Raw genomic sequence first — 53,801 nt, 5'->3', positions numbered from 1 at the left:
TCGATGCTGAGCTGAACCCACTCCCGACCCGGGAGGAAATGTGCATGCGTCACGGAGTTGGTCACCAATTCGGAGACCACCAACACGACATCCTCCAGCAGATCACTTTTCAGCCCCAAGCCGAGGGCCGACCATATGCGCACGATTTGGCGGGCTTGACGTGGAGTGTCGGGGCTGGCGCGAAGCAACGTCCGGTGTACTTGGGGGCTATGTGCATACATGGATCCACCCTGGGTGAGGACATACCTGGGGCATCGGGACTTACAGCCCCACGATTTCGGTAGGCCCTTTCACAATGGCGTTCTATCCCTGTCCAGTCATCAAAAGTAGGCGTACAGTTCCTTCCGGATTCATCGCTTAGCCGTAAGTGGGGGAGTACGGGCAGAGGGTCGAAAGGGTTGTTATGGCCGAAAATGGGCAGGATTCTGGTAGGAAGGCATGGAAGGAATTCGCCTCCCGCCTACGTTCGTTCCGGACGGAACAAGGGTTGAGCCAAGAGCGTCTAGCGGAGCGACTCCCCTACAGCGAGAGCGCTGTGGGGCACGTTGAGCGCTTGATGCGCAAGCCGAGCGAAGCGCTGACACGAGAGATCGAGAAGGCTCTTGGCCTCCACGGGCAGCTCCTGGAGCTCCTCCCGCAGATCCACAACTCTCTCGGACCGAAGTGGTTCCAGGAGTGGCCACGTGTAGAGGCCGCCGCGCACACCATACGTACCTCGGAGCCGATGATCATTCCTGGCCTGCTCCAGACAGAAAGATACGCTAAGCGAGTCTTCCTCGGTAAGCCAGGCGCGACAGAGGATGAAGCCGAGAAAGCGGTACAGCTTCGAATTCGACGGCAGTCTGTATTTCTCCGTAAGCCACCTCCGATGTATTCGACGCTGGTCGACGAAAATGTTCTTCACCGACCGGTGGGCGGAAACGAGGTGATGCGCGAGCAGCTGGCGAAAATCCTGGAGATCCTCAATCCTCCTTACATCACAGTCAGGGTGCTACCCCTTGCGGCAGGGCTGACCACGGGCCTGATGGGCGCGTTCGAGGTGGCTACTCTGAGAGACGGCGGACCTGATCACGCCTACATTGAGAGCGTCGAGGAAGGTCGAGTAACCAATCGCACTCAGACCGTGCAAGCGCTTATTGTGCGATGGGATGCCCTGTCCAACATGGCGCATCCCGTTGACGCCAGCAGGGAGATCATACGCGAGGTGATGAGCCGCTATGAGTAACGCAACAGGTCTGCCGGTAGGAGTCTGGACCAAGGCGAAAGCGTCGGGCGACAACGGCGGTAGCTGTGTCGAGGTGATGCGGCGCGCTGATGACTCGGTTCTGGTGAGGGACACCAAGGATCACGGATCGGGGCCCGTTCTGGCGTTCACTCACGCAGAGTGGTCAGCCTTCCTGGACGGGGTCGGCAAGGGAGAGTTCGACCTCCCCTAGCTCACTTTTCGTAGAAGGGGTCCGGCTTGAGTCGGACCCCTTTCGCCTGCCCGAGATCCTTACGCCGAAAGTATGGGAGGCATCCGTACAAAAGGGGAGCGCGGCGCTTGCCACTGGGGATGGAGTCGGGCAACCAGACCAGAGCGCAACAGCCGTAAGCCTGGAGCGCTGTAGCGTTCTGGCGTGACCAGGCGCTGACGCGCAGCGCGTACCTGCTCACGGGAGACGCACACCTGGCCGAGGACCTGATGCAGAGCGTCCTGCTCAAGGTCGCCGGGCACTGGCCTCGGCTGGTCCGGCAGGGCACCCCCGTGGCTTACACCCGCAAGGCCATGATCAACCAGTACATCTCGTGGCGGCGGCGCAAACAGCCGGAGGTGTCCGACATCGACCCGCCGGAGCGCGGGCACGCGCACGGCGACGCCACGGTCGATCGCATCGTCCTGCGTCAGGCGCTCGCCAGGTTGACGCCCCGGCAGCGCGCTGTGATCGTGCTGCGCTTCTACGAGGATCTCAGCGAGCGGGAGACCGCTGAGATCCTCGGCTGTTCGCTCGGCACGGTCAAGAGTCAGACCCACCACGCGCTCGGCCGCCTGCGTGCGCTCACGCCCGAGCTGTCGCAATTGTTTGCAGAGATGAAGGAGGTGCGCCGATGAACGGGCTACGCGAGGCGTTGCATGAGGTGCACGAGCACGGCCACCATCCGTGGCTTGCCGAAAGAAGCGGGCATGCACACCCTCGGCGCCTGGCTGAACGCGGCCGAGGTCACGCTCGCCATCTTCCCCTCGGACGATTGGCGGGATCAACGTCAGATCACCTACGCGGTGAACGTGCGGACCGGCCAGGTGAGGAAGCTGGCCGTCTACCGTCCCCAGGCCGCGATGCACCTGGTCCTCCCCGGGGCTCCCCCCGCGGCGTGAGGAGTCGCTCAAGGCTGCCCCTGGGCCACGCGGCCCGGGGGACCCTCGGTCTCCCAGCGCAGTAAGTCGCCCGGCTGGCATTCGAGCACCTCGCAGAGTGCGGCGAGCGTCGTGAAGCGCACCGCCTTGGCGCGGCCGTTCTTGAGTACGGCCAGGTTGGCGGGCGTGATCCCGATGCGGTCCGCGAGCTCGCCCACGGACATCTTCCGCTTGGCCAGCATCACGTCGATGTCGACGACGATCGGCATCAGATCATCTCGTCCAGCTCGGCCTGCATCTGCGTCGCTTCACCGTCGCGCGCGACGGCCTGGGCGAGCAGCACCCGCAGCACGCGCACGATGAGCGCGACCCCCAGGATGGCCAAGCCGATCCCGCCCATGATGAGCGTGACGCCCGGGTCGTCCCGCTGGCCCGGCGCGTTGATGATCGTGACCGCGAACCACACGAGGGCGGCCGCCACGATCGCGCCGATCACGATGTCCACGTACCGGAAGGCGGCGTGGGAGAACACGGTTCCGCGTCGCACCATCGTCACCAGCCGCCATACGCAGACCAGGGCGACCTGGACCGACACCATGCCCAGAATCGTGATCAGGCGCAGCGGGGTCAGCGGGAGCGACCCGTCCTCCGGGTCGTTCCCGCTGATCAACGTCCACACCATCAATACCTGTATGAACACGGTGCCGGTGAGCACCACCGCGAGCACGGCGCGCAGCGCATGCACGGTCAGCTTTCCCATGACCCTTCCTTCCATCGAGTTGCGATGGGAATCTATCGAGTTTCGATAGGTTAAGCAAGGGTCGGGCCCGAGGATGGCCTCGTACCCCCGGTTACAGGTACGACGGGCCCGTCACCCGGTGACGGAAGGTCCACCAGACCCACGCCTGTGAGGCCACCAGGAGCGGGATCATCGTGAGGATGACCGGCACCAGGAGCGCGCCCGAGGTGCCCGGGGCCAGGGGGAGCCGGAAGCCCGCCAAGACGCCGATCGCCACGAGGGCCGTCGCCGTCAGGGCGTACGTGCGGCCCTCGCCGGTGCCGCCGGACAGCACCGCCGCGCGCTCGCGCAGTACGCCCCGCAGCCGCAGCGCAGCGAACGACAGCCCGTGCGTGGCGAACAGCGCGGCCACCAGCAGGGCGGGCAGCAGCGCGAGAGGCCCGTGGATGCCGAGCAGTACGTCGCTGAGCAGCGAGCCCCAGCTCAGCGCCAGCCCCCAGCTGCCCGCCACGACGGCGCCGTCCCAGAACCCCTGCCACCGGACGCCGGCCAGCCGCCCGCGCAGCCACAGGCCCATGTCCCGGATGACCCAGGTGAGCAGCAGCGCCACGACGAGCGAGTAATTGCCGCTCAGCAGCGAGCCCTCCAGCTCAGGGAAGAGTCCGGCGAGCACCCCGGCGGTGGCCACCAGCCACACCTCGTTGCCGAGGAAGAACGGCGCGATCGCGGCGATCGCCTCACGCCGCCCGGCCAGGGTGCGGCCCAGGTACGGCAGCACCATGCCGACGCCGATGTCGGCTCCGGCCAGTACGAGGTAGCCGATGGCGAAGAAGGCCAGGATAAGGATCTCCATGACGGCTCCTCAGAAGGTCAGTACGGGGGCGACGGTCTCGAGCGGGCGGTCGCCCAGCGCGACGGCATCCGGCCCCTTGCGGGCAGTCCTGGCCAGCAGCCAGTAGTTGATCAGGATGAGTACGGCGAACACGGTGACGAACGCGGTCAGCGAGAACCTGATCTGGCCGTACGACACCGGTGACATGGCGTCGGCGGTCTTCAGCAGGCCGTACACGGCCCAGGGCTGACGGCCCATCTCGCGGAACAGCCAGCCGGCGATCATGGTCACGAACGGGACGGGGATCAGCGCGGTCAGCAGCCAGTGCCACGGCCGGAAGCTCCGTACGGCCGGCCGGATCAGCATCAGCAGGAAGCTCGCCCCGGAGATGAAGAAGAGCAGCGCGAAGAGCGACATCATGATGATTCCGGAGGTGCGCACCCACTCCAGCGACGGCAGGTAGTCACCCGGACCGTACATGGCCACCATGTCCGCCTGCGCCTCGGCCAGCCGCCGCGCGCTACCCGACCAGGCGGCCAGCTTCGTCGGCTGCAGCGTGTCGAAGCCGATTCCGCCGAACGTCGCGGTGAACAGCGTCGCGGGCAGCGCCACGCCGATCCCGATGCGCAGCGACTTGCGGAAGAAGTCCTGCTCGGCGGTGCGCTTGGCCAGGTGGTACGCGCTCACTCCGGCCATGAGGAAGCCGCCGACGACCAGCGCGCCGCCGCCGATGTGGAAGAAGGCGACCAGCGCCGCCGGATTGGCCACCAGCGCGCCGAAGTCGGTGAGGTGCAGGACGCCGTCCTTGAGCTGGTAGCCCACCGGGTTCTGCAGGAAGCCGTTGGAGATCAGGATCCAGAACGCCGAGGCGTAGGCCGTCAGCGTGACGACCCAGATCAGTGCCAGGTGCGCCCAGCGGTTCAGCTTGTTCCAGCCGAAGATCCACAGGCCCAGGAAGGTGGACTCGATGAAGAACGCCACGATCGTCTCGATCGCCAGGGACGAGCCGAACACGTTCCCGGCGAACTCGGTGAGGCCGCTCCACGACAGCCCCAGCTGGAACTCCATGACGAGCCCGGTGACGATGCCCATCGCGTAGTTGATGATGTAGAGCTGCCCCCAGAACCGCGTCATCCGCATGTGCACCGGGCTGCGGGTCAAGGTGGCCCAGGTCTGGATGACGGCCACCAGCGTCGCCAGGCCGAGGGTCAGCGCGACGAACAGGAAGTGCGCCCCCGCGGTGAGGGCGAACTGCAGGCGGGCGAGGTCTACGGTCTCCATGGTCAGAGGTTCCGGCCAAGGTCATCCGCGCCGCGTCATGCTGGGGCGGGCACCTGCCGTACACCTGTGGTGTCAACAGGCCGCTCCCCGTACAACTCAGGGAGTAAGCCAGCCTGGGGTGATCATGCCGGCCTCGTAGGCGAGCACCACGAGCTGCGCCCGGTCGCGCGAGCCGAGCTTGGTCATGATGCGGCTGACGTGCGTCTTGGCCGTGGCCGGGCTGAGCACCAACCGGGCCGCGATCTCGTCGTTGGACAGCCCGGCCGCGACCAGCGCCATGACCTCGCGCTCGCGCTCGGTGAGCGCGTTGAGCCGGGGACCCGGCTCCGGGCGCTTGACCCGGCCCGCGAACTCGGCGATCAGCCGCCGGGTCACCGAGGGCGCGATCAGCGCGTCGCCCCTGGCCACCACGCGCACCGCGTGGATCAGCTCGGCCGGCTCGGTGTCCTTGACCAGGAACCCGCTGGCGCCCGCCCGGAGCGCGCCGTAGACGTAGTCGTCGAGGTCGAACGTGGTCAGGATGATCACCTTGACGCCGTCGAGCCGCGGATCGGTGACGATCACGCGGGTCGCCTCCAGGCCGTCCAGCTCGGGCATCCGGATGTCCATCAGCACCACGTCGGGCCGCAGCTCCCGGGTCTTGGCCACGGCCTCGGCGCCGTTGGCCGCCTCGCCGACCACCTCGATGCCGTCCTCGTCGCTCAGGATGGACCGGAACCCCGCCCGTACGAGGTTCTGGTCGTCGGCGAGCACCGTGCGGATCATCGCACTCCGTTCAAGAAGCAGAGGTCAAGCGTTCAGCGGTAGGTGGGCGACGACCTGGAAGCCGCCGTCAGGCCGGGGGCCCGCCTCCAGTGTGCCGCCCAGCGCGGTGGCGCGCTCGCGCATGCCCTGCAGCCCGAACCCGGTCCCGCCGGTGAACGTCGCGCCCGGCCCGTCATCCTCCACGCGGATCACGATATGTCCGGACTCGTGGGTGACGGTCAGCCGAGCCGTATCGGCTCCCGAGTGCCGGGAGACGTTCGTCAAGGCTTCCCTGATGATGCGCGCCGCGGCCAGGTCCACCTCGGCCGGCACCTCGTCCAGCCGCCCGGACAGCTCGGTCCGTACGTCCAGCCCCGACCCCGCGACCAGCGCCTCCATCCGGGCCAGGCTGTCGGCGGGCGCGGTCGGCGCGTCCTCGTCCACCTGCCGCAACACCCCGAGCGTGGTACGCAACTCGCGCAGCGTCTCCTTGCTGGCCTCCTTGATAGCCCGGAGCGCGGCCTCCGCGTCGTCCGGCCGCTTCTTCAGCCCGTGCAGCGCCGCCGCGGCCTGCACGTTGATCATCGAGATGTTGTGCCCCAGCAAGTCGTGCAGCTCCCTGGCGATGCGCAGCCGTTCCTCGCTCGCCCGCCGCCTGGCCTCCTCCTCCTTGCCGTGCAGGGCGTCGAGCACGCGCTGCTCGGCCTCCCAGAGGTAGGCGCGCCGGTTGCGGGTGACGCCCCCACCGGCGACGGCGGCCACCACCCAGCCGAGGATCATCATGAACATACTGTCGTCCACATGCCTGGTCCCGCCGGTCTCGCCCAGGCCCATGGCCAGCATCGTGGTCGCGCCCGCGGCGATGGCGGCGATCAGGTGGCCCAGGTCGGCGGCGGTGTAGAGGACGACGAACGCCATGATCAGGATCGGCCCGTCGAGCCGGGCGAAGGGGTAGTAGAACGCGACGGTCGCCAGCACGACGATCATCGCCACCACCGGGTAGCGGCGCCGGGCCAGCACCCCGGCACTGGCCACGAGCGGCAGCACGATGTCCAGCGCGTTCGGTGTCAGGGCGGGCTGGAAGAAGGAGGTGGCGACCGTACCCGCCAGCGTGACGATGATCACCGCCACCGACACGATGGTGCTGGCCGACAACCTGCGCATGGGGCCCATTCTGTACGGCGCCCCCCACGGGTGGCCAACCGCCCCGCAATGGGTAGAGCCGGAGCATGAGCGAAGAAGACGACTTGCGACACGTCGAAGAGGACCTGGCCAGGCTGCGAGCCGAGACCAAGGACCTGCGCGACCAGATCCGCGACATGGGCGCCACCGACCAGGTGGAGATCAGCGCGATGATCGGCATGGCGGACGAGCAGGAAGAGCTGATCGCGGAGCTGGAAGGCCGCCGAGACGAGCTCCTCCGGCGTCTCAAGGGCGCCAGTGGTTAGCGCAGGGACGCGCCCACTTCGTGCAGGTGCCCCAGGGCCTGCCCGTACGAGGTGATCAGACCCGTCTCCAGGTAGCTGACCCCCAGGTCGGCGCAGTACTGCCGGACGATCGGCTGGGCCTTGCGCAGGTTCGGCGACGGCATGTTCGGGAACAGGTGGTGCTCGATCTGGTAGTTGAGCTGCCCGAGCGCCACGTCCACGAACACGCCGCCCTTGACGTTGCGCGAGGTCAGCACCTGCTTGCGGAGGTAGTCGAGCTTGTCCTCCTTGGTGAGGATCGGCATGCCCTTGTGGTTCGGCGCGAACGTGCTGCCCAGATAGACACCGAACAGCCCCTGGTGCACCACCAGGAAGAGCAGCGCCATGCCGAACGGCAGCACGGCGAAGATCAGGCCGAAGTAGCAGGCGAAGTGCGCCAGCAGCAGCGCCCCCTCCGCCCTGCGGTGCTTCGTCGTCGGCTGGAACACCGCCTTGACGCTGGCGATGTGCAGGTGCCACGCCTCCAGCGTGAGCAGCGGGAAGAACCAGTACGCCTGCCACTTGGCGATGAACCTCGGCAGCCCCCGGCTCCGCTCCACCTGGCCGGTCGACCAGACGATCACGGCGGGCGAGACGTCGGGGTCCTCGTCCTCGTGGTTGGGGTTGGCGTGGTGGCGGTTGTGCTTGGTGTTCCACCAGCCCCAGCCCAGGCCGATGCCGAAGTCGCCGATGATCAATCCCAGGATGTCGCTCGCCTTGCGGGTCCTGAAGACCTGCCGGTGGCCCAGGTCGTGGGCGACGAACCCGATCTGCGCGGAGGCCACGGCGAGCGCGACAGCCACCAGCAGCTGCCACCATGAGTCGCCGACCCACACGAACAGCGCCCATAGACCGACATAAGCGGCCAATACCAGGGTCAACCGCACGGCGTAGTAGACGGGACGCCGGTCCAGCAGTCCGGCGTCCTGGATTTGTCGGGCCAGTTTGGCGAAGTCACTACCACGGGTTTCGAGCGTGCCTGTATCGGCCACCGGTCTCCTCACTTAGAGGTGGAAGTTACCCCCACCCGGCGCATTCTCCGCGATAAGGAGAGATCACGGCTAGTGCTCCGCCATCGCGCCTGCTCAGTAGACTGCCCAGTATGGTTCATGCCAAGCCATGCTCGGCGCGGTGACGGCGGCTGACGGAGACTTTCACGGGGACGACAGCGCGTACCTCTCCGGGTTGGGGATCGCCGCACCCCTGACCAGGGCCTCAGCGTAGCGCTCCGCACCCAGCGCCGCCCGGCACCGCCCGGCCAGCGCGACCACGAACGGATCGGCCGACTCGGTGCTCCCGCGCAACTCCCGGGCCGCCCCCAGCAGCTCGGCAGCCATCAGTGGGTCGCGGTGCTCGGCCACGCCTTCGAGCACGGTCGCGCGAGCCGTCCGGTCCTCGCAGGTGGCCATGAGCTCCAGCGCCCTGCGCGACGGCTCGGCCGACTCGGCCACGCGGGCCAGCTCGACGTTCATGAACGCCCTGAACTGGGGAGGCGCGTCGATGTCCATGGCCAGGGCGCCACGCAGCAGCCGGGCGGCCTCACCCGCGTCACCGGAGCGCCGGGCCAGCTCGGCTCTGGCGTGCGTCACCCGGGCGATGGCCAGCCCGTCCTCGGAGCGCAGCGCCGCCTGCCAGGCCCGCTCCAGGGTGGTGGCGGCGCCCGCGTGGTCGCCGGTGCGCATCATGAGCTGGCTGAGCCGCAGCAGGAACATCATCGGCCCGAGCGGCGCCCCCAGCCCGCCCAGCTCCGTCGCGATCGACTCCGGCTCCTTGGCCAGGGCCAGCGCGCGGGCGAAGTCGCCGCGGTTCTCGGCGGCCAGCGACAGCCAGAAGTAGGCGGTCCACTGCCCCCAGCGGTCGCCGGTCCCGCGCAGCCCGTCGAGCGCCGGCTCCAGCAGGGCCTCGGCGCCGTCGACCGCCCCGTACTCGAACCGGACGATGCCCGCCACCAGCAGCGCCGTCGACCTGGTCCACGTGTCGGGATGATCACGAAGCCGCTGGGCGGCCGCCTCCGTGAGGGCCACCACGTCGCGCGGCGGCCCCATGGCGCTGCCCAGCGCCCACGAGTGCAGCGCCGCCGGATGGTCGGACTCCCGGACCGCCCGGCTCGGCTCGGCGCCCGTGGCGGCCATCATGCACAGTCCGTGGGCCAGCTCCCGCCCGGCGGGCGGAACGTCACCGACCCTGCGCAGTACGGCGGACGCGGTCGCGATGACCTCGTGGCGCCGCCCGCGCATGATCCACGGCCACAGCCTGGGCAGGATGACCCGGAGCGGGTCGTCGGAGTGCCGGAGCGCCGCGTCCAGGTTGCCCTGCTCGGCGTCGAGCACGGCCAGCCACTTGACCTGCTCACCCGTCCGCAGGTGCGGATCGGCGGCCTCGGCCAGCTCGGCGTAGTAGCGGGCGTGCGCCTGCCTGAGCTCCGACAGATCAGCCGTGGCGCTCTCCGAGAGGTCGCCCGAGATGGTCTGCGGGCGGTCGTCGGTGACGTACTGCCTGATCGTCTCCAGCATGGTGTAGCGATCACCGGAGAGCGCGATCAGCGACTTGTCGACCAGCGAGGACAGCAGATCGAGGTCACCGCCGCAGACCCGGCCGATCGCCTCGGCCGTCGCCCCGCCGGAGAACACCGACAGCCCCCGCAGCAGCTCCCGCTCCTCTCCCGACAGCAGGTTCCAGCTCCAGTCGATGACCGCGCGCAGCGTGCGGTGCCTGGGTTCGGAGGTACGGCTGCCGCGAAAGGCCAGCCGGTCGCCGAGCTGCTCGACCAGCATGGACACCGACATCGTCCGCAGCCGGGCGGCGGCCAGTTCGATGGCCAGCGGGATGCCGTCGAGCTCGCGGCAGATCCGCGCGGCCTCGGCCGGGCCCAGGCTCAGGTCGGGACGGGCGGCGGCGGCGCGGTCGCGCAGCAGCTCCACGGCGGGCTCCTCCGCCAGCGGGAGTACGGGGTGCAGGCTCTCACCGGGGATGTTCAGCGGCTCCCTGCTGGTGGCGATGACCCGCAGCCCGGCCACCTCGCCCAGCAGCCACTGAGCCACCCGCGCGGCCTCGTCGATCAGGTGCTCACAGTTGTCCAGCACGATCACCGGCGACGTGCCGAGCAGCGCTCTGACCAGGTCGGACGTCTTGAACACGGCCTCCAGCGCGGCCCGCACCCCGGCCGCCGGGGCCAGCTCGACCAGCCACACCCCGTCGGGCACGCGCAGCGTCGCGGCGGCCTCGACGGCCAGCCGGGTCTTCCCCGCCCCGCCGGGCCCCACGAGGGTGATCAACCGGGCGCCCGTCAGCGCCCGTCCGCCGCGGCCGACGAAGAGCGCCCGGAGGCGGGCGAGGTCGTCGCCGCGGCCGACGAAGCTGGTCAGCCGGGCGGGCAGGTTGCTCCTGGGCTCCGGCTCCTCCTCACGCAGCGCCGCGAGGTGCGCCTCCCGCAGCTCGGCCCCCGGATCGACGCCCAGCTCGTCGGCCAGCCGCGCCCTGATCCGCTCGAAGACCTCCAGCGCCTGTCCACGCCGCCCGTCCGCCACCATGGCCCGCATCAGCAGCGCGTGGAACGGCTCGCGCAGCCGGTGCTCGGCGACCAGCTCCTCCAGCTCCGCCACGACATCGCCGCCCGCCGCCAGGTCCGCCGCGATCCGGCCGGCCAGCGCCGCCAGCCGCAGCTCCTCCAGCCGGGCGGCCGGGGCCAGCGCGAAGGGCAGGTCGGTGCCGCCCAGCGCCGGGCCGCGCCAGAGCGCCAGAGCCGCGTGCGCGTCGCCCGCGCGGGCCAGCCGCTCGAACGCCTGCGCGTCCACCTCATCGGCCGGTACGTCGAGCAGGTAGCCGCTCGGATGGGAGGAGATCAGCCCCGGAGCCTCCCTGCGCGCCCTGGACACCAGCGACTGCAGCGCGGCCATCGGATGCTCGGGCGGCTCACCCGGCCACAGGTCGTCGATCAGCCGGTCATTCGTCACCACCCGGCCGGGATCGAGCGCCAGCCGGATCAACAGCGCCCGCACCCGCGCGCCGCCGACCGCGGCCCCCGCGATCTGGAGCGGCCCCAGGATCCCGATCCGCATCCACCCTCCAACAAAGGGCCGCTCAGCTCTTGGGGCTGGCGCTCTGGACGACCTCGAACGACCAGAGCTGCGATCCGGACGCGGCGGGCCCCTGGCCGTGGCCATGCCCCTGGGCGGCCCCGGCTTGCGCGTGCCCGCGCTGGAAGGCCTGACCCTGCTGCCACGTCTGGAAGTCGTCCTCGCTGCGCCAGCGGGTGTAGACCAGGTACTGGTCGGTGCCCTCGACCGGCCTGAGCAGCTCGAACCACTCGAACCCGTCGGCCGACTCCACCATGCCCGCCCGGTTGGAGAAGCGTCGCTCCAGCTCCTCGCGCATCTCCGCCGGCACGGTCAGGACGTTGATCTTCACGACTGACAACGGAACCCCTCTCCTCCCCTCCAACGCTAGCGTCAGCGCGCCACGCCTCGCGATCTGGGTGCGGCTCCTCTTAGGCACGGCGTTGGACTACGCGAACACCTTCGCCTTGAGCGACGGGAAGCGCTGGACCGTACGCAGGAACGTCTTGAAGCCCATCCTGGCGACCCGGCTCTCGCCGATGAACTGCTCGGCCGCGCGGAGCGAGTCCCGCACGGCCGCGAAGCCGTACTCGCGCATCCGCTCCTCGTAGTCCGCGATGGCCTCGACCGTATCGCGCCCGCTGGTCAGTGCCAGGCAGAGCAGGCGGGCGTCGCGCAGCGCGGTGTTGGCGCCGATGCCGCGCATCGGCGTCATGCTGTGGATGGCGTCGCCGAGCAGCGTAATGGTGGTGGCCGGCCACGGCTCGATCGGGATCGAGGTACGGATCGGCAGCAGCGAGACCGTGTCGGGGTCGGACAGGTCGATCAGCTTGTGGAGATCGGGATGCCAGGACTCGATCATCTCCGCCACCGTCTGCTTGAGCCGCGCGCCCGGCAGGTCGGCGATGTCGGCGGGGAAGCGGTCCTTGGTGGCGCCCACGGCCCAGAGGATGTAGCTGCCGGCGTTGTCCATCAGCGCCCCCTGCTGCTCGGTCGCCCCGATGGCGCCGACCGGCGCGGTGTCGCTCAGGTCGTGCGGGGCGCAGAACAGGCCGAGGCCTTTGGGCGGGACGATGGTGTTCGGGCCCTCGACGAGCCGCCGCGAGATGAGCGCCCTGGTCTCGTCGGTGAGCGGAAACTTGCCCGCCACCGTGGTGATGCCGGTCTCGACGCGCTCGGCGTGCGGCAGATACTGCTTGCGCACCCGCGAGTTACCGCCGTCGGCGGCGACCACGACGTCGGCCGTGTCGCTGGAGCCATCGGCGAAGAACAGCTCGACCCGCCCGTCGGGCAGCCGTTCGTAGCGCTCGTACGTCTTGCCGAACCGCACCACCTCCTCCAGCCCGGTCAGCAGCACCTGCCTGAGCGTGATGCGGCTCACGGAGTGGTGGTCGTCGGCCGGGTCGGCCGCGGGCGGGGTCTCGATCAGCGCGAGCGTGCCGAGCCGCTCGGTGAGGAAGCCGAAGTCCTGGCCGCCCTGCCCGGTCGTGGCGAGGAACGCCTGCCAGAGCCCCTCCGGGAGGCAGTCGTGGAGGGCGCGGGCGCCGTTGGGGTCGATGTGCACCCGGTAGCCCTGCAGCCGGTCGGCCGGGGTGCGGTCCCGCTCGTAGACGGTGACGTGCTTGCCGGCCTTGAGGAGTCCCTGAGCGAGGCAGAGGCCGCCGACCCCGCCGCCGATGATCGCGATGTGCTCTGTCATGCCCCTGACTATCAACCGTACAGATGATTCTGTCAACCATCCGGATGGATGATAGTGTTCCGGGTATGAGACGAGCGCCGGAGGAGAAGCAGCGCGACCCGGAGCGCACCAAGGCCCGCATCCTTCAGGCGGCGCTGGAGGAGTTCGCCGCCAAGGGGTTCGCCGGGGCGCGGGTCGGTGAGATCGCGGCCAGGGCCGGGGTCAACAAACAGCTGATCTCTTACTACTTCGGCGGCAAGGAGGGGCTCTTCCGCGCGCTGAACACCCGCTGGCAGAGCGAGGAGAGCGTGTTCGCCGATCGCGGGTCGTCGCTGGGCCGGCTCATCGCGGGCTACGCGCGCGCCAATTCCAGCCGCCGCGACTTCGGCAAGTTGCTGGTCTGGCAGGGGCTCACCGACGACGCGCCGCCCGATCCCGCCTTCGCCGACGAGGTGCGCCGCGACCTGGAGCACCTGCGCGCCCGCCAGGAGGCGGGAGAGTTCCCCGCCGACCTGGACCCGGCCGCGGTGCTGGTGGCGCTGTTCGGGATGGCCGCGGCGGGCATCGTCTTCCCGCACCTCGTCCGGGCCGCCTGCGGGCTCGACCCGGGCTCACCCGAGTTCGGCGACTACTACGCCGAGCAGCTGGAGCGGCTCGCCGACCACCTGCGCGACGGTTAGGGGCAGCGGACGATCATCCCCGCGTACGAGAGATTCCCGCCGAACCCGAACAGCAGCATCGGCGCCCCCTGCCGCACCTCACCCCGCTCCAGCAGCTTCGACAGCGCCAGCGGGACGCTCGCGGCCGAGGTGTTGCCCGATTCGACCACGTCACGGGCCACGATCGCGTTGACCGCGCCGAGCTTCTGCGCGATAGGCTCGATGATCCGCAGGTTCGCCTGGTGCAGCACCACGGCCGCCAGCTCCTCCGGCTTGACGCCGCCCCGCTCGCACGCCCGCCGGGCGATCTCCGGCAGCCGCGTCGTGGCCCAGCGGTAGACGGTCTGGCCGTCCTGGGCGAAGCGGGTGGGCGTGCCGCCGATCCGCACCGCGCTGCCCAGTTCGGGGGCCGAGCCCCAGACGACGGGCCCGATCTCCGGCTCCGCCGCCGCGCTGAGCACCACCGCACCGGCGCCGTCGCCGGTCAGCACGCACGTCGTACGGTCGGTCCAGTCGGTCACGGCCGTCATCGTGTCCACCCCCACGACCAGCGCGTGCGTGGCGGCCCCCGCCTTGATCGTGTGGTCGGCCATGGCCAGCGCGTGGGTGAAGCCGGAGCATGAGACGCCCAGGTCCATGACGGCCGCGTCCGGTACGCCGAGTTTGGCCGCGACGCGGGAGGCGATGTTCGGCGCCCGCTCGGTCTGGGTGCAGGTGGCCACGAGGACGAGGTCGATGTCGGCGGCGTCCAGCCCGCTGCTCGCCAGCGCCTTGGCCGCCGCGTGCCCGGCCAGCTCCGTCACACCCTCCTCCGGCCCGGCCATGTGCCTGGTACGGATCCCGACCCGCTTGGTGATCCACTCGTCGGAGGTGTCGACCATGGTCGCGAGGTCGTCGTTGGTCAGCACCTTGGCGGGCTGATAGTGGCCGGTGGCGACGAGTCTTGATCCAGTCATGGGCGGGACTATAGCAACCGACCGTTCGGACGCTAAACCGCTCCGGACGCTAAACTGCCTGGATGAGTCCACGGAGATCCGTGGCGGAGGCCCTCGGCACGCGCTCCGCCATCCTCGACCGCTCGGTCGCCATCGCCTCCCTCGAAGGGCTGGAAGGGCTGACCATCGGCCGCCTCGCGACCGAGCTCGGCATGAGCAAGTCCGGCGTGCTCGGTCATTTCGGCTCGAAAGAGGCGCTGCAGCTGGCGGTGCTGGAACGGGCCGGCGAGGTCTTCCGCGCGGAGGTCTGGGAGCCGGTCATCCGGATCGAGCCGGGACTGCGCCGGCTGCGGGCGCTCTGCGAGGAGTGGATCTCCTACCTGGAGCGCGGCGTCTTCCCCGGGGGCTGCTTCTTCGTCGCCGCGGCCCACGAGTTCGACGGGCGCGTGGGGGCGGTACGTGACGCGGTGGCGGCCCGGTTCGAGGCCTGGCGGGGGCGGCTGCTCAAGGAGACGCGGCGGGCGGTGGCCGCCGGGGACCTGCCGGGCGGGACCGAGGTCGATCAGCTGGTGTTCGAGCTGCACGGCCTGGTCATGGCCCTGAACCACACCTTGCAGCTGCACGGCGACCGGCAGGCCGTCGTATGGGCGCGCCGGGCCGTACGGGCTCGTCTGGGCATGCCTTAGGACGCCGTATGGGCTCGTCTGGGTACGCCTCAGGACGCCGCGTCGAAGTCGAAGTCGGCGTCCGGTCAGGCCAGGTCAGCTCGCGGAGAGCTCCTCGAAGAGCGTGAGCGCCGCCTGGCGTACGTCCTGTGGCGCGAGTCCGTCGAGTGTCTCCCTGGCCTGGACGACGTCGCGTGTGGTGGCCAGCGTGATGGCCAGTGACGCGGCCGCCGCGCGGTCCAGCGAGCCCGCCGGCGCGGCGTCGGCCAGCTGCTGGGCGCTCGCGGCGAGGTCGAGGTTGTCTCTCAACGGGCCTCCTCGGGTGATTGCGGGTTGGCCCATTGCATCACTTGGCAGGGTGATTCATCCACTTTTCTTGGGGCCGTTCCCGTTTCGACGGTCGAGAGGTCGTGCATACGTCCCCGCTTACCCCGTCTGACCACACGTTACGCACCCGGTACCGCCAGGCCTGATTCGTAGGCGGTGATCACCGCCTGCACCCTGTCGCGCAGCCCGAGCTTGGCGAGCAGATTGCTGACGTGCGTCTTCACGGTGTGCTCGCTGACCACCATGGCCTGGGCGATCTCCGCGTTCGACAGTCCGCGCGCGATGAGCTGCAGCGTCTCGCGCTCTCTCGCGGTCAGTACGCCCAGCGCGTCGGCGGGCCTGGCGGCGGGCCGGGAGGTGAACTCGGAGATCAGCCTCCTGGTCACCGTCGGCGCCAGCAACGACTCACCCTCCGCGACCACCCGTACCGCGTTGACCAGGTCGTCCCGCCGCACATCCTTCAGCAGGAACCCGCTGGCCCCCGCCCGCAGCGCGTCGTAGACATAGTCGTCGTGGTCGAACGTGGTGAGCATGAGCACCCGGCAGCCGGTCTCCGCGCACACGATCTTGGCCGCCTCGATGCCGTCCATCCTGGGCATGCGGATGTCGAGCAGGAGCACGTCCGCGCCATGCTCGCGGACCGCGGCGACGGCCTGGAGCCCGTCGCCCGCCTCGGCCACCACGTCGATGTCCGGCTGCGCGTCCAGGATCATCGCGAACCCGCCGCGAACCAGCTCCTGATCGTCGGCGACCACGACCCGGATGCTCGGGGCCGCGTCCTGGCCGGTCATGCCTGGGCCAGCGGGAGCCGTACCGACACATGGAAGCCCGGCCCGTCGGTGCGGGGACGGGCCGCGGCGCTGCCACCGCAGGCGGCGGCGCGCTCGCGGATGCCGATCAGCCCGTGCCCACCCGAGGGCAGCCCGCGTCCATTCGAGGGCAGCCCGTGCCCATCGTCGGTGATGTCGAGCATCAGGGTGTCGTCCTCCCAGGTGAGCCGGATGTCCGCGTGGTTCGCGCCGGCGTGCTTGACGATGTTGGTGAGTGCTTCCTGCGTGACCCGGTACGCGGCGACGGCGCAGTCGGGCGAGACGGGACGCGGTGTGCCGGTCGAGGCGAACGCCACCCGCAGCCCCGTGTGCGAGACCTGGTCCGCCAGAGCGGGCAGGTCGTCGATGGTGGGCTGCGGCGCGCGCGGCGCCTCCTCGTCCTTCAGCACGCCCAGCATGCGGCGCAGCTGCATCATCGCGTCCCGTCCCGCCGCGGCGATCGCGTCGAAGGCGGCCTCCGCCCGCGCCGGGTCGCTCCTGACCACCACGGGCCCCGCCTCGGCCTGGACGACCATGAGGCTGACCGCGTGGGCGAGGATGTCGTGCATGTCGCGGGCGATCCTGGCGCGCTCGTGCTCGGCCGCGCGTTCCGCTTCCATCTGTCGCTCCCTTTCCAGCCGTTCGGCCCGTTCCTCCAGCGCGGCGGCGTGGGCGCGGGAGGTGGCGGTGGCCCTGCCGATGGCGTACGCGGCGACGAAGAGCACCGTCCCGCGCAGCGCGGTCTCCGACGAGCCGACCACGAGCAGGCCACCGGTGACGGTCATGGCGAGCACGAGAATCCGCTGCCAGGTGCCGGAGTAGGCGGCGACCGTGTAGAGCGCGACCATGCCGCCGTACCAGACGGGCTGGCGCGCGACGTGGTCGGCGAGATCGTAGAGGGCACCCGTGCACAGGCACACGACCAGTACGGTGATCGGCGCCCGCCGCCGCCAGACCAGGGGCAACGACGCGACGACCACCACTGCGTACCCCCACCAGTCCCAGGGCTCGCCGGTCCGATCGTCGCTGGACAGCAGGGGCCAGAGCTGGGCGATCAGGATCACCGCGGTGAGCGCGGCGTCCACCCAGAGGTGAGGGAGCGCCGCGATCCTTCGACGCACGATGTCGATAAGCGACAAGTCGGACACAGCGCCTCATCTTTCCGTATGCCGGCTCTCACGCATGTACGGGAGCGTGCCTCGCCGTCGTCGTGCGGCGACCCATCAGCGGCAGGAACGAGACCAGCAGCAGGATCGCGCCCACCGGGATGAGGTCCAGGTTGACCGCCGACAGCACGATCTCGGCCAGTACCACGACCGGCACCCAGACCTTGACCAGCCGGTTCCCGGCGAGCAGGGCGGCGAAGGAGAGCTGGGCGACGTAGAACAGGATCGGGCCCGCGCCGTAGACGGCCAGGGACACGCCCGGCACCGCCTTCACCTGCTCGAACATCGGGCCCATCGCGTCATGGTCGGCCGCCAGGAAGCCGACGATGATGTCGATCGCGAACTGGGCGGCCGCGCAGCCGATCCCGACGACGCCCACGACCAGCGCCGTGGTGGCGAGGGCGGACCGCCCCAGCATCCGCCGCATTTCCCAAAATATCGGGATGAACAGCGTCAAAGCTCCAAGAAAGGCGAGGTGCCCGGCTGTCCAGGCCAAGCCGGGGCCTCGGACGCCGTCGAGACCGTCGATGATTCTGAGCAGACCGTAGGTCAGGACGAGCAGGGGGGCGGCGATGAGCGCGGTGCGGTTCTTCATGGCTGGTTCTCCTTCAAGCTGCGGGATATGCAGCCAATCCTCGGAGTTCGCCGCTCAAAGCGGATCGCCGCCACGGGCGATCCTCGGTCTCCCTCTCAAGAGCGAGTCCCGTCGCCCGCGAGGGTGATCCGCCGACAATCACGGAGTGCTTGACAATTCTAATTGTCGGTGGAAGTGTCGGTCGCACGCGCAAGGGACATCCACCGAGGAGACGGTCATGCCGCACGAGTTCGAGGTACGTCACGACATCGAGCTGGAAGCCTCACCCGAGGAGGTCTGGCAGGCGATCGCCGAAGGACCGGGCATCGACTCCTGGTTCATGGGCCACAGCGAGCTGGAGCCCCGCGAGGGCGGCAGGGGCACGCAGACCTTCGGCGGCGACTTCAGCATGGGCTCGACCATCACCGCGTGGGAGCCCGGCAAACGGCTGGCCTACCGAGGCGACGAGAACCCCGAAGACGGCACGTTCATGGCGTTCGAATACCTCATCGAAGGTCGCGAGAGCGGCAGCACCGTGCTCCGCTTCGTGCACAGCGGCTTCCTCGGCGACGACTGGGAGTCCGAGTACGACGCGCTGAAGATCGGCGACCTCCAATACCTGCGCAAGCTGGCCGCCTACCTCAAGCACTTCCGCGGCCGGATCTCGACGCACAACCTGATGATCTGGGGCCCGCAGGCGTCGCACGACCAGGCGTGGGCCGCCTTCCAGAGCGTGCTCGGCCTGACCGGCGGCATCGCCGCGGGCGACCGGGTCACCATCGCGCCCGACGGGGTCGCGCCGCAGGAGGGCGTCGTCGAGTGGGTCACCGATCCGGGCACGTTCGTGGGCGTGCGTACGGACGACGGGCTCTACATGCTCACCCACGGCCAGGGCACGGTCGTGGTCGAGCACCACGCGTACGCCGAGATCGACGGGCAGGCGCTGGAGCAGTCCTGGCAGGGCTGGCTCCAGAAGGCCTTCGCGTAGAAGGCCTCCGCTCCGGCGGCTGTCGGGCCGGCATCGGCGTCCCGGCATCCGGGGCATCGCTGGGCCTGGTCGGCGCTTTGCGGGACCAGGCCGCGGGGTCGATGAGGTCGCGGCGCGCTACTGGTCGGCCGGGCGGTCGCGGGAGTTGTTGATGCGTAGCGCCTCGGCGAGCTGGTCTTCCAAGATGATGATCCGGCAAGCGGCTTCCAGGGCGGTGCCCTGGTCGACCAGCTCGCGGGCCCTGGCCGCCAAGCGCAGCTGGTAGCGGGAGTAGCGGCGGTGGCCGCCGTTGGAGCGTTGCGGCTCGATCAGTTTGGCGGCGCCCAGGCTGCGCAGGAAAGCCGCGCTGACGCCCAGGATCTCCGCGGCCCGGCCCATGCTGTAGGCGGGGTAGTCGTCATCGTCGAGTTTGGCTTCAGCACTGGCATCCACCGCCGCGTCGGAGGGTGGCAGGGTGCGGGACTCGGCTTTGTCGCCGTAAGCGGCGCTTGACGCGAGCGTGGAAGTAGCGGCCGTGGTGCGGGGCTTGGGCTTGCTATCGGGCCCTGTGGCCAACTCTGTGGATGTTCGATCCATGTAACCTCCTGAACGCGGACGAGGGCCCCGGCGCCATGATGCGCCGGGGCCCGCAACTAGGTTGTTCAACACCATCTACCGGCCATGAGGCCGAATTGCCGTTTCCGCAACAGCCGCCCGCTGAGGGCGGGGGTGCGGGGATCGCGTAAGCGTGACCGTAGACCACCTTCCCGTCTGTGGAGCTGCGGTACCCGTGCGGCGAAAACACACCGGCGACGGGCGATCCTGATGGCGTTCAACACTCCCTTCGCTATCTGTGAACCTTCTACAACCCATGTCATGAGCCGACCTTCCACGGCCGCTCTGGCAGCGCGTCCACGCGTCCGGCCCTTTACGACTGCTCGGCCTTTCACGTCCGACCTTCTGCCGGTTACTGCTCACTTCCAACTGCCGTACTGCTGCGACCCGTATGGCCGCTCTGGCAGCGCGTCCACGCGTCCGGCCCCTTGCGACTGCTCGGCCTTTCACGTCCGACCTTCTGCCGGTCACTCCTGCTATCCACGCTCGTCCGGGCGGCTCGTCGTGACGCCGGGTATCTCGTGCGCCGCCCTCGTGGATCCGTTCCTTGCGATGGAAGAAACACTAGCCACAACAGCAACGAATGTCTACTGCGGCAACTACAGATTTTCGATTCCTGACGCAGCAGTCTCACCGGATGGCCTCTGGCAGGGAGTTCGAGGTTAGGAAGCCGCTTCGATGACGCCGTAGACGGCCCGGGAGACGCGCTCGGCCGCCGTGTCGGGATCGGGCCGTCCGGCGTCCAGCCACGCGATGACCCCTTCGACCGTCACCGCGAACACCAGCCGCGCCGCCCAGTCCGCCCACTGGGGATCGACGATCCTGGCGGCCAGATGATCGCGGGCGATCCGGACGGACTCGCGGGTGAAGTCGTCGATGAGGTCGCGGAACTCCGGCTCGCGGGCCGCATAATGGAACAGCAGCCGAAACCCGTCCGGATCCGCGTCGGCCGCCCGCATGAGCGCCGGGATCGTCTGGTCGCTGAAGCCCGATTCGCCCACCCGCTCGCCGAGCCGCGAGCCCGCCCGGTCGAGCACCGCCCGATAGAGGTCGGTCTTCGACTCGAAGTGCCGGTAGAGGATCACCCGGCTGACGCCGGCCTCGGCGGCCACGTCGTCGAGACCGGTGGCCGTGTAGCCGCCGACCGCGAAGGCGCGCGTCGCGGCGTCGAGGATCTGCTCCCGGCGCTCGGCGCGGGGCATCCGCCGGACGGTTTCCATGCGCGCGCTCCTCTTGTTTACTTTCGAGTCTACAAATACCGTTGTTCACATGCCAGTAAACAAGCTTCCCTTCGAGCAGCCTGAGCTCCTCCGGCCGGCGCCGCTGCTGCGCGCGCTGCAGGCCGACGGCCCGGTGCATCGCGTACAGACGGGCACGGGCGACGACGCCTGGCTGGTGACCGGCTACGAGGATGTACGCCGCCTGCTCGACGACGACCGGCTCGGTCGCTCGCACCCCCATCCCGAGAACGCCGCGCGCATCGGCGAATCCGCGCTGTTCGGTGGCCCGATGGGCGACTTCGACACCGAGCACGAGGACCACGCCAGGATGCGGACGGTGTTCCAGCCGCACTTCTCGCCGAAGCGCATGCGGGCGTTCCGTCCGCGCGTGGAAGAGCTGACCGACCAGCTGCTCGACGAGCTGGCGCGGCAGGGCTCACCAGCCGATCTCCATCAGGCGCTGGCGCTGCCGCTGCCGATCCTGGTCATCTGCGAGCTGCTCGGCGTGCCGTACGAGGATCGCGACCAGTTCCGCGCCTGGACGGAGGCGGCGGGCAACACCGTCGACCACGCTCGCTCGATGCGGGGCCTGACCGACCTGTACGAGTACGGCAAGAGCCTCGTCGAGCGCAAGCGGCACGCGCCGGGCGACGACGTGATCTCTCGCATGATCGAGGTGCCCGACACGAACGACGACGAGATCGCCCAGCGGGCCATGAACCTGCTGTTCGCCGGTCACGAGACCACGGTCGTGCAGATCGGCATGGGCGCGCTGTACCTGCTGGCGAACTCGGCGCAGTGGGACACTCTGCTGGCCGAGCCCGAGCTGCTGACCGGGGCGATCGAGGAGATCCTCCGGGTGCCGATGGTGAACGGCACCGGCGGCATCCCCCGATACGCCCGCGTCGATCTGGAGATCGGCGAGGTCACGGTCCGGGCGGGCGAGCTGGTCCTGCTGCACATCGGCATGGCCAACCACGACGAGACGATGTTCGCGGATCCGGAGCGGTTCGACATCAGCCGGGAGGCGATGGCTCACGTCTCGTTCGGTTACGGCGCCCGCTACTGCATCGGGGCGCCGCTGGCCCGGATCGAGCTGCAGGCGGTGTTCGCCCGGCTCATCCCGCGTTTTCCGGGAATGCGGCTGGCGGTGCCGGTCGAGGAACTGCGCGTGCGCGCCGACTCGCTGACGGCGGGCCTGGTGTCACTGCCGGTGAAGTGGTGACGTCACTTCATCTTTAGGAGGGAATGCGTTCGAGCAGGCTCTGCATGTCGTCGGCGTGCTCCTCCTCCTTCGCCAGGAGTTCCTCGAACACCCGGCGGGTGGTGATGTCCTTGTCGCCCAGCCACTGGATGATCTCGGTATAGCTGGCCACCGCGATCCGCTCCGCGACCAGGTCTTCCTTGATCATGTCGATCAGTCCGCGGCTCTCGTCGTACTGGGAGTGGGCGCGGGAGCTGAGCGTGTCGGGGTTGAAGTCGGGCGCGCCGCCGAGCTGCACGATCCTGGCCGCCAGTTTGTCGGCGTGTTCCTGCTCCTCGCCCGCGTGCTCCAGGAACTCCTGCGCCACCGACTCCGACTGCAGCCCGGACGCGGTGTAGTGGTGCCGCTTGTAGCGGAGCACGCACACCAGCTCGGTGGCCAGGGCCTCGTTGCAGATCTGGATCACGCGTTCCAGATCGGCGCCGTAGGCGTCGGTGATCGGGCCCTTGTCGATCTCGGCGCGGGCGCGCTCGCGAATGGTCTTGATGTCGGTCAGGAACTCAGCCATTGCGCCCATATGCCCACTTGTCTGGCAAAGACGCCCATTCGCCCGCAAAAGTGCGGTCAGCTCTCACCGTTGGCGAGCCGGGTGATGGTGTCGGCGACGCGCCGTTGCCTGGTCTCGGCCTTCTTGGCGCCCTCGACCTGGAGGACGTAGCGGAGCTTGCGGGAGTACGACAGCCCTTCGAAGAAGCGCTTGGCCTCGGGAGCCTCGTCCAGCGCCGTGGCCAGGTCGGCCGGCACCGCCACCTCCCGGGGCGCGGTGTCGAGCTCCAGCGTGACCTCCACCTCGTCGCCCGCGGCCACCCCCGCGCCCTGGCGGTTCTCGGCGCTGAGCGGCAGCATGTAGCGGCCGCCCATGGTGGCGACCGTGCTGCGGTAGCCGTAGCCATTGATCGTGACGCTGACGGCGGGCCGCCTGCTCCCGCCGAGACCCTCGACGACCTCGGTGGGGACCTCGATGCCCGTGGCGGTCTTGCCGCCCAGTTCGACGACGGCGCGGAATCTCATTTGAAGAACCCTTCCAGGACCGGTGCCAGGGCCGAGGCCTTGACGATGTGCGTCTGGCCGTCGAGCGTGTGGTGCTCGGCGTTGGGCAGCACGTCGGCCCAGGCCCGCATGCCGTTGCGCATCCACACCGGGCTCTTGCCGCCGCAGATCACCAGGGTCGGGATCTTGACCGAGGCCCAGGGGGTGGCGGGGAGCGGCTTGCCGCGCTCGTAGTCGGCCACGAACGCGACGTCGTAGAGCAGCGTGTTGACGATGGCCTTCATACCGGACCAGGCGGGCATGAAGCGCATCATGGCGACGAGCGCGCCGGGCAGGTTGACGCCCTTGCGCATGAAGTAGGCGACCGCCTGGCCCTGGCGCCCGGTGGCCACCATCTCTTCGAGCTGCCGCACGTAGTCGTCCGGGATCGGCGGCCGGCTGTCGTCGACCACGAACGGCGCCTCGTAGACGGCCACCTTCGACACCGGCAGGCCACTCTCGACGGCCGCCATGGCCAGCGCCGCGCCCGACGAGATGCCGTACAGGAAGGCAGTGCCGCCCGCCTCCTCCACCAGCGCGGCCAGATCCTCGATCTCGCGCTCGGGGGAGAACGGCGCGGTGTCGCCGCTGTCGCCACGCCCCCGGCGGTCGTAGGTGTAGACGGTGAAGCCGCGAGCCAGCTCCTTGGCCAGCGCCGGGTTCGGGCCGGCCGCGCGGTGGCACATCGCGCCGTCGACGAGGATGACCGCCGGACCCTGGCCGATGCGGTCGTAGGCGATCTGGGTGCCGTCTTTGGAAGTGACCTTGTCCATGTCCGTCTCCTTTTCAGGTGATTGCAGCCTCCCACCGACAATTATTTTTGTCAAGCAATGACCTGGGCGTACCTCCGTATGGACCCTCAGTGATCCGTACGGCCGGTTCGTTCGTAAGGTGGCAGCATGAGCATCGCCGATGACCCGGACCGCGCACCCGCCCGCTCGCACCTGTACGCCATGGGACTGTCGGAGGAGGAGATGCGCCGCCCCATGATCGGCATCGCCTCCACCTGGACCGGCACGATGCCCTGCAACCTCACCCAACGCGAACTGGCCGCCCACGTCGCCACGGGGGTGCGCAGGGCGGGTGGCACGCCGATGGAGTTCAACACGATCGCCGTCTCCGACAACCTCACCATGGGCACGCCCGGCATGCGCGCCTCGCTGGTGAGCCGCGAGATCATCGCCGACTCGATCGAACTGATGGGCCGGGCGCACGGGTTCGACGCGCTGGTGTGCATCGTGGGATGCGACAAGACCGTACCGGCGGGCATCATGGCGCTGGCCCGCCTGGACGTACCCGCCGTCGTCCTCTACAGCGGCAGCATGATGCCCGGCCGCTGGCGCGACCGGGACGTCACCATCCAGGACATGTGGGAGGCCCTCGGCGAGCGCGCGGTCGGCCGGCTCGACCAGGCCGACGTGGACGACCTGGCCAAGTACGCGTGTCCGGGCCCCGGCACCTGCGCCGCCCAGTACACCGCCAACACCATGGCCTCCGTCGCCGACTTCCTCGGCCTGGCCCCGTTCGGCATCGGCGACATCCCGGCCATCGCCGAGACGAAGAACGCGGCGGCCGAGCGCGTCGGCGAGATCGTCATGGACGCGCTGGCCCGCGACGCCAGGCCCTCGCGCATCCTCACCGAGGACGCCCTGCACAACGCCATCGTCTCGGTGGCCGCCATGGGCGGCTCGACGAACGCCGTACTGCACCTGCTCGCCATCGCCCGCGAGGCCGGGCTGCCGCTGCGCGTCGACGAGATCGGCGCCATCTGCCGCCAGGTCCCCATCATCACCAGGCTCATGCCCAGCGGCGCGCACACCGCCGCCGACCTGTGGCGCGCCGGCGGCACCGCGCTGGTGGCCCGGCGGCTGCTGGACGCGGGCCTGCTGCGCGCGGACGCCGCCCTGGTCGACGGCCGTACGTACGCCGACGTCGCCGCGGCCGCGACGGAGACCCCGGGGCAGCTGGTGGTCACCACCGTCGAGAACCCCGCCAAGGCGCGCGGCGCGCTGGCCGTCCTGCGCGGCTCGCTCGCCCCTGACGGGTGCGTGCTCAAGCTCAGCGGCAAGGCGGATTTCCGGCGCGAGGGCCCGGCCAGGGTGTTCGACTCCGAGGAAGCGTGTTTCGCGGCCATCCAGGAGGGGCGCATCCTGCCGGGCGACGTGATCGTCGTCCGCTACGAGGGCCCGGCCGGCGGGCCTGGCATGCGGGAGATGCTGTCGATCACGGGTGCGCTGGTGGGTACGGGGCTGGGGGACTCGGTGGCGCTGGTCACCGACGGGCGGTTCAGCGGGGTCTCGCATGGCATGGTCATCGGGCACGTCGCGCCCGAGGCGTACGTGGGCGGGCCGCTCGCGCTGGTGCGCGACGGTGACGTGGTCGTCATCGACAGCGCGGCGGGGACTCTGGACCTGAACGTGGCGGAGGAGGAGCTGGGGCTGCGGCGGGACGCTTGGGTACGGCCGGAGCGGCCGGTCGAGCGGGGTGTGCTGGCCAAGTACGCGGCGACCGTCAGGTCCGCCTCGGACGGCGCGGTGACCGTCTAGCTCGTTCCTGAGCGACCGTGAGTACGATCTTGCCCTCGGCGAGGCGGATCCATGACGCGCCGCGTGCGGGGGTCTGCCTCACTTAACTGAATGGCCTCTTGCCGGTAACGGAATGTAGTTTTATGGTCACGGAGACTGGTCATTTCACGGAAAGAACACAGGCGATGGAGACGGCAGCGGCGGCCAGCATGAGGGAGATGGGAAAAGGGACAAGTGACACCCGACCTCGGCGCCAGCGTCGATGGCATGATCGCCACGATCAGCAAGACTCGCCCCCCGATCAGCCGCACGATCATCAACGCACTACACGCGGTGCCGAGGCACTTGTTCGTGCCCTCGGTGGGAGTGGCTCTGACCGACACGGGCCCCGAACTGATCGACCGGGGCAGCGACCCCGAGACATGGTGGGCGACCGTCTACGGGAAACCCGCCATCGTGACCCAGCTCGACAAGGGCGCGACGGACATCCGCAACGTGGAAGGGCGCTACACCTCGTCGAACTCGGCCCCGGGCACGGTGGTCGACCTGCTCACGCAGCTCGACCCCGACTCCGGGCACCGTGTGCTCGAGGTGGGCACCGGCACCGGGTGGACGGCCGCGCTGTTGTCTCACCTGGTCGGCGACGCGTCGCGGGTGACGTCCATCGAGGTCGACCAGGCCGTCGCCGAGCAGGCGGCAAAGAACCTGGCCGCGGCCGGCGTGCACCCGCGCCTGATCGTTGGTGACGGGGCGGAAGGCTGGGCCGAGGCAGCGCCGTACGACCGCGTGCACGTGACGTGCGCGGTGCACACGGTTCCGTACGCCTGGATCGCGCAGTGCCGCCCGGGCGCGGTCGTTGTCACGCCGTTCTCGACCGGGTTCGACACCGACCACTCGCTACGGCTCGTTGTTCTCCCGGACGGCAGCGCGATTGGGCGGTTCCCGGGCTACGCCTCGTACATGATGATGCGCTCGCAGGGCGCTACCAAGGGTGATCCGGACGACTGTAGCGGCCGGCGGTTCACCACCGCGGTGGACCCCCGCACGATCACGTACGCGCCGGCCGGCGCCAACCTGGTGATGTCGGCCCTCACCGGTCTCCGCATGCGCCTCGACGACGAGAAACGTTTGTTCCTCGTCGATCCCGGCGATCCTGGCCAGTGGGGCGCCGCCATCTATGAGCCCGACGGCGAGCATTGGGTGTACGAGCTCGGCGACCGCCACCTCTGGGAGGAGGTGACAGAGGCGTACTTTCGGTGGGTGAGCTGGGGCGAGCCGGGCCTCGAGCGGTTCGGCATGACCGTCACGCCCGAAGGGCAACAGCTTTGGCTCGACACACCCGAGGCCCCCATCGGCCCGCGTCGACGGCCGACCGCCGCGTGACGCGTCAGGCCTGCGCCCCACAGGTCCCGACCTGCGGGGCGCTCATTGTCCGGCCCCGAGCCGCCCTGGAGGGGCCGAGGAAGAAGATCCATACCGCCCCCACCTGCAAATAGACAGCGCAGAGCCCGGTTTTCCGTGTTTCGCGGGCTGAGTTTTCCCTGTTTCGCGGGCCGCGCGTACGCAGGATCGCTGCTCAACGGAGATTGAGAGCCGCGGTCCGCGGATGTTCTGCGGCCTTCCTGCCCCGGCAGGCCGCGACTCCCACAGGGCCCGGGCTCAGCGGACCTTCCGGAAGAATGCCCGCACGTCGTCGACCAGCAGGTCAGGGGCCTCCATGGCGGCGAAGTGGCCGCCCCGGTCGTACTCCGACCAGTGGATCACGTTGTGCTCGCGCTCGGCGATCCGCCGGATTCCGCCGTCGCCGGGGAAGACCGCGACCCCGTGCGGGACCTCCGAGCGTTCGACCGGGGTTCCCCACTGTGCCGAGCCCTCCTTGTAGAGCCGGGCGGACGAGGCGGCGGTGCGGGTCAGCCAGTAGATCGTCACGTCGGTGAGCATCTGGTCCAGGTCGACCGCGTCCTCGGGCAGGTCGTGCGCGGGGTCGGTCCACTCCTTGAACTTCTCCACGATCCAGGCCAGCTGGGCGGCGGGGGAGTCGTGCAGGCCGAAGGCGACGGTCTGCGGCCGGGTGGCCTGGATGATCGCGTAGCCGGAACGGTCGTTGTCGGAGTACTGCTGCACGCGGGCCAGTTCGGCCTCCGTGAGGCCCTCCATCTCGGCCGGGTCGAAGGTCGGGAAGCCGAGTGCGCCGTTGACGTGTACGCCGGCCACCCGGTCGGGGGCGAAGCGGCCGAGTTCGGGGGAGATGACCGAGCCGCTGTCGCCGCCCTGGGCGCCGTAGCGCTCGTAACCGAGGCGGCTCATCAGCTCGGCCCACGCGCGGGCGACCCGGCTCAGGTCCCAGCCGGTCTCGCGGGTGGGGCCGGAGAAGGCGAAGCCGGGGATGGACGGGGCGACGATGTGGAAGGCGTCGGCGGGGTCGCCGCCGTGGCCGCGCGGGTCGGTGAGCGGGCCGATGATCTTCATGAACTCGACGATCGAGCCGGGCCAGCCGTGGGTGAGGACCAGCGGCAGCGCGTCCGGCTCAGGGGAGCGCACATGCAGGAAGTGGACATTCTGACCGTCGATCTCGGTGGTGAACTGGGGGTACTCGTTGAGCGCCGCCTCGTGCTCGCGCCAGTCGTATCCGGTGCGCCAGTACTCGGCCAGCCGCTGTACGTACGAGACCGGGATGCCGTACGACCAGCCGACGCCGGGCAGCTCGTCGGGCCAGAGGGTGCGCGCCAGCCGGTCGTGCAGGTCGTCGAGCGCGGACTGCGGGATATCGATGCGGAACGGACTGATCTCCGTGGTGAACGTCATACAGAACACGTTAGGAACGAGCTAGGTCAAGAGCGGTCCTAGGAGTGCGGCAATCTGGAGAGCATGTTGGAGACATCGGCCCGGTTGCTCAGACTGCTCTCGCTCCTGCAGACCCATAGCGAGCGTTCGGGCGTGGAGCTGGCCGAGCGGCTCGGCGTGACCGTGCGTACCGTCCGCCGTGACATCGGGCGGCTGCGCGAGCTCGGCTATCCCGTGCACGCCATCCCGGGCGCGCCCGGTTACCGGCTCGGCGCGGGTACGGACCTGCCGCCGCTGCTGTTGGACGACGAGGAGGCGGTGGCGGTCGCGGTGGGGCTGCGGACGGCGGCCGGGGGCTCGGTGTCGGGGATCGAGGAGACCTCTGTGCGCGCGCTGGCCAAGCTGGAACGGGTGCTGCCGTCCCGGCTCCGGCATCAGGTGCACGCGCTGCAGTCGATGACCGTGCCGATGGGGCGGGCGGGTTCGGTGGTGGACCCGGCGGCCCTGACCGCGATCGCCGCCGCCTGCCGTGACCACGAGACCCTGCGGTTCGACTACCGGACGCACGACGGGCAGGAGAGCGTCCGCGCCGCCGAGCCCTGTCGGCTCGTCCATTCGGGGCGGCACTGGTACCTGCTGGGCTGGGACACCGACCGGGGCGACTGGCGTACCTACCGGATCGACCGCCTGAGCCTGAGGACGCCGAACGGGCCGCGGTACGTCCCCCGCGACCCGCCCGACTCCGACGTGGCGGCCTACATGTCCCGGTCGATCTCCAGCGCGCCCTATCGGTACCAGGGCCGATTCAAGATGTACGCGCCGGCCGAGGTCGTCGCCGGGCACATGCCGGCCACGACGGGGACGATCGAGCCGATCGACGAGCGCTCTTGCATGCTGTCCAGCGGGGCGAACCACCTTGACGAACTCGCCGTCTGGGTCGCGCTGATGGACATCGACTTCGAGGTGCACGCGCCGCCCGAACTCGTCGACCGCGTCCGCGCCCTCTCCACCCGCCTCGCCACCGCCGCCGGCTCATCGACTGTCGGGCCAACCTGACAGTCTGACGGCCTGCTTGAGGAAGACGACGCCGTCGATCAGGTCGAGCTGGGCCGGGTCCAGCGGGAAATAGGCGAAATCTTGGGAGACGCGCTGGGCAGGCTTCGTGACGGTTTCGGCCAACTGGCGGGCGTCGATGAGCGAGTGGTCCCAGGGGAGCGTGGACAGGATGCCCTCGACGGTGTCCGAAGGCGGGGTGTCCTCGCCGACCGTGCCGAAGGCCGAGGCCAGGAAGGCGTACTGGTCGCCCAGCTGCGTCCCGATGATCGCCCCCGCGCTCCACCACTCCAGCGTCTGGTCGCCGAACGACATGAAGCTCTTGTGCCGCTGCAGGTGGAGGTTGGCGGAGAAGACCAGGGCCGGGCCGTGCTCGGCGATGGCCCGCAGGTTGTCGGCCATCATCGCGTCCCGCAGGGCCGACAGCCGGGTCCACCGCGCCGGGGACGCGTCGGCCATCCAGTAGTGGAAGCGGAGCAGGCCGACGGCGGTACGCCCGTACAGTGCCGCCAGTTCCCTGTCCTCCACGCTCAGCCCCGGCAGCTGCGTGTCGAGCAGCGCCACCAGGTCGTCGGCGATCAGCCGCAACCGCTGGGCGTCGGCGGACTGGCCGATCGACACGGACGGATCCATGGCCGTGGCCTCGTTCGACCACCGGTCGTCCGGCCCGAGCAGCGTGTCGAGGGCTTCCCTGGTCACTACGGCGCCGGGGAGCGGGCCGTCGAGGAGGTCGTAGAGGCCGGTGAGCGCCTGGCGCGGGCTCGCCGCCCAATACTCCAGCGGGCCGTCGAAGCCGAAGAACCTGAGCTTTTGGTGGTGGTCCTCGTTGTACGTACGCATCCAGCGGACGAGTTCGCGGTTGGCCGGGGAGGTGCCGAAGTTGTGGCTGAAGCCGCGTTCCATGACGTCGTCGAGTGTGCCCGTGCCCGTCGTGATGTAGTCGTTCACCACAAGGCCCATGAGGCAGTCGCTCTCGATGGCGAACGACCGGTAACCCTCGTGCTCGACCAGATGCCGGAAGATCTCGTTGCGCGCCTCCCCCAACTCCTGCACGAAGTGCCGGGCCTCACCCAGACCGAGCAGCAGGGGCTTGGCGGGCAGTGACTGGAGAAACGCCGAGATGCTCGCGCCGTCGAGCGGACGGGCGGTGTCCTTGATATCCATTCCTTAAACGGTATCGTTGAACTTTCGGTGTAAACTTTGCCGCGCAAATATCCTCTTCCACCGCGATGGACTCTCAATCGGTGATGCATCCATGAGGCCAGTGGATCTGGCGCGCGAGCACGGCCTGTCCACCCAGGCGATCAGAAACTACGAGGACGCCGGCATCCTGCCCGCCGCCGAACGCACCGCCCACGGCTACCGCACCTATACGCCGCTGCACGCGCAAGCCCTGCGCGCGTTCCTCGCCCTTGTGCCGGGCCACGGTCACCACACGGCCACGTCGATCATGCAGGCGGTCAACCGGGGTGCCACCGAGGACGCGCTGCGGCTCATCGACGAGAGCCACGGCCAGCTCCTCGACGACCGCCGCACCCTCCAGGCCGTCGAAGCCGCGCTCCGCGATCTGGCGCCGGTGCCGCAGGAGCGCGGCGACACCTTCATCGGCCCCCTGGCGGGCAGGCTCGGCATCCGCCCTGCCACTCTGCGCAAATGGGAGAACGCCGGGCTTGTTCAGCCGCGTCGCGATCCGCAGACGGGCTACCGGATCTACAGCGCGGCCGACGTACGGGATGTCCGGCTGGCCCACCAGCTCAGACGGGGCGGCTACCTGCTGGAGCAGATCGCCCCGCTGATCGCTCAAGTACGCTCCGCCGGAGGCGTCGCCCCGCTGGAGTCGACCCTGCGCGACTGGCAGGCCCGCCTGTCCGCCCGGGGCCGCGCCATGCTCAAGGGCGCCGCCGACCTGGACGCGTACCTCCGCGCCCGCTGAGGTCATGGATTGTCGGCAAGTACGCAGGCGACGGGCGGGTCGAGATCAAGGGTCTCGACCCGGAGCTGGGTGAAGCCGGCCTGGGTGAGCAGATCCTGGAGCTCTTGAGCGGCCCGGACCGTGGTGTCCCGGGTGGCACCGGGGCAGCGGGGCTGGCTGACGAGCGCGATGCGTCCTCCGGGGCGGAGCAGGCCGCGCAGCTCGCGGAGCCGCGCCACCGGGTCGGGCCAGAACCCCAGGGAGTTGACGGCGAGGATGGCATCGAGCGGATCGCCGAAGCTCGGCAACCGCTCCACGGAGGCGCACGAGAGGTGCACGCGGCGGGCGCGGACGGCGGCGGCGTTGTGGCGGGTGGCCCGCCGGACCATGGCCTGCGAGTGGTCGACGCCGAAGACATGGCCCTGGGTGGCGCGGGCGGCGGACTCGGCGATGGCGACGCCGGGACCGAAGCCGATCTCGAGCACCCGGTCGGTCGGCCGCACCTCCAGCAATGACACCGCCCAGAGGTTGCGCTGCCGGTTGGAGGGGCGATGGGCGAACATCCAGCCGTTCGCCCACCCGACGATGCCCCGGGGGCGATGGGCCTGGCCCACCAAGTATTTGATCACGCGTTGCTTGAGAGATGTCCCTGCTGTCTGCATGATCGCCAGTCAACGGCTTCAAGTACGCTTGAAGTCAACATGGACTCTTGAGGCCAACATGGACGAGCAGTTGACGATCGGCGAGCTGGCTCACCGCACCGGCGTGGCCACCTCCGCCCTGCGCTACTGGGAGGACCTCGGCCTGCTACCGGCACCGGCCCGGGTCTCCGGCCAACGGCGTTATCCGCCGTCGGCGGTCGAGCTGGTCGGTGTGGTGTTGTTGCTGCGAGGCGTCGGTTTCACGTTGCGGGAGGTCAAGGCGTTCGTCGCGGCTCGCTCGCCGGACGGCGACGGTTGGCGGGAGCTGTACGAACGCAAGCTCGCCGAGCTGGACCAACGGATCGCCCAGGCTCAGGTGGCCCGCACCGCCATCGCCCATGGGTTGGCCTGCCCGCACGAGAACATCTTCGAGTGCGCCAACTTCACCGCCGGGGTCACCGCGCTACTGGCGGGACGTTCTCTCGAAGAGGCTCATGCGCAGGTTCATTCACGCTGACCTTGTCGTGTGTTTCGCAGGTGCTCGGCCATCGTCTCGCTGACCGGGATGTTGGTAGGCAGCTGCGGAGTCTCGAAGTAGCGGGCCTTGTGCTTGCGCAGGAGGGCTTCTCCATGCTCCGCCCAGGAGAATCCCCGCTTCTTGAGCAACTTCTGGAAGACGACGCCGGCTTTTTCGGTGTCACGTTCGGCGAGGATTCTGATGGCCGCGGGGGAGACGGTGTCATCGCGCAAGTAGCTGGTCATGGTCTCGCGGTAGCGTCGGCGGGCGATCAGGGCCGGGTTGTCGAACAGGTCCTGAAGCAGGCCGAAGTCGAAGTAGAAGCTGAGTCCCGTGTCCGGGTCGAAGTGGATCGCCACGGTCTCGGCGTAGTCCATCTCTTCGGGGAAATCGAAGTCGACCTTGGCCCTTTCTGTGACAGCTGCCCTTTCTGCGACGGCGTTCCAGAACGCGTTCACCCGCTCGGTCAGCACGTCGCAGGGGACGACGATGAGTTCGTCGCCGTACAGCTCGATGAAGAGCTCTCGTTGGTCAGCGAGCATGCGCCGGGCGGTGGCGAGCTTCTCCGGGTTGCGGAAAACCAGCTCGGGGCTACGCAGCGACAGCTCTGCGGCCTGGGTGAGCAAGGCGGCCCGTTCACTCGCGGGGAAGGCGGCGAGATTGCCGCTGACCAGCCAATCGTCTCCGAGGGGAACCACCCGGCCGATCAAGAACATGCCTTTCTTCAGCGATCGAAAGGCGGCCTTGCCCAGGTTGGACCGAGTGCGATAGGTCAGCTCGTCCACCAGGTTGAACAGGGAAATGCTGTCCCCACTCTTCCCCCGCACCTCGAAGATGCCCTCGACGACGTCCTTCCAGCCGAGAAGCATGTCGCGTTCCTCGGCGCTCAGCTCGGGATGGGCCAGGACGAATTTGTCGACCACCGAGTCACCATCTTGGAGCCGGTGCTGGAGGATGAAGTGGTCGATGACCAACGACGCGCCCGCCTCCTCGACGACCACGCCGCCGGGAAAGGTCTGGTCGAACACCGTGTCCAGCTGCCGCCGGAAGCGGGCCGACAGGGCGAAGCTGACCAGTTGCCCCTTGAGCGTCCCCGCTCGCTCCATCAGGTCCAAGAGAAGCTCATCCCATCGGCGGTTCCGACAACATGATCGTGACCATTATCGAGGTACGAGCCGCCTGATCGCAGGTTGTCGACGACTTTGGCACCGCCATAAGGGCTGCCTAACGTCAGGAGCCCGTGATGCTGAGCAGTGAAAACCATTCATTGATGACGCGAGCCTTGCCACGAGACGGTGGTATGACGGCGAGATAGCTGCTCACGCTATTGCGCTTGAGCCGCTTCTTGAAGGTCTTGCCGTGGCTCAGAGCGGCGGTTCCGCGATCATTGAAGCTAGCCGTATACGTGCTTCCGGACCGGGCGATGAAGCTGTCTCCCTGCAGGTACCCATACCAGATGAGGGCTCCACCGGCAGAGGTCTTGAGCGCGAAGATCTCCGGCACGAGTTTCGGCTGGTAGCGCACATTCCACTGGCCGCCCAGCCCTTTCCGCTCAGCCAGCACGAAATTGGCGGTCTCGGTGGTGAACCTGCCCGGAGCGATCGTCTGCCGGGCACGCGGGTCGGCGCCCGCGGTGGCGATCAGACGTACATGCGACTGGGCCGCCTGCCGAGGCGAGACCGCGAGAGTTCCGCGCTCGTCCGCTGGTAGCGCGGTGGCGAGTCCGTCGCGGTCCTTGGCTATGGCCGGCACCTTCATCGTCGAGTCCGTGAAGGAGGACGCGACCACGCGCCATCCTTGGGCCGTCTTCTGGAAGATAACCTGCGTCCAGGACTTGCTCCCTTTCTGCGTGTATTCGGCCAGGAACCACGGCGGATTGGCGCCGCTCCTGGGAATGGTGAACCGCGTCTTGCGTATCTCCATCGGATTGGTGCTGTGGTTGCCGATCATCGTGTTCACGCGCTCGTCGGCCTTGGTCTGCTGCAGGAAGAGCCCGCCCCCCGCCGCCTCCCACCCTTTCCCCTGAAGTACGGCCTGGTCGGCCAGCTTCTCGTACCGGCCGAGAATGCCCTTGGCCTCCGCCGGGGTGACCACTCCTTGCTGGGCTGGAGTCGTACGTGCCGCTCGTCCGCCGACTGCCCACGGGGATTGCTGAGCGGATCCGCTCCCGCAGGCGGCGACACCAGAAAGGACCAAAGCGGCAAGAACGGGAGCTGAATGGCGAATGTTCATCGCTGTCTCCGGATGTCGATTGTCACGATGTACGTGGCGCCTATCGGCCCGGGTTCAGACAATTGCCAGACATTCTCGTTATAGATCGCGCTGGATTTTCCGTTGATGCGAGTTACCGCCCCTTGCCGGAGAAGGAGCACCGCTTAGCTCCTCCCAGGCGCTTCTTGACGTACCCCCAGAAAGAGGCATTGTCGAGGTTGCATGCCTGGTCGACGCTCATGGACACGCCGGGCAGTTCACTCGCGGCCTTGGCCACGGCCGAAGGGTCGGCACCTGCCCTGATCCGGGCGCGGAAGGACTCGGGCATGTCGGTGAGGGTTGTCGTCTTCAGGAGTAGGGGGCTGTCCTTGTACTCCCGACGGAAGCTGTCCCAAGCCTGCTGTTGGTCCTCAAAGCCGACGCTTTCCACCTCCGGCCGGGCCTCCAGCGCCAGTTGGAGATTCTTCCGTTCTGTCGTGGTGATTTCGCCGCTCGCGCAACTCGCACCGCAAAGGAAGACCGAGACCTCGGGCCTTCCAGGTGGCACCGAGCTGCTCTGTGACATGGCGACGATGCTTTCCTGCGGTTCCAGCGAAGGGGCGGTGAGCCCTACTGCTCCGAAGGCTGTCACTGCGACGGTCAGAGTGACGGCGGCGACTCTGATCATGTCCTTCCTGGAGCCGCGGCTGGGTCGCGGGGCGGGGAATGGACGTTGGTCGTCGCGGACGATCTCCGCGCGAGCCGCCATGGCGTCGCGGAGTCGCTCTTCAATGCTGCTCATGCGTTGTCTCCCAACTCGTGAAGAAGCCTGGCCCGGGCTCGGGCGGTCATGGACCTGACGGTGCTCTGCCTGACGCGCATGGCCTCGGCGATCTCGGCGTCGGACAGGTCGAGGTAGAAGCGCAGCACCAGGGCCTCTCGCTGGCGGCGCGGCAGGCGGGCCAGCGCGAGCAGCACCTCCCGCCGCGACTCCCCGATCAGCGCGGCGGTCTCCGCCGAGTCGGCCAGGCCCGCGAGCGGCTCGACCCGTCGCAGCGCGAGCGCCCGGCGGCGAAGGATCGACCGGGAGCCATTGAGCACGCACGTCCTGACATAAGCGATCGTCGTGACTCCCGGCCGCCACCTGCCATGAAGCCGAGCGAACACGTCCTGCACCACGTCTTCGGCCGTCTCCTGATCGCCGAGAAGCAGCACCGCGAGCCGTACAAGACCGAGCCGATGCTGGCGATAGAAGGCGACCAGCTCAGCATCAGGGGGTGCGGCCGGCGGGGCGGGCACCTTCGATGCCGGCTCCCCCAGCCGCAAGATTTCGCTTTCCATGGTCTATGAACGCGCACCCCTACCAATCCGCTGCTTCTCCACGTCGGAAATAATTCGGAGAAGGATTCCGTCCGCTCCCGCCTGATCTCCTACTTGAGAGATCCTGGGCAGCCCCGCGCCAAGTCTGTACATCCCGGGCCCGTCGTTCGGCTGATCGGACGGGCGTCCAAGGACACTGCTGCCATGAACGGGCGTGAGGCGAGTGCGGCGGCGGAGCGGGCGGAGTTCGGGGGTGCCGTGTACGGCTCGCTGCTGGCGGCTTCCGTGGTCGCCGGTTCGGCCGCGGAGGGCGGCCCGCCGTCACCGCCGGAGCTCGTGACGCTCCTGGTGTGTACGGGGGTGGTGTTCTGGATCACCCATGTCTACGTCCAGGTCGTGAGCTCCGGATACCCCGCCAGACCCCTCACCTGGGCGAACCTGCGCTCGGTCGCCAGGCGCGAATGGCCGCTGGCGCAGGCCTCCTTCCCGCCGTCGATCGCCGCGGCCATGGCCTCGGGGCTGGGCATGTCCAACGCGGTCGCGGCTTGGGCGGCGCTGTGCGTCGCGGTGGCGAGCCAGGTCACCTGGGCGGTGACGGCCGCGGTCAAGATCGGCTCTTCCAGAAGAGTCGTCGTCATCTCCGGAATCGCCAACCTCGCCCTCGGCCTGGCCATCGTCGCGCTCAAGACCGTGGTCGCCGGCCATTGAGGCCATGGTAAGGAGGGCAATACCTGGAGTATGGTCTCTTGTATGGCGACCAAGAAGATAACGGTGACGATCCCCGAGGAACTCATCGACGAGATCCGCGCGGAGGCGGCAGAGCGGGGCCTGTCCGCGTACGTCGCCGAGGCGTTGCGCTTCAAGCGTGACCGGGACCGGTTGCTGGAACTGGTGAACTGGCTGGGGGAAGAATACGGCCCGGTCACCGAAGAGGAAGGTGCGGCAGCACTCGAGGAGCTTGAAGATCTCGACGCCGAGCATGAGCGCCGCCGCGCCGGCGAAAAGCGCGACGCAGGAGAGGCTGCGTGAGGAAACGAAGCGGTGAGCAGGGGCAGCAGCCGCTGCGGATCTTCGTGCTCGACTGCCAGGCCTTGTCCCTGGCCGTGCGTGGCGACAGGAGGATGCTCGCCTGGCTCGACCTCGCGGCTCGGGGTCAGGCGGAGGTGGTGACGTCTCCGATGACGGTGGTCGAGGCGTACGACGGCAGGATCACCGAGCAACGCTGGGACTGGGTGCTCTCCCGGCTCAACGTCGCCGACGTCGGCAAGGACGAGGCCCGCCAGGCCCGTCGGCTCCTAAACGATGCCAAGCTGCACGGCCACAAGTACGCGATCGACGCGGTGCTCGCCGTCATCGCACGACAGCAGAAGGGGCAGGTCACCGTCTTCACCTCGGACGTCGACGACCTGGAGAAGCTGGTCCCGGACTCGATCGTCGTCAAGAAGGTATGACCTTCTACGCTCCCCGGTCGGGTCAATCTCGCCGTCTTGGACGGCTCGCGCCACGCGGTAGCGCGAGCCGCGGGAGGGGTCAGCTCGACAGGCCGTGGGTCTTGACCCACTCGGTGGCGACCTCGTCCGGGTCCTTGTGGTCGTTGTCCACGAGCGAATCGAGCTTGCTCAGCTCCTCGGTGGTCAGCGCGGTGTTCAGTTTGGCCAGAGCGGTTTTGACCGTGTCGGTGGCCTTGTCGGTGCGGATCAGCGGGACGATGCGCTGGGCCGGGATGAGGTGCTTCGGGTCGGCCAGGACGACCCAGCCGTTCTTCGCGATGTCCACGTCGGTGCTGAAGAGGTTCCCCAGTTGGACGTCGCCGCTCTTCAGGGCTCCCTTGACCAGCGGTCCGCTGGCGTCGAGGGACTTGAACTCCTTGAACTCCACGCCGTAGACGTCCTTGAGCCCGACCACGCCGACCTGGCGGGTCTTGTCCTCCGGGGGGCCGCCGAAGACCAGCTTGCCGTTGTGCTTGGCCAGGTCGGCGAGGGTGCTGAGGCCGTACTTGGCCGCGGTCTCCTTGGTGACGGTGAAGACGTCCGCGTCCTCGGCGGCCGCGGGTGGCAGGACCGTCAGGCCCTTCGGCAGCTTGGCGGTGAGCGCCTGCTGCAGGGCGTCGGAGTCGCTCGCGGTGGCCTTGGGGTCGAAGTGCAGCAGGAGGTTGCCCTGGTATTCGGGCAGCAGGTCGATGTCGCCGTTCTGCAGCGCGGGCACGACGATCTCCCGCGAGCCGAGGTTGGGCTTGACCGTCGTCTTCACGCCCGCGGCTTCGAGGACGTCGGCGTACAGGTAGCCGAGGATCTGGTTCTCGGAGAAGTTGGCCGTACCGATCACGATCGTGGAGCCGCCAGACGCGGCGGTGGCAGGCGGCGTGTTCAGGCTGGTCGTGCCTCCGCCGCAGGCGGCGAGCACGGGGAGTACGGCGAGCGCGAGCGCGCCCGCGACCAAATTCCTGCGATTCATGAAGAAAGCTCCATCAAGTAAGGCGGTGGCGGAAGAGAACGCGGTGGATTCCGGCGAGGATGAGGTCCACGGCCACGGCGAGGGCCGCGACGAGGACGGCGCCGCCCAGGACCTGGGTGAGGTCGCGCTGGGCGAGCCCGTCGAAGATGTACCGGCCGAGACCGCCGAAGCTGACGTAGGCCGCGATGGTCGCGGTCGCGATGACCTGTACGGTCGCCAGCCGCAGCCCTGTCATGATCAGCGGGGCGGCGAGGGGAACCTCCACTCGCCACAAGGACTGAAGCCCGGTCATCCCCATGCCGCGGGCGGCGTCCTTGGTGTCCGCCTCGACCGCGGCCATGCCCGCGTAGGTGTTGGTCACGATCGCTGGGATGGCCAGCGCGACCAGGGAGATGTACACCGGGGTCATGCTCAGGCCGCTGACCAGGAAGACCAGGGTGACGATGCCCACGGTCGGGAGGGCACGGCCGAAGCCCGAGAGGTTGATGGCGAGGAACGCGCCGCGCCCGGTGTGGCCGATGAACAACCCGATGGGCAGGGCGATCAGCGCGGCGACGAGAGTGGAGAGCAGGGAGTACTCCACGTGCTCGAACAGCCGCTGGGCGATGCCCTCCGGGCCGGCCCACTGACCGGCGGAGGTCAGCCAGGCGGTCAGCTGGGCGAGGAGATCCATCATGCGCGCGCTCCCTTGCGGATCCAGGGGGTGCAGAGCCATTGCACAACGACGAGCACCGCGTCGGCGGCCAGCGCGAGCAGCAGCGTGAGGACCACTCCGGCGAGTACGGGGGTGGGGAAGCTGCGCTGGAAGCCGTCGGTGAACAGCTGGCCGATGCCGCCGTACCCGATGTAGCTGGCCACGCTGACCAGGGAGATGGTCATGACGCTTGCCACCCTGACCCCGGCCATGATCACCGGCAGGGCGAGCGGGAACTCGACTTTCACCAGCGTGCCCAGACTGCCCCTGCCCATGGCCAGGGAGGCCTCCCGGACCTTGGCGGGCACGCTGTCGAGCCCTTCGACGGTGTTACGGAGCAGGACGACCAACGTGTAGACGGTCAGCCCGGCTATCGCGGTCGTCCTGGTCAGGCCCGTGATCGGCAGCAGCAGGACGAACAGCGCCAGCGACGGCACCGTGAACATGATGTTGGAGACGCCGAGCAGCAGCCCGCGGAGCGGACGGACCCGGTGGGCGACCACGGCGAGCGGCAGCGCGATCAACAGGCCGAGCAGCACAGCGGGGACCGCCGTCGCCAGGTGGTCCAGCGTGAGCGCCAGCAGGTCGTCGGTGTGCGTGGTGAGCCAGCCCCATTCGATGGTCATGCGAGGCTCCGCTGATGGGCGTGCACGACGTCGTCTCGGGAAGCCCCGACCAGCACGCCCGCCGCGTCCACCCGTACCGCCATCCCGGTGGGAGAGGAGACGGTCTCGTTGAGCGCCGAGAGCAGCGAGTCGGAATCGGTCAGGCCGCGCACGGGGGTGAGGGCCGCCTGCCCGATCGAATCGGACCCGTCGAGCGCGTGGACGTCCAGCCAGCCCGCGGGTTTGCCATCGGGGGAGACCGCGAGCAGCCAGCGCCCCGTCGCCTCCGCGCGTGCCTGCGCGGCCGTGTCGGTGGTACGTACCGCGGCGATCGGCTCGTACGGCACATCCTCCAGCGAGATGAGAGAGAGCAGCTTCAGCCCGCGTTCCGCCCCGAGGAATCCGGCGACGAAGTCGTCGGCCGGTCGGGCGAGCAGTTCGGCGGGTGGGGCGAACTGGACCATGTGCCCGCCGGTGCGGAAGATCGCGATGCGGTCGCCGAGCCGTACGGCTTCGTCGATGTCGTGGGTGACGAAGACGATGGTCTTACGTAGTTCGGCCTGCAGCCGGATCAGCTCGTCCTGGAGCAGGGTACGGACCACCGGGTCGACCGCCCCGAACGGCTCGTCCATGAGCAGGACGGGCGGGTCGGCGGCCAGCGCGCGGGCGACGCCCACGCGCTGTTGCTGGCCGCCGGAGAGCTGGTGGGGATAGCGTTTGCCGGACTCGGCGGCCAGACCGACGACCTCAAGGAGCTCGGCGGCCCTGGCGCGGGCCTTGCGCCGGCCCCAGCCGAGCAGCGTCGGCACGGTGGCGATGTTGTCCAGGACCGTACGGTGCGGGAACAGGCCCGCCTGCTGGATGACGTACCCGATGCCGCGCCGCAACTGAGCCGCGGGCAGCTCCCGTACGTCGCGCCCGCCCAGGCTGACCGTGCCAGAGGTGGGATCGACCAGCCGGTTGATCATCCGGAGCGTGGTGGTCTTGCCGCAACCGGAGGATCCGACGAGCACCGTGATGCCTCCTTCGAGGAACTCCACGGAGAGGTCGTCCACGGCTGTCGTGCCGTTGGCGAACCTCTTTGTGACTGACTCGAATCGGATCATGGACACCACCCTTGCCGGTCTGCATGTATTCATGCAGACTCATGCACGAATGAAGATGTGTCAATAGTCGGTTTTGTGCAGGTGAAAGGGAGTTGAACGCCGTGGCGTCTCGAATCGTAGGCGTGGCCGTCCCACAGATCGAGCTCGACGGACATGGTCTCGACAGCGAGACGGTCGCGCTGCTCGCCGACGGCGTGGCCTGCGTGGAGGTGCCCCTGTCCGCCTACGACAAGGTCGAACGGTCGTGGCGCAGGGCGGGCGACCTCGTCGCCACCGGGCGCGTCTATGGGCGCAGCACTGGCGTCGGCGCCAACCGCAGCCTGGATGTGGACCCCGCCGACTTCGACCTGCACGGCCTGCGTTTGCTGCGCAGCCACGCGGGCGGGATAGGGGCGCTGCTGCCGGCCAGGCAGGTCCGGGCGATGATGATCGTCCGGCTCAACCAGCTCCTGGTGGGGAACGCCGGGCTCCGTCCCGAGGTGGTCCGCGGGCTCGCCGTGGCGCTCAAGGCCGGAGTGCATCCGCCGGTGAACGAGTACGGCGCGGTCGGCACCGGTGATCTGGCCGCGCTGTCCCAGCTCGGACTGGCCCTCGCCGGAGAGCACCCCTGGCACGGCGGCCCCACCCCGCCACCTCCGATCAGCCTTGAAACCGGCGACGCACTGGCCCTGATCAGCAGCAACGCCCTCACCCTGGGACAGGCGGCGCTGGCTCGCCACAGCCTGGACCGCCTGCTCAGAGCCGCCCATGTGGTGGCCGCGCTTTCCCTGCTGGCCGTCGACGGCTCGCTGGAGGCTTTCGCCGAGCCGGTGCACGCCGCGCGCCCGCATCCGGGCAACATCCGTGTCGCCGCCGAGGTCCGCCGGCTCGTCGGCGCGCCGGATCGGCCCGCGCCGCCGACTGGCCGCATCCAGGACCCGTACGCTTTCCGCTGCTTTCCGCAGATCCACGGGCCGGCCCTGGAAGCCTCCGACGCGCTGGAGCGGGTGCTGGCCATCGAGCTCAACGCGGGCGCGGAGAACCCCCTGATCAGCGCGGAAGGCCCGGACGGCGGGCCGGCTTCGTACCATCACGGGGGTTTCTTCTCGGCTCACGTGGCGCTCGCGCTGGACCAGCTGTCTCTCGCGCTCCTGCCGACGGCGCGGCTGTCCGCGGCGCGGCTGGCGGCACTGAACGAGCCGGGCATCACGGGGCTGCGTCCGTTCCTCGCCGGTGGGGCGTCGGCCGGATCCGGGGTGCTCATCCTCGAATACAGCGCGAACGCCGCCCTCGCCGAGCTGCGGAACGCGGCGGCACCGGCCTCGTCCGGGCATGCCGTACTGTCACGGAGCGTGGAGGAGGCCACGAGCTTCGCCTCGCAGGCCGCCCGCCAGGTCCTGCGGGCCGTCGAGACGTACCGGCTGGTGCTCGCCTGCGAGCTCGTCGCCGCCGTCCGCGCTCTGCGTCAGCTCGGCGTGAAGCGGGACCGGTCCTTGCCGGTAGGTCGCGCGCACGCGCTGGTGGACGACAATCTTGACCTATCGATGGAGGACCGGCCGCTCACGGCGGACGTCTCGGCGGCTGCCGGTCTTCTCGACGCACTTGCCGATCTGTAGACCCCTGGAGAGTCATGAACACCGACGATGTCGCGCCGGAGGCCCGCTTGCTGCGGCTGTTCGAGGGGCATCGGCTGACCCCCGCCCAGCGGCGGATCGCGCACTGCCTGGTACAGCACGCCGGGCAGGCGGCCTTCCTGTCCAGCGTGGAGATCGCCGAGCTCGCGGGGGTGAGCCAGCCGTCGGTGACCCGGTTCGCGATGACCCTCGGGTACGACGGCTACCCCGCGCTGCGCAAGCAGATCCGCGAGCTCGGCCTGCCCGACTCGGCGGGCCGGGGCGAGACGGGCGAAGGCGCGCCCCTGAGCGAGACCCAGCGGGCGGTACGCACCGAGATCGCCAACCTTCAGCATCTGGCCGACTCGCTGTCGGACATGACGGCCATCGTCAAGGCCGCCCGGCTGCTGGCACCCTCCCGGCCGCTGCTCGTGCTCGGCCTGCGCGCGGCCGCGGCGCAGGCCGCGGGCTGGGCCTACTTCGCCGCCAAGGTCCACTCCGACGTACGCCTGCTCAACGAGGGCGGTTCCATGCTCGCCGACCGCATCGAACAGGCGGCCGACGCCGGGGCGAGCGCCCTGCTCTGCTTCGCCCTGCCCCGCCACCCCGCCGAGCTGACGGAGGCCCTGTCGGCGGCCAAGAAGGCAGGGCTGAGCGTGGTGACCATCGCCGACAACGCCTTCGTGCCCTCGGCCGACCTCTCCGACGTGCTGCTGCCCGTGCCGGTCGGCACGGAACTGGTCTTCGACACGGCCTGCGCGCCCATGATGCTCGGCCGGGTCCTGCTGGAGACCATGGTCGACGAGATCCCGGGCGCGCAGGCCCGCCTGGAGGCGTTCGAGCAATCGGCGGCCTCGCGCGGCTTGTTCACGGACTAGCTATTGACTGAATCTATTCATTCTGGATATAGATGCATGAATAGATGCGCAGAGGGGGAGGTCAGGAACATGGACCAGATCAGCGGTCCGCGCCCGGTTCGGGCTCCGCGTGGCACGACGCTTCATACCCAGGGCTGGCAGCAGGAAGCCGCCCTGCGGATGCTCATGAACAACCTCGACCCCGAGGTCGCCGAGCATCCCGACAAGCTCGTCGTGTACGGCGGCACCGGCAAGGCGGCCCGTGACTGGCGCTCCTACGACGCGATCGTCCGCACGCTCGGCACGCTGAAGGCCGACGAGACGCTGCTTGTGCAGTCAGGCCGCCCGGTGGGCGTGATGGCCACGCACGAATGGGCGCCGCGGGTCCTCATCGCCAACTCCAACCTGGTCGGCGACTGGGCCACGTGGCCGGAGTTCCGGCGGCTGGAGCAGCTCGGCCTGACCATGTACGGGCAGATGACGGCCGGCTCCTGGATCTACATCGGCACCCAGGGGATCCTCCAGGGCACCTACGAGACCTTCTCTGCCGTGGCCGCCAAGAAGTTCGGCGGCACGCTGGCCGGGACGATCACCCTGACCGCCGGGCTGGGCGGCATGGGCGGCGCCCAGCCGCTGGCCGTCACCATGAACGGCGGGGTGGCCATCTGCGTCGACTGCGACCCGCGCTCCGTGGACCGGCGCATCGAACACCGCTACCTCGACGTCAAGGCTTCGTCGCTGGACGAGGCGCTGCGGCTGGCCTACGAGGCACGGGACGCGCGTCGGCCGCTGTCCATCGGGGTCGTCGCCAACGCAGCGGAAGCCGTACCGGAGCTGCTCGCGCGTGGCGCGGAGATCGACATCGTCACGGACCAGACGTCGGCGCACGACCCTCTGATGTACCTGCCGGTTAGTGTGGCGTTCGAGGACATGGCCGCCGAGGCGGACAAGGACCCGGTTGGGTTCACCGAGCGCGCCCGGCACTCGATGGCCCGGCACGTGGAGGCGATGGTCGGCTTCCAGGACGCCGGGGCCGAGGTGTTCGACTACGGCAACTCGATCCGAGGCGAGGCCCAGTTGGCGGGCTATGCGCGGGCCTTCGACTTCCCCGGCTTCGTGCCCGCCTACATCCGGCCGCTGTTCAGCGAGGGCAAGGGGCCGTTCCGTTGGGCGGCGCTGTCGGGCGACGCCCAGGACATCGCCAAGACGGACCAGGCGATTCTGGACCTGTTCCCGGAGAACGAGTCGCTGGCCCGCTGGATCCGGCTGGCAGGGGAGCGGGTCCACTTCCAGGGCCTGCCCGCGCGCATCTGCTGGCTCGGGTACGGCGAGCGGGACAAGGCCGGCGACCGGTTCAACGACATGGTCGCCCGTGGCGAGCTCTCCGCCCCGCTGGCCATCGGCCGTGACCACCTCGACTGCGGCAGCGTCGCCTCGCCGTACCGGGAGACCGAGGCCATGCTCGACGGCTCCGACGCCATCGCCGACTGGCCGCTGCTGAACGCCATGGTGAATGTGGCTTCTGGCGCGTCGTGGGTGTCCATCCACCACGGTGGGGGCGTTGGCATCGGCCGGTCCATTCACGCCGGGCAGGTCACGGTCGCCGACGGGACCGTGCTCGCTGGGGAGAAGATTCGCCGGGTGCTCACCAATGATCCGGGCATGGGCGTTATTCGGCACGTCGACGCCGGGTACGACCGGGCCACTGAGGTCGCTCAGGAGCGCGGTGTGCGGATTCCGATGCGTGAGGGCGACTCGGCGTGATCGATTTCGATGACGGCAGCTTTCGGGGGATGTGGCGTGAGCTCCTGCCCGTTGGGCGGTATGACGCTACCGGCGGATATCGCCGGCATGCCTGGACTGCGGCCGACAGTGACTGCCGGGCCTGGTTCAGGGAGCAGGCGCTGAAGCGGGGGTTGACCTATGAGGTCGACCGGAACGGTAACCAGTGGGCCTGGTGCGGCGATCCTTCGGCGGGGGATGCCATCGTCACTGGCTCCCATCTGGACTCGGTGCCTGATGGGGGAGCTTACGACGGGCCGCTGGGTGTCGTGTCGGCGTTCGCGGCTCTGGACGCGCTGCGGGATCGAGGCGTGCTCCAGGATCCGGGCGTGGTCCGGGACCCGGGCGTGGTCCGGGACCGGGGCACCGCTGGTGGCCGCCCGCTTGCGATCGTCAACTTCGTCGACGAGGAGGGGGCCAGGTTCGGCGTGGCCTGTGTCGGGTCCCGGTTGACGGCGGGGGTCCTGGATCCGGGACAGGCGCGGTCTCTCAGGGACCAGGACGGTGTTTGGCTCGGCGACGCGATGGAGCGCGCGGGGCACGACCCCGCAGGGATCGGTCGCGATGACGAGCGGCTTGCGCGTATCTCCGCGTACGTCGAACTCCACGTTGAGCAGGGCAGAAACCTGGGCGACGCGCCGGTCGGCGTCGCGTCGGCGATCTGGCCGCACGGCCGCTGGCGGTTCGACTTCCACGGAGAGGCCAACCACGCGGGCACCACCCGCCTGGAGGATCGCCGCGACCCGATGCTGGCCTACGCCGCCACTGTCCTGAACGCCCGTGAGCAGGCCAGGTTGGCTGGTGCGCTCGCCACCTTCGGGAAGATCTCCGTCGAGCCCAACGGCACCAACGCCATCGCCTCCCGGGTGACCGCCTGGCTGGACTCGCGTGCCGCTGACTCCGCCACTCTCGACACGCTGGTGAAAGAGATCATTCACGAGTCGGGGGCGGAGGTTACTCGCGAGTCGTTCACCCCGGTGGTCGAATTCGACGGGCCGCTCCGGGACCGGCTGGCCGCTCGGCTCGGCGGGGTTCCGGTTCTGCCGACCGGGGCGGGGCATGACGCGGGCATTCTCGCCTCGGCCATCCCCACGGCCATGCTCTTCGTACGGAACCCGACCGGCGTCTCGCACTCGCCGGAGGAATTCGCTGAGGAGGCCGACTGCCTCGCCGGGGTGGCCGCCTTGGTCGCCGTCCTGGAGGATCTGCTGTGAACGGGCGATTCTGGGCGAGGTACGCGTGGACCGGCGCGTCGGAGCCCAGCGCGTCGGAGTCCGGTGGGTTGGAGTCCGGCGCGTTGGAGTCTGGTGTCCTGATCGACGTCTCGGGGGGCCGTATCGTCGCCCTTCAAGCGGGCAGCGCTCCTACCGGCGACGCCGTCGTCCTGGACGGCCTGGTCATCCCCGGGCTGGCCAATGCCCATTCGCACGCCTTCCATCGGGCGTTGCGCGGGGCCACGCAGCTCGGCGGTGGCACCTTCTGGACCTGGCGCGAGACCATGTACCGGGTCGCGGCGCGCCTCACCCCCGACGAGTACCTGGAGCTGGCACGGGCGGTCTACGCCGAGATGGCCCTCGCGGGGATCACCTGCGTCGGCGAGTTCCACTACCTTCACCACGCTCCCGGAGGCGTCACCTACGACGACCCGAACGCGATGGGAGAGGCGCTCATCGAGGCGGCCGCCCAGGCCGGCATCCGGATCACACTGCTCGACACCTGTTACCTCTCGTCAGGCTTTGGCGCGCCACCGGACGAGACCCAGCTCAGATTCAGCGACCGTTCAGGGGAAGCGTGGGCCGAGAGGGTCAGCGGGTTGAAGGAGCGCGATCACGCCCGCGTCGGCGCGGCCGTCCACTCGGTCCGAGCCGTTCCCGCCGACCAGCTCGGGGTGGTCGGCGTCTGGGCGGCGCAGCGGAACGCCCCGATCCACGCGCACGTGTCGGAGCAGCCTGCCGAGAACGAGGGCTGCCTGGCGGCGTACGGCGTCACGCCTACGCGCCTGCTCGCCGACCATGGGCTGCTCGGGCCGCGTACCACCGCCGTGCACGCCACACACCTGACCTCGGAGGACATCGCGCTGCTCGGCGGCTCCGCGACCACGGTGTGCATGTGCCCCACGACCGAGCGCGATCTCGCCGACGGCATCGGACCCGCTCACGAGGTGCAGGCCGCGGGCTCGCCGCTGTCGCTCGGCAGCGACAGCCAGGCCGTCATCGACCTGTTCGAGGAGGCTCGGGCAATGGAGCTGAACGAGCGGTTGCGTACGCGTCGTCGCGGTCATTGGACGGCGGACGCGCTCCTGCGGGCCGCCACTGCCGACGGTCACGTGTCTCTGGGCTGGCCGGAGGCGGGCAGGCTGGAGGCGGGGGCGCTCGCCGACCTCGTTACGATCTCCCTCGACTCGGTCCGGACCGCGGGCCTGCTTCACGGTGCCGAGACCGCCGTCTTCGCTGCCACCTCCGCCGACGTCAGCGACGTCGTCACCGGCGGCCGAGTAATCGTACGGCGTGGCGTCCACCAGCTCGTTCCCGACGTCGCGGGCGCGCTTCGGCAGGCGCTCGCGCGGGTGGCGGCATGACTGGCGCGGTTGCGGAATGCCCGCACGAGGTTGGCGGCATGAGTGGGCGCGCTGCGGCGGCCTCTCGCGCGGCTGAGGAAGGCTCGCACGCGGTTGGCGGCACGGTGGGAAGCCTCCTGATCACCGGGATCTCCACGCTGGTCACCAACGACCCCCAGCTGGGCGAGGGTCCGCTCGGGCTCATCACGGACGCTGCTGTCGTCGTCTCCGGCGAGGAGATCGCTTGGGTGGGGCCGGCTTCGCGGGCTCCGGCGGCGGATCGGATGTACGACGCCGACGGCCGGGCTCTGCTCCCCGGTTTCGTCGACTCCCATGCCCACCTGGTCTTCGCGGGGGACCGTACGGCCGAGTTCGACGCGCGGATGCGCGGCCTGCCCTACACCGCGGGCGGGATTCGTACGACGGTGGCGGCCACCCGCGCGGCGAGTGACGAGGAGCTGTCGGCCGGGGTGGCCCGCCTGGTGGGCGAGGCGCTGCGGCAGGGCACAACGGTCATCGAGTGCAAATCAGGCTACGGCCTCACCGTCGAGGACGAGGCACGCCTGCTGCGCATCGCCGGGGAGCACACAGACGAGGTGACCTACCTCGGCGCGCACGTCGTACCGGCCGAACAAGACCCCGACGCGTACGTGGAGCTGGTGACCGGGGCGATGCTGGACGCCTGCGCTCCCCACGCTCGATGGGTGGACGTCTTCTGCGAGCGAGGGGCGTTCGACGGCGACCAGGCGCGGGCCGTACTGGAGAGCGGCATCAAGCGCGGCCTCGTACCCAGGATCCATGCCAACCAGCTCACCCATGGACCAGGCGTCCAACTCGCCGTCCAACTGGGCGCGGCCTCCGCCGATCACTGCACTCACCTCACTGACGCGGACGTGGACGCCTTGGCATCCGGGGTGACGGTCGCGACGCTGCTGCCGGGGGCGGAGTTCTCCACCAGGGCCCCTTACCCGGACGCCCGCCGCCTCCTGGACGCTGGCGTGACGGTGGCACTGTCGACCGACTGCAACCCCGGCTCCAGCTTCACCACCAGCATGCCGTTCTGTGTCGCCCTGGCGGTTCGGGAGATGGGCATGACTCCCGACGAGGCGGTGGGGGCGGCGACGCTGGGAGGTGCACGGGCGCTGCGGCGCGACGACGTGGGCCGGATAGTCGTGGGCGCACGCGCCGACCTGATGCTGCTGGACGCTCCCTCCCATGTCCACCTGGCCTATCGACCCGGCGTCCCGCTCATCTCCGCCGTGTGGCAGCGCGGGCGCCAAGTGGTGTCCTAACCGACTCCACGCAGGAGTCGCACGGTCGCGACGACCAAGGACATCCTCTTCGGGCGGACGCGGCAGGCATACGCCGGCGACATGTCCTTGATCACACGAAATCCATGCTGAAGACGATGAACACGCACAGGAGTACCGCCAGGCCAAGGACAGCGAAAACCGTCAGCATGACGGCGGTGACCACCAATCTGTCCTTCCACAGCTTCGATATCACCGCCCCATGATCCCATGAGGCGAGCCCGCCTCCTTGATGATCACCTCGTGCGCGGCACCCTCATCGGCTTGCACCCACGAACCCCAGATACGAATGGCCGCTGGCGCAGGTGTCGTTTCCGCCGTCGATCGCCGCGGCCATGGCCTCTGGGCTGGGCATGTCCACCGCGGTCGCGGCTTGGGCTGCGCTGTGTGTCGCGGTGGCGAGCCAGGTCACCTGGGCGGTGACGGCCGCGGTCAAGATCGGCTCTTCCAGAGGTGTTGTAGTTGGAATCGCCAGTCTCATCTTCAGCCTGGCCATTGTCGCGTTCAAGATCGTGATCGCCGGCCATTGACGGCGATCGAAGACAGGTTCCAATGCGATCGTTTAAGATCTTCGAGCGGCAACTTCCTCTGCGATCTTTGTGGCGGCCTGCAGAGGGTCCTCGTGCTCCCAGACTCGTATCACAAGCCAACCTGCTCTAGCGAGCATGCTGTCCGTCTCGGCGTCACGTTCCCGATTTCGCCTGACCTTCTCCGCCCAGTATTCGGCATTGGTGACCGACTTGGTGTGATGCTCGGGGCAACCATGCCAGAAGCAGCCGTCGAGGAACACCGCGACCTTGACTCTGGTGAAAACCATGTCAGCAGTGCGTCGCACAGCTGGCACCGGTCGGACCGACACACGGTAGCGGAGCCTCAGCGCGTGCACGGCCTTGCGCAGGGCCAATTCCGGTTTGGTGTCCCGAGGCTTGTTCGACTGCATGCTCTTACGGACGCCTGGGCTGGATGCTTGTACAGGCCGTGGAAAGCTCACGATGTCTACGTTAGAGAAGTTCGAGGTCCTACGCGTGCAGGTTCGACCTGCTAGATCGTCAGGCCGCGTGGCGCCGTTCGGCCATGTGCTTGTCAAGCTGCTGCGCTAGCGGGATGGGGACGGCAGTGCCGATCTGTCTGGTCGATGTGGCGCTTACCTCGACGTTCGAAAGCCCGCCCCAGGGCAGCCCAGTAGGTTGGGCTGACTAGCGATGGGACACTCGTGGCCGGTCTGTGCAGTTGATGATGATCTGCCAGCCGCCGCCCGGTTTTTCGCTGATCTCAACCCCTTGCTGCATTGCCCCGGCCAGACCTTTTACGGTGATGTCGTCAGCTTCGATGATGCGAGTAATGGGCCTGGTGGTGTCGATATACGTCACCGGGCGAGGCGCCTGCTCCAATCGGTCTAGGAGCTCCGCCTGTAGATGTGCCTCTAGGCCGGATACGTGACCTGCCAGCTGCGAGATCACTTGCTGTGGCGTACCGGGTGCGATCTTGGACAGTGCAACGATCACGGGTTCCAGGATATGTGGGCCGCAGTGTTGCACCGCTTCATAGAAGGTCAAGGCCGCGTCCTTGGGACGTAGATACATGCGGATTCCCATTGCCTCAGGGAAGTACCTGGACACCCGGTACAGCTTGTCGATGCAGATCGCTTCATCGGCGGCGAGTGAGCTGGTGACGAGAACGCCCTTCTGCAGATCACCCGGCTTCTCCAGCATGTCGGTGACGGCCGACAGACGCAGCTCACCGGTGCCTAGCTTCTGCAGCGTCGCCCCCGTCGGCTCGAGGATCTCCAACTTCAAGACGGCTGCGAGGCGTTCAGCGCCGCTCTGCGCCCGCAGACTCACCAGCAGTCCGGGCTTGGTCGTCCCGTTCATCCGTCCGATCAGCCGTTTCGTGAGGATCTCGGTGGAGACGAGGAAGTCGTCGCTGGTCCCAGCATGTAGAGCTTGGAAGATCTCCTGTGATTCGCGATCGGAGAATTTCCCAGGAGGTGCCGAATCCGGGCGTTCCGCTAGTTTTTGGATGTGCTCTATATGCTCCAGCAGAAAGTTCATAACCTTGCCCTCGATCTCCTGGAGCATGACGTCTTGATGGTCTCTACCGTGGGACACCAGGCTGTAGGTCATGAGATCGATGTTCAAGGTGGCCCCTTCGTAGGACGCGTAATAGCTTTGCTCTGCTTCCGCAATTATCGACGACCCGAACCAAAGGCGTAAATCCGCAATTGTGTTCGAATTCTGGGGGGATCTTGCCTGAGTATGATTTCCACACGCTCTCGCCAGCCGATTTCGAACGCTTCGTGTGTGACTTGCTGAACGAAGAACTCGGGCTCGATCTCCACAGTTACCCCGAGGGGCGCGATCAAGGAGTCGATCTTCTTCAAGTGGGAGAAGACGGGCATCGCACTGTCGGCCAGTGCAAGCACTATGCGAAATCGGACCGCTCAAAGCTCATCGCGTCCGCCAAGAAGGAGGCTGGTAAGAAGGGCAGAAGAACGGCGGATCGTTATATTTTCGTGACTTCCCATCCGATGTCGTCTGAGACTGAAGCCGAGGTAATGCGCATCCTCGGGATCCCGCAGCGTGACGTTTGGGCTCTCGACAAGCTGAACGAGGCCCTGGGAAGGCACGGCGCCGTCGAGCGTCGACATCCAAAGCTCTGGCTCGGCTCCACCGGAGTGCTGGACTCGATCGTTCATGCGGGTTGCTGGCACCGTGCTGAAGCCTCTCTCAGAGCCGTAGCGGATCGGGCCAGATTCTGGGTGGAAACCCCCTCGTATGGGCGAGTTTTTGACTTGCTCGAGCGTCTAGGGGTGTGCGTCATCACTGGTGCGCCCGGCGTCGGAAAGACTTACCTTGCGGAGATGATCGCCTTGCAGTTGGCTCGAGTCGAATGGGAGGTCGTGCATGTCTTCAGCGACATCGAGCAAGCTTGGGCGGTGATGAGAAAAGACGACACGCGTCAGCTGTTCGTCTACAACGACTTTCTCGGGGAAGCCGAACTCAAGCCCTCCGCCAAGGTGGAGGCGCCGGATTTGCACAACTTCATGAAGGACATTCTCCGCCGTAGGGATGGAAACAAGCGCCTAATCATCACCACTCGCGCCGAGGTTCTCCAACAGGCATCCCTGGTGCCCAGTCCTTCCCTTCAACGTCTCGTCAACGAAGACACCGGTCGTTTTGCCATCGAGCTTTCAGAGTGGGATGAGGCCACTCGAAAGGAGGTGATCATCAATCACCTCCACTTCGCCGGATTACTCGATGAAGACCTGAAGCAGGTGAGCCTGGATCGGCGTCTGGTCAGCATCATCAGGCACGCATCGTACAATCCTTATCTTATCGAGGTGATCTGTGATCAGCTCCCTGCTGACTGCACGGCAGAGATGGCCCTAACAACGCTCCTCGATGCTCTCTCATATCCGGAGAGCGTATGGTTCGCCAGCTTCGCAGTGCTTGGTCTCGCGGCGACGGAAATCCTCTTGACCATGGTGACGTTAAAGCCGCGCCCTGTGCTTGTCGAACGCCTGCGCAAACTTGTCGGAGACGATGGGCCGGCCGTCGCCTGGGGCCAGGCCTGGAGGTCACTTCAACCGACGTGGGTGACGGTGGGGGGTACGCCTACCGCACGTACGCTGGTGTTCGCTCACCCCGGCTGTCGCGAGTACCTTTTGGGCAAGATCGATCACGACAGTGATCTAGCTGGTGAACGTGTGACCCGGGCGGCCACTCTTGAACAACTCGGGGAGTTGGCCCGCGCCTCAGGTGATCTCAGAGCCGACGGTGCAGTCTCACCCCTGGTTCATCGGCCCGTGATCGCCGACGCGTTGAACAGACAGCGAGTCGGGGTCGCCTATCGCGCCCGGCTGTGCACCGAACGTGAGCTCGGGGACGCGGGCTCAACGGAGATGCGACTCAGAATCTTGGCAACATCGGCGGCCCTTATCGGCCTGTACGGATCGAACGATGACTCATGTTGGCTGATACAGCGTATAGAGGAGATCCTCGCGAGGTCTGAACCGATCTTGACCCCGGACGGCCTCGTGGTCGCAGTGCAGTACACGCACCTCCCTCCCGTGCGTGGCCTCGAGGAGACGACTCTGAGATTGGCCGCGCAGGCAGTGGCCAACGCTCGAACTCTGCGCGATCTCGATGCGTACGAGACGTTTGCAGGCGAACTGCAGTCGACTGTCATTGAAGATGCGATCCGTCCGCTGGCTCATCAAATCATCGTTTCCGAGCTGGAACATCTCATGGATGAGTGCGACGCTGACATCATCAGAGATACCGCGGGCGACCTCAAAGCACGTGCTTTGTTTTACGGCCACGAGATCGACATCGATGCCGTGCTCGAGCATGCGGACGGCCTGGACTCGTCTTCAATTAACTAGTTCGGTGGTACGGGGCTGTAGCTGACATCGGCGAAGGCCATCTCATGGCAGGGCGGGTATGGCGGTTCTTCGATTTTGAGGGGGATGGTCGTACCCTCATGCCGCTGGGTTGATCGTTTGATGTGTGCAGGCCAACCGTACGCGTCGGCGTTGGTTGG

59 protein-coding genes (1 of these 59 running past the window's edge) are annotated in these 53,801 nt (G+C 68.5%); 25 read left to right on the top strand and 34 right to left on the bottom strand.

What is annotated here, in order from left to right; all coding sequences use genetic code 11:
- Window positions 1-221: the 5' end (the start) of an ATP-binding protein gene (locus AB0B61_RS24265; protein ID WP_358435770.1), read on the bottom strand. Its footprint begins 223 nt before the window's first position; 221 of the gene's 444 nt are visible here — the first part of the coding sequence; it begins with the start codon at window positions 219-221; its stop codon lies beyond the left edge, outside the window.
- A 182-nt stretch (window positions 222-403) separates the two neighbouring features.
- Here AB0B61_RS24265 and AB0B61_RS24260 point away from each other — a divergent pair, with 182 nt between their 5' ends.
- The 4 genes from AB0B61_RS24260 to AB0B61_RS24245 all read left to right on the top strand — a co-directional run bounded on the left by AB0B61_RS24260 (window position 404) and on the right by AB0B61_RS24245 (window position 2,356).
- The gene (locus AB0B61_RS24260) at window positions 404-1,225 is read left to right on the top strand and encodes a helix-turn-helix transcriptional regulator (protein WP_358436356.1); all 822 of its coding nucleotides are present in this window, start codon (window positions 404-406) and stop codon (window positions 1,223-1,225) included.
- Window positions 1,218-1,436 (top strand): DUF397 domain-containing protein, encoded by a 219-nt coding sequence (locus AB0B61_RS24255; RefSeq protein ID WP_358435767.1) that lies wholly within the window; start codon window positions 1,218-1,220, stop codon window positions 1,434-1,436. The genes AB0B61_RS24260 and AB0B61_RS24255 overlap by 8 nt, the downstream gene beginning before the upstream one ends.
- Window positions 1,437-1,630: 194 nt before the next feature.
- Entirely contained in the window at window positions 1,631-2,092 is a 462-nt protein-coding gene (locus AB0B61_RS24250; RefSeq protein ID WP_358436353.1) for a SigE family RNA polymerase sigma factor, read from the top strand.
- Window positions 2,093-2,146: 54 nt separating this feature from the next.
- On the top strand, window positions 2,147-2,356 hold the full coding sequence (locus AB0B61_RS24245) for a hypothetical protein (protein ID WP_358435764.1): 210 nt from the start codon (window positions 2,147-2,149) through the stop codon (window positions 2,354-2,356).
- An 8-nt stretch (window positions 2,357-2,364) separates the two neighbouring features.
- On the opposite strand, the gene AB0B61_RS24240 is transcribed toward AB0B61_RS24245, so the two are convergent.
- From AB0B61_RS24240 to AB0B61_RS24215, 6 genes are all read right to left on the bottom strand, one after another.
- Entirely contained in the window at window positions 2,365-2,604 is a 240-nt protein-coding gene (locus AB0B61_RS24240) for a helix-turn-helix transcriptional regulator (protein ID WP_358435761.1), read from the bottom strand.
- Complete coding sequence (locus AB0B61_RS24235) at window positions 2,604-3,095, bottom strand: DUF2975 domain-containing protein (RefSeq protein ID WP_358435759.1); 492 nt, start codon at window positions 3,093-3,095, stop codon at window positions 2,604-2,606. The genes AB0B61_RS24240 and AB0B61_RS24235 overlap by 1 nt, the downstream gene beginning before the upstream one ends.
- Before the next feature lie 91 nt (window positions 3,096-3,186).
- Window positions 3,187-3,927: a cytochrome d ubiquinol oxidase subunit II gene (locus AB0B61_RS24230; protein WP_358435756.1), complete on the bottom strand. Its 741-nt coding sequence runs from the start codon at window positions 3,925-3,927 to the stop codon at window positions 3,187-3,189.
- A 9-nt stretch (window positions 3,928-3,936) separates the two neighbouring features.
- The gene (locus AB0B61_RS24225) at window positions 3,937-5,187 is read right to left on the bottom strand and encodes a cytochrome ubiquinol oxidase subunit I (protein WP_358435753.1); all 1,251 of its coding nucleotides are present in this window, start codon (window positions 5,185-5,187) and stop codon (window positions 3,937-3,939) included.
- Between the two features lie 96 nt (window positions 5,188-5,283).
- Window positions 5,284-5,952 carry a response regulator transcription factor gene (locus tag AB0B61_RS24220; protein WP_358435750.1) on the bottom strand — a complete coding sequence of 223 codons (669 nt, stop codon included), beginning with the start codon at window positions 5,950-5,952 and terminating at the stop codon, window positions 5,284-5,286.
- A gap of 24 nt (window positions 5,953-5,976) precedes the next feature.
- Window positions 5,977-7,095: a sensor histidine kinase gene (locus AB0B61_RS24215; protein ID WP_358435747.1), complete on the bottom strand. Its 1,119-nt coding sequence runs from the start codon at window positions 7,093-7,095 to the stop codon at window positions 5,977-5,979.
- 65 nt (window positions 7,096-7,160) lie between these two features.
- Here AB0B61_RS24215 and AB0B61_RS24210 point away from each other — a divergent pair, with 65 nt between their 5' ends.
- The gene (locus tag AB0B61_RS24210; protein ID WP_358435744.1) at window positions 7,161-7,379 is read left to right on the top strand and encodes a hypothetical protein; all 219 of its coding nucleotides are present in this window, start codon (window positions 7,161-7,163) and stop codon (window positions 7,377-7,379) included.
- Here AB0B61_RS24210 and AB0B61_RS24205 read toward each other — a convergent pair.
- The 4 genes from AB0B61_RS24205 to AB0B61_RS24190 form a co-directional block, all read right to left on the bottom strand.
- Window positions 7,376-8,389 carry an acyl-CoA desaturase gene (locus AB0B61_RS24205; RefSeq protein WP_358435741.1) on the bottom strand — a complete coding sequence of 338 codons (1,014 nt, stop codon included), beginning with the start codon at window positions 8,387-8,389 and terminating at the stop codon, window positions 7,376-7,378. The genes AB0B61_RS24210 and AB0B61_RS24205 overlap by 4 nt on opposite strands.
- A 162-nt stretch (window positions 8,390-8,551) precedes the next feature.
- A complete protein-coding gene (locus AB0B61_RS24200) occupies window positions 8,552-11,455 on the bottom strand; it encodes a BTAD domain-containing putative transcriptional regulator (RefSeq protein WP_358435739.1) in 2,904 nt (967 codons plus the stop codon).
- 22 nt (window positions 11,456-11,477) lie between these two features.
- Entirely contained in the window at window positions 11,478-11,813 is a 336-nt protein-coding gene (locus AB0B61_RS24195; protein WP_357651355.1) for an antibiotic biosynthesis monooxygenase, read from the bottom strand.
- Window positions 11,814-11,900: 87 nt separating this feature from the next.
- A complete protein-coding gene (locus tag AB0B61_RS24190; protein WP_358435736.1) occupies window positions 11,901-13,151 on the bottom strand; it encodes an NAD(P)/FAD-dependent oxidoreductase in 1,251 nt (416 codons plus the stop codon).
- Window positions 13,152-13,216: 65 nt separating this feature from the next.
- Between AB0B61_RS24190 and AB0B61_RS24185 the strand changes: the two genes are divergently transcribed.
- Window positions 13,217-13,810: a TetR family transcriptional regulator gene (locus AB0B61_RS24185; protein WP_358435733.1), complete on the top strand. Its 594-nt coding sequence runs from the start codon at window positions 13,217-13,219 to the stop codon at window positions 13,808-13,810.
- Here the strand turns inward: AB0B61_RS24185 and AB0B61_RS24180 are convergent.
- The gene (locus AB0B61_RS24180; RefSeq protein WP_358435731.1) at window positions 13,807-14,745 is read right to left on the bottom strand and encodes a beta-ketoacyl-ACP synthase III; all 939 of its coding nucleotides are present in this window, start codon (window positions 14,743-14,745) and stop codon (window positions 13,807-13,809) included. The genes AB0B61_RS24185 and AB0B61_RS24180 overlap by 4 nt on opposite strands.
- Before the next feature lie 62 nt (window positions 14,746-14,807).
- Here AB0B61_RS24180 and AB0B61_RS24175 point away from each other — a divergent pair, with 62 nt between their 5' ends.
- Window positions 14,808-15,410: a TetR/AcrR family transcriptional regulator gene (locus AB0B61_RS24175; RefSeq protein ID WP_358435728.1), complete on the top strand. Its 603-nt coding sequence runs from the start codon at window positions 14,808-14,810 to the stop codon at window positions 15,408-15,410.
- A gap of 75 nt (window positions 15,411-15,485) precedes the next feature.
- Here AB0B61_RS24175 and AB0B61_RS24170 read toward each other — a convergent pair whose 3' ends face one another.
- The 4 genes from AB0B61_RS24170 to AB0B61_RS24155 form a co-directional block, all read right to left on the bottom strand.
- A complete protein-coding gene (locus AB0B61_RS24170) occupies window positions 15,486-15,698 on the bottom strand; it encodes a hypothetical protein (RefSeq protein ID WP_358435725.1) in 213 nt (70 codons plus the stop codon).
- A 137-nt stretch (window positions 15,699-15,835) separates the two neighbouring features.
- Complete coding sequence (locus AB0B61_RS24165) at window positions 15,836-16,507, bottom strand: response regulator transcription factor (RefSeq protein ID WP_358435722.1); 672 nt, start codon at window positions 16,505-16,507, stop codon at window positions 15,836-15,838.
- Window positions 16,504-17,646: a histidine kinase gene (locus AB0B61_RS24160; protein ID WP_358435719.1), complete on the bottom strand. Its 1,143-nt coding sequence runs from the start codon at window positions 17,644-17,646 to the stop codon at window positions 16,504-16,506. The genes AB0B61_RS24165 and AB0B61_RS24160 overlap by 4 nt, the downstream gene beginning before the upstream one ends.
- 55 nt (window positions 17,647-17,701) lie before the next feature.
- Window positions 17,702-18,286 carry a hypothetical protein gene (locus tag AB0B61_RS24155; protein WP_358435716.1) on the bottom strand — a complete coding sequence of 195 codons (585 nt, stop codon included), beginning with the start codon at window positions 18,284-18,286 and terminating at the stop codon, window positions 17,702-17,704.
- Window positions 18,287-18,503: 217 nt separating this feature from the next.
- Between AB0B61_RS24155 and AB0B61_RS24150 the strand changes: the two genes are divergently transcribed.
- Window positions 18,504-19,253 carry an SRPBCC domain-containing protein gene (locus AB0B61_RS24150; RefSeq protein ID WP_358435713.1) on the top strand — a complete coding sequence of 250 codons (750 nt, stop codon included), beginning with the start codon at window positions 18,504-18,506 and terminating at the stop codon, window positions 19,251-19,253.
- Window positions 19,254-19,370: 117 nt separating this feature from the next.
- Here the strand turns inward: AB0B61_RS24150 and AB0B61_RS24145 are convergent, their stop codons facing one another.
- Window positions 19,371-19,631 carry a MerR family transcriptional regulator gene (locus tag AB0B61_RS24145; RefSeq protein ID WP_358436350.1) on the bottom strand — a complete coding sequence of 87 codons (261 nt, stop codon included), beginning with the start codon at window positions 19,629-19,631 and terminating at the stop codon, window positions 19,371-19,373.
- Between the two features lie 878 nt (window positions 19,632-20,509).
- The gene (locus tag AB0B61_RS24140) at window positions 20,510-21,067 is read right to left on the bottom strand and encodes a TetR family transcriptional regulator (protein WP_358435710.1); all 558 of its coding nucleotides are present in this window, start codon (window positions 21,065-21,067) and stop codon (window positions 20,510-20,512) included.
- A gap of 49 nt (window positions 21,068-21,116) precedes the next feature.
- On the opposite strand from AB0B61_RS24140, the gene AB0B61_RS24135 reads away from it, so the two are divergent.
- Complete coding sequence (locus AB0B61_RS24135) at window positions 21,117-22,292, top strand: cytochrome P450 (RefSeq protein WP_358435706.1); 1,176 nt, start codon at window positions 21,117-21,119, stop codon at window positions 22,290-22,292.
- 13 nt (window positions 22,293-22,305) lie between these two features.
- On the opposite strand, the gene AB0B61_RS24130 is transcribed toward AB0B61_RS24135, so the two are convergent.
- The 3 genes from AB0B61_RS24130 to AB0B61_RS24120 are packed head-to-tail and all read right to left on the bottom strand — an operon-like array spanning window position 22,306 to window position 24,133.
- A complete protein-coding gene (locus AB0B61_RS24130) occupies window positions 22,306-22,839 on the bottom strand; it encodes a ferritin-like domain-containing protein (protein ID WP_358435703.1) in 534 nt (177 codons plus the stop codon).
- Window positions 22,840-22,895: 56 nt separating this feature from the next.
- Window positions 22,896-23,342, bottom strand: coding sequence for a YdeI/OmpD-associated family protein (locus AB0B61_RS24125; RefSeq protein ID WP_358435700.1), 447 nt, complete (start codon window positions 23,340-23,342; stop codon window positions 22,896-22,898).
- The gene (locus tag AB0B61_RS24120; protein WP_358435697.1) at window positions 23,339-24,133 is read right to left on the bottom strand and encodes an alpha/beta hydrolase; all 795 of its coding nucleotides are present in this window, start codon (window positions 24,131-24,133) and stop codon (window positions 23,339-23,341) included. The genes AB0B61_RS24125 and AB0B61_RS24120 overlap by 4 nt, the downstream gene beginning before the upstream one ends.
- A gap of 126 nt (window positions 24,134-24,259) precedes the next feature.
- On the opposite strand from AB0B61_RS24120, the gene AB0B61_RS24115 reads away from it, so the two are divergent.
- Window positions 24,260-25,906 carry a dihydroxy-acid dehydratase gene (locus AB0B61_RS24115; RefSeq protein ID WP_358435695.1) on the top strand — a complete coding sequence of 549 codons (1,647 nt, stop codon included), beginning with the start codon at window positions 24,260-24,262 and terminating at the stop codon, window positions 25,904-25,906.
- A 246-nt stretch (window positions 25,907-26,152) separates the two neighbouring features.
- Window positions 26,153-27,268, top strand: a complete 1,116-nt coding sequence (locus AB0B61_RS24110) for a methyltransferase domain-containing protein (protein ID WP_358435692.1) — start codon at window positions 26,153-26,155, stop codon at window positions 27,266-27,268.
- 276 nt (window positions 27,269-27,544) lie between these two features.
- On the opposite strand, the gene AB0B61_RS24105 is transcribed toward AB0B61_RS24110, so the two are convergent.
- The gene (locus tag AB0B61_RS24105) at window positions 27,545-28,690 is read right to left on the bottom strand and encodes an epoxide hydrolase family protein (protein ID WP_358435690.1); all 1,146 of its coding nucleotides are present in this window, start codon (window positions 28,688-28,690) and stop codon (window positions 27,545-27,547) included.
- A 63-nt stretch (window positions 28,691-28,753) separates the two neighbouring features.
- Between AB0B61_RS24105 and AB0B61_RS24100 the strand changes: the two genes are divergently transcribed.
- Window positions 28,754-29,725 (top strand): WYL domain-containing protein, encoded by a 972-nt coding sequence (locus tag AB0B61_RS24100; RefSeq protein WP_358435687.1) that lies wholly within the window; start codon window positions 28,754-28,756, stop codon window positions 29,723-29,725.
- Here AB0B61_RS24100 and AB0B61_RS24095 read toward each other — a convergent pair.
- Window positions 29,702-30,886: an erythromycin esterase family protein gene (locus AB0B61_RS24095; RefSeq protein ID WP_358435684.1), complete on the bottom strand. Its 1,185-nt coding sequence runs from the start codon at window positions 30,884-30,886 to the stop codon at window positions 29,702-29,704. The two genes, AB0B61_RS24100 and AB0B61_RS24095, sit on opposite strands and share 24 nt — an antisense overlap.
- A gap of 91 nt (window positions 30,887-30,977) precedes the next feature.
- Here AB0B61_RS24095 and AB0B61_RS24090 point away from each other — a divergent pair, with 91 nt between their 5' ends.
- Complete coding sequence (locus AB0B61_RS24090; protein ID WP_358435681.1) at window positions 30,978-31,655, top strand: TioE family transcriptional regulator; 678 nt, start codon at window positions 30,978-30,980, stop codon at window positions 31,653-31,655.
- Window positions 31,656-31,657: 2 nt separating this feature from the next.
- Here AB0B61_RS24090 and AB0B61_RS24085 read toward each other — a convergent pair whose 3' ends face one another.
- Entirely contained in the window at window positions 31,658-32,263 is a 606-nt protein-coding gene (locus AB0B61_RS24085; RefSeq protein WP_358435678.1) for a class I SAM-dependent methyltransferase, read from the bottom strand.
- Between the two features lie 91 nt (window positions 32,264-32,354).
- Here AB0B61_RS24085 and AB0B61_RS24080 point away from each other — a divergent pair, with 91 nt between their 5' ends.
- Window positions 32,355-32,792, top strand: a complete 438-nt coding sequence (locus AB0B61_RS24080; protein WP_358435675.1) for a MerR family transcriptional regulator — start codon at window positions 32,355-32,357, stop codon at window positions 32,790-32,792.
- On the opposite strand, the gene AB0B61_RS24075 is transcribed toward AB0B61_RS24080, so the two are convergent.
- The 4 genes from AB0B61_RS24075 to AB0B61_RS24060 all read right to left on the bottom strand — a co-directional run bounded on the left by AB0B61_RS24075 (window position 32,780) and on the right by AB0B61_RS24060 (window position 36,323).
- Entirely contained in the window at window positions 32,780-33,907 is a 1,128-nt protein-coding gene (locus AB0B61_RS24075) for a hypothetical protein (RefSeq protein WP_358435672.1), read from the bottom strand. The two genes, AB0B61_RS24080 and AB0B61_RS24075, sit on opposite strands and share 13 nt — an antisense overlap.
- Window positions 33,908-34,022: 115 nt before the next feature.
- Window positions 34,023-34,886 carry a hypothetical protein gene (locus tag AB0B61_RS24070; RefSeq protein ID WP_358435670.1) on the bottom strand — a complete coding sequence of 288 codons (864 nt, stop codon included), beginning with the start codon at window positions 34,884-34,886 and terminating at the stop codon, window positions 34,023-34,025.
- Window positions 34,887-35,136: 250 nt separating this feature from the next.
- Window positions 35,137-35,670 carry a permease-like cell division protein FtsX gene (locus AB0B61_RS24065; protein WP_358435667.1) on the bottom strand — a complete coding sequence of 178 codons (534 nt, stop codon included), beginning with the start codon at window positions 35,668-35,670 and terminating at the stop codon, window positions 35,137-35,139.
- A gap of 110 nt (window positions 35,671-35,780) precedes the next feature.
- Window positions 35,781-36,323 carry a sigma-70 family RNA polymerase sigma factor gene (locus AB0B61_RS24060; RefSeq protein WP_358435664.1) on the bottom strand — a complete coding sequence of 181 codons (543 nt, stop codon included), beginning with the start codon at window positions 36,321-36,323 and terminating at the stop codon, window positions 35,781-35,783.
- Between the two features lie 183 nt (window positions 36,324-36,506).
- On the opposite strand from AB0B61_RS24060, the gene AB0B61_RS24055 reads away from it, so the two are divergent.
- Genes AB0B61_RS24055 through AB0B61_RS24045 form a run of 3 tightly spaced genes read left to right on the top strand, consistent with a single transcriptional unit; the run spans window position 36,507 to window position 37,753 of the window.
- Window positions 36,507-37,010 (top strand): hypothetical protein, encoded by a 504-nt coding sequence (locus AB0B61_RS24055; protein ID WP_358435661.1) that lies wholly within the window; start codon window positions 36,507-36,509, stop codon window positions 37,008-37,010.
- A 42-nt stretch (window positions 37,011-37,052) separates the two neighbouring features.
- The gene (locus tag AB0B61_RS24050; protein ID WP_358435658.1) at window positions 37,053-37,331 is read left to right on the top strand and encodes a CopG family transcriptional regulator; all 279 of its coding nucleotides are present in this window, start codon (window positions 37,053-37,055) and stop codon (window positions 37,329-37,331) included.
- Entirely contained in the window at window positions 37,328-37,753 is a 426-nt protein-coding gene (locus tag AB0B61_RS24045) for a PIN domain-containing protein (protein ID WP_358435656.1), read from the top strand. The genes AB0B61_RS24050 and AB0B61_RS24045 overlap by 4 nt, the downstream gene beginning before the upstream one ends.
- Before the next feature lie 79 nt (window positions 37,754-37,832).
- Here the strand turns inward: AB0B61_RS24045 and AB0B61_RS24040 are convergent, their stop codons facing one another.
- Genes AB0B61_RS24040 through AB0B61_RS24025 form a run of 4 tightly spaced genes read right to left on the bottom strand, consistent with a single transcriptional unit; the run spans window position 37,833 to window position 41,161 of the window.
- On the bottom strand, window positions 37,833-38,756 hold the full coding sequence (locus tag AB0B61_RS24040) for an ABC transporter substrate-binding protein (protein WP_358435653.1): 924 nt from the start codon (window positions 38,754-38,756) through the stop codon (window positions 37,833-37,835).
- A 13-nt stretch (window positions 38,757-38,769) separates the two neighbouring features.
- Window positions 38,770-39,432 carry an ABC transporter permease gene (locus tag AB0B61_RS24035; RefSeq protein ID WP_358435650.1) on the bottom strand — a complete coding sequence of 221 codons (663 nt, stop codon included), beginning with the start codon at window positions 39,430-39,432 and terminating at the stop codon, window positions 38,770-38,772.
- On the bottom strand, window positions 39,429-40,076 hold the full coding sequence (locus AB0B61_RS24030; RefSeq protein WP_358435647.1) for an ABC transporter permease: 648 nt from the start codon (window positions 40,074-40,076) through the stop codon (window positions 39,429-39,431). Before AB0B61_RS24030 ends, AB0B61_RS24035 begins: the two co-directional genes overlap by 4 nt.
- Entirely contained in the window at window positions 40,073-41,161 is a 1,089-nt protein-coding gene (locus AB0B61_RS24025) for an ATP-binding cassette domain-containing protein (protein ID WP_358435644.1), read from the bottom strand. Before AB0B61_RS24025 ends, AB0B61_RS24030 begins: the two co-directional genes overlap by 4 nt.
- Window positions 41,162-41,262: 101 nt before the next feature.
- On the opposite strand from AB0B61_RS24025, the gene AB0B61_RS24020 reads away from it, so the two are divergent.
- From AB0B61_RS24020 to AB0B61_RS23990, 7 genes are all read left to right on the top strand, one after another.
- Window positions 41,263-42,756, top strand: a complete 1,494-nt coding sequence (locus AB0B61_RS24020; RefSeq protein WP_358435641.1) for an aromatic amino acid ammonia-lyase — start codon at window positions 41,263-41,265, stop codon at window positions 42,754-42,756.
- A gap of 14 nt (window positions 42,757-42,770) precedes the next feature.
- Entirely contained in the window at window positions 42,771-43,631 is an 861-nt protein-coding gene (locus AB0B61_RS24015) for a MurR/RpiR family transcriptional regulator (protein WP_358435639.1), read from the top strand.
- Between the two features lie 69 nt (window positions 43,632-43,700).
- Window positions 43,701-45,374 (top strand): urocanate hydratase, encoded by a 1,674-nt coding sequence (hutU, locus tag AB0B61_RS24010; protein WP_358435636.1) that lies wholly within the window; start codon window positions 43,701-43,703, stop codon window positions 45,372-45,374.
- Between the two features lie 29 nt (window positions 45,375-45,403).
- The gene (locus tag AB0B61_RS24005; protein WP_358436347.1) at window positions 45,404-46,606 is read left to right on the top strand and encodes an allantoate amidohydrolase; all 1,203 of its coding nucleotides are present in this window, start codon (window positions 45,404-45,406) and stop codon (window positions 46,604-46,606) included.
- Window positions 46,607-46,704: 98 nt separating this feature from the next.
- Entirely contained in the window at window positions 46,705-47,970 is a 1,266-nt protein-coding gene (locus tag AB0B61_RS24000) for a formimidoylglutamate deiminase (RefSeq protein WP_358436344.1), read from the top strand.
- Between the two features lie 38 nt (window positions 47,971-48,008).
- On the top strand, window positions 48,009-49,241 hold the full coding sequence (gene hutI, locus AB0B61_RS23995) for an imidazolonepropionase (protein ID WP_358435633.1): 1,233 nt from the start codon (window positions 48,009-48,011) through the stop codon (window positions 49,239-49,241).
- Window positions 49,242-49,594: 353 nt separating this feature from the next.
- The gene (locus AB0B61_RS23990; RefSeq protein WP_358435630.1) at window positions 49,595-49,789 is read left to right on the top strand and encodes a hypothetical protein; all 195 of its coding nucleotides are present in this window, start codon (window positions 49,595-49,597) and stop codon (window positions 49,787-49,789) included.
- Between the two features lie 32 nt (window positions 49,790-49,821).
- Here the strand turns inward: AB0B61_RS23990 and AB0B61_RS23985 are convergent, their stop codons facing one another.
- Both AB0B61_RS23985 and AB0B61_RS23980 read right to left on the bottom strand, forming a co-directional pair.
- Window positions 49,822-50,199 (bottom strand): very short patch repair endonuclease, encoded by a 378-nt coding sequence (locus AB0B61_RS23985; protein WP_358435627.1) that lies wholly within the window; start codon window positions 50,197-50,199, stop codon window positions 49,822-49,824.
- A 256-nt stretch (window positions 50,200-50,455) separates the two neighbouring features.
- Window positions 50,456-51,397, bottom strand: coding sequence for a hypothetical protein (locus AB0B61_RS23980; protein ID WP_358435625.1), 942 nt, complete (start codon window positions 51,395-51,397; stop codon window positions 50,456-50,458).
- Window positions 51,398-51,504: 107 nt separating this feature from the next.
- Between AB0B61_RS23980 and AB0B61_RS23975 the strand changes: the two genes are divergently transcribed.
- Complete coding sequence (locus AB0B61_RS23975) at window positions 51,505-53,643, top strand: restriction endonuclease (RefSeq protein WP_358435622.1); 2,139 nt, start codon at window positions 51,505-51,507, stop codon at window positions 53,641-53,643.
- Window positions 53,644-53,801: the final 158 nt, after the last annotated feature.

The organism is Nonomuraea sp. NPDC049158 (assembly GCF_040648335.1).
Classification (GTDB): domain Bacteria; phylum Actinomycetota; class Actinomycetes; order Streptosporangiales; family Streptosporangiaceae; genus Nonomuraea.
Note: the sequence above shows the minus strand (reverse complement) of the source record. Positions and strands in the feature narration are given on the sequence as shown.

What these genes read in the sequence shown, in the direction of transcription:
- AB0B61_RS24190 (WP_358435736.1), bottom strand. Translation starts at nt 13,151, where the DNA reads ATGACAGAGCACATCGCGATCATCGGCGGCGGGGTCGGCGGCCTCTGC.
- hutU (WP_358435636.1), top strand. Translation starts at nt 43,701, where the DNA reads ATGGACCAGATCAGCGGTCCGCGCCCGGTTCGGGCTCCGCGTGGCACG.
- AB0B61_RS24260 (WP_358436356.1), top strand. Translation starts at nt 404, where the DNA reads ATGGCCGAAAATGGGCAGGATTCTGGTAGGAAGGCATGGAAGGAATTC.
- AB0B61_RS24110 (WP_358435692.1), top strand. Translation starts at nt 26,153, where the DNA reads ATGATCGCCACGATCAGCAAGACTCGCCCCCCGATCAGCCGCACGATC.
- AB0B61_RS23990 (WP_358435630.1), top strand. Translation starts at nt 49,595, where the DNA reads ATGGCCTCTGGGCTGGGCATGTCCACCGCGGTCGCGGCTTGGGCTGCG.
- hutI (WP_358435633.1), top strand. Translation starts at nt 48,009, where the DNA reads ATGAGTGGGCGCGCTGCGGCGGCCTCTCGCGCGGCTGAGGAAGGCTCG.
- AB0B61_RS24100 (WP_358435687.1), top strand. Translation starts at nt 28,754, where the DNA reads ATGTTGGAGACATCGGCCCGGTTGCTCAGACTGCTCTCGCTCCTGCAG.
- AB0B61_RS24255 (WP_358435767.1), top strand. Translation starts at nt 1,218, where the DNA reads ATGAGTAACGCAACAGGTCTGCCGGTAGGAGTCTGGACCAAGGCGAAA.
- AB0B61_RS24130 (WP_358435703.1), bottom strand. Translation starts at nt 22,839, where the DNA reads ATGGCTGAGTTCCTGACCGACATCAAGACCATTCGCGAGCGCGCCCGC.
- AB0B61_RS24080 (WP_358435675.1), top strand. Translation starts at nt 32,355, where the DNA reads ATGGACGAGCAGTTGACGATCGGCGAGCTGGCTCACCGCACCGGCGTG.
- AB0B61_RS24065 (WP_358435667.1), bottom strand. Translation starts at nt 35,670, where the DNA reads ATGATCAGAGTCGCCGCCGTCACTCTGACCGTCGCAGTGACAGCCTTC.
- AB0B61_RS24220 (WP_358435750.1), bottom strand. Translation starts at nt 5,952, where the DNA reads ATGATCCGCACGGTGCTCGCCGACGACCAGAACCTCGTACGGGCGGGG.
- AB0B61_RS24145 (WP_358436350.1), bottom strand. Translation starts at nt 19,631, where the DNA reads ATGGGCCGGGCCGCGGAGATCCTGGGCGTCAGCGCGGCTTTCCTGCGC.
- AB0B61_RS24120 (WP_358435697.1), bottom strand. Translation starts at nt 24,133, where the DNA reads ATGGACAAGGTCACTTCCAAAGACGGCACCCAGATCGCCTACGACCGC.
- AB0B61_RS24060 (WP_358435664.1), bottom strand. Translation starts at nt 36,323, where the DNA reads ATGGAAAGCGAAATCTTGCGGCTGGGGGAGCCGGCATCGAAGGTGCCC.
- AB0B61_RS24030 (WP_358435647.1), bottom strand. Translation starts at nt 40,076, where the DNA reads ATGACCATCGAATGGGGCTGGCTCACCACGCACACCGACGACCTGCTG.
- AB0B61_RS24230 (WP_358435756.1), bottom strand. Translation starts at nt 3,927, where the DNA reads ATGGAGATCCTTATCCTGGCCTTCTTCGCCATCGGCTACCTCGTACTG.
- AB0B61_RS24055 (WP_358435661.1), top strand. Translation starts at nt 36,507, where the DNA reads ATGAACGGGCGTGAGGCGAGTGCGGCGGCGGAGCGGGCGGAGTTCGGG.
- AB0B61_RS24115 (WP_358435695.1), top strand. Translation starts at nt 24,260, where the DNA reads ATGAGCATCGCCGATGACCCGGACCGCGCACCCGCCCGCTCGCACCTG.
- AB0B61_RS24095 (WP_358435684.1), bottom strand. Translation starts at nt 30,886, where the DNA reads ATGGATATCAAGGACACCGCCCGTCCGCTCGACGGCGCGAGCATCTCG.
- AB0B61_RS24140 (WP_358435710.1), bottom strand. Translation starts at nt 21,067, where the DNA reads ATGGAAACCGTCCGGCGGATGCCCCGCGCCGAGCGCCGGGAGCAGATC.
- AB0B61_RS24215 (WP_358435747.1), bottom strand. Translation starts at nt 7,095, where the DNA reads ATGCGCAGGTTGTCGGCCAGCACCATCGTGTCGGTGGCGGTGATCATC.
- AB0B61_RS24015 (WP_358435639.1), top strand. Translation starts at nt 42,771, where the DNA reads ATGAACACCGACGATGTCGCGCCGGAGGCCCGCTTGCTGCGGCTGTTC.
- AB0B61_RS24210 (WP_358435744.1), top strand. Translation starts at nt 7,161, where the DNA reads ATGAGCGAAGAAGACGACTTGCGACACGTCGAAGAGGACCTGGCCAGG.
- AB0B61_RS24175 (WP_358435728.1), top strand. Translation starts at nt 14,808, where the DNA reads ATGAGTCCACGGAGATCCGTGGCGGAGGCCCTCGGCACGCGCTCCGCC.
- AB0B61_RS23985 (WP_358435627.1), bottom strand. Translation starts at nt 50,199, where the DNA reads ATGCAGTCGAACAAGCCTCGGGACACCAAACCGGAATTGGCCCTGCGC.
- AB0B61_RS24150 (WP_358435713.1), top strand. Translation starts at nt 18,504, where the DNA reads ATGCCGCACGAGTTCGAGGTACGTCACGACATCGAGCTGGAAGCCTCA.
- AB0B61_RS24225 (WP_358435753.1), bottom strand. Translation starts at nt 5,187, where the DNA reads ATGGAGACCGTAGACCTCGCCCGCCTGCAGTTCGCCCTCACCGCGGGG.
- AB0B61_RS24135 (WP_358435706.1), top strand. Translation starts at nt 21,117, where the DNA reads ATGCCAGTAAACAAGCTTCCCTTCGAGCAGCCTGAGCTCCTCCGGCCG.
- AB0B61_RS24240 (WP_358435761.1), bottom strand. Translation starts at nt 2,604, where the DNA reads ATGCCGATCGTCGTCGACATCGACGTGATGCTGGCCAAGCGGAAGATG.
- AB0B61_RS24180 (WP_358435731.1), bottom strand. Translation starts at nt 14,745, where the DNA reads ATGACTGGATCAAGACTCGTCGCCACCGGCCACTATCAGCCCGCCAAG.
- AB0B61_RS24200 (WP_358435739.1), bottom strand. Translation starts at nt 11,455, where the DNA reads ATGCGGATCGGGATCCTGGGGCCGCTCCAGATCGCGGGGGCCGCGGTC.
- AB0B61_RS24050 (WP_358435658.1), top strand. Translation starts at nt 37,053, where the DNA reads ATGGCGACCAAGAAGATAACGGTGACGATCCCCGAGGAACTCATCGAC.
- AB0B61_RS24165 (WP_358435722.1), bottom strand. Translation starts at nt 16,507, where the DNA reads ATGACCGGCCAGGACGCGGCCCCGAGCATCCGGGTCGTGGTCGCCGAC.
- AB0B61_RS24005 (WP_358436347.1), top strand. Translation starts at nt 45,404, where the DNA reads ATGTGGCGTGAGCTCCTGCCCGTTGGGCGGTATGACGCTACCGGCGGA.
- AB0B61_RS24125 (WP_358435700.1), bottom strand. Translation starts at nt 23,342, where the DNA reads ATGAGATTCCGCGCCGTCGTCGAACTGGGCGGCAAGACCGCCACGGGC.
- AB0B61_RS24040 (WP_358435653.1), bottom strand. Translation starts at nt 38,756, where the DNA reads ATGAATCGCAGGAATTTGGTCGCGGGCGCGCTCGCGCTCGCCGTACTC.
- AB0B61_RS24025 (WP_358435644.1), bottom strand. Translation starts at nt 41,161, where the DNA reads ATGATCCGATTCGAGTCAGTCACAAAGAGGTTCGCCAACGGCACGACA.
- AB0B61_RS24090 (WP_358435681.1), top strand. Translation starts at nt 30,978, where the DNA reads ATGAGGCCAGTGGATCTGGCGCGCGAGCACGGCCTGTCCACCCAGGCG.
- AB0B61_RS24105 (WP_358435690.1), bottom strand. Translation starts at nt 28,690, where the DNA reads ATGACGTTCACCACGGAGATCAGTCCGTTCCGCATCGATATCCCGCAG.
- AB0B61_RS24185 (WP_358435733.1), top strand. Translation starts at nt 13,217, where the DNA reads ATGAGACGAGCGCCGGAGGAGAAGCAGCGCGACCCGGAGCGCACCAAG.
- AB0B61_RS24235 (WP_358435759.1), bottom strand. Translation starts at nt 3,095, where the DNA reads ATGGGAAAGCTGACCGTGCATGCGCTGCGCGCCGTGCTCGCGGTGGTG.
- AB0B61_RS24035 (WP_358435650.1), bottom strand. Translation starts at nt 39,432, where the DNA reads ATGATGGATCTCCTCGCCCAGCTGACCGCCTGGCTGACCTCCGCCGGT.
- AB0B61_RS24155 (WP_358435716.1), bottom strand. Translation starts at nt 18,286, where the DNA reads ATGAAGAACCGCACCGCGCTCATCGCCGCCCCCCTGCTCGTCCTGACC.